Source organism: Methylobacterium sp. E-005, assembly GCF_022829725.1.
Lineage (GTDB): Bacteria > Pseudomonadota > Alphaproteobacteria > Rhizobiales > Beijerinckiaceae > Methylobacterium.
The window spans coordinates 54,288-98,973 of the sequence record NZ_JAKSYG010000108.1 but is presented as its reverse complement, the minus strand read 5'-3'; the positions used below and the strand labels follow the sequence as shown (position 1 = coordinate 98,973).

Below are 44,686 nucleotides of genomic sequence, written 5' to 3'. Positions count from 1 at the left end.
CCCGCCGCCTCAGCCCTCGATGCCGGCGATCCGGCAGGCCATCTTGGATCACCTCAGTCGGCCGCCAGCGCAGCGATGCCCGCACTGTGACGCCGATCTCAACCTGCCACCCTGAAACCAATCTGCCAAAGTAGTGCTAGGACTCGCCTTCACGGCGGTTCAGCAGGTTGGTGAATGAGACCGAGAAGCTGGCCGATTGGCCAGACCAATATTGGGGATCCTGAGGCCTACCGCGCAAAGACTTTGATTTCGGACCACGTTGTGGAGTGCCGATCAGCGCCATCCTTCCTACGCCGAGCTCCTGTGACTTCGGTCGCAATCTGCACGCCAAGATCAGCCGCGCGCGATCAGCGCCTGATGTTCCTCACCTATGCCAGACAGGTCGAACCGACGAACAATGACCGCGAGCGGCTCCTACGTCCGGCTGTCGTGCCGCGGAAGGGACCACAGGCAGCCGCGCCATGTGGGCCGCTGAGGGCGAGGCTGCAATCCGTACCGTCGACACCCTGCGCCTGACTGGCGCCAATCCATTCGGCACCATCCGCAAAACCGTCGGCGCCTAACCGCGCCATTATGAGCCTGAGTGGATACGCGTCGAGCGCCGGATCCGGCTTCCAACGAGAGCTCACCCAATATCACCATGAGCTTGAGCAGTTAGGAACTCAACACGTCGTCGAACTGAGTTTGGTTCAGCGCGACAATCTTCTCATAGCCCGCGGCCAGATTTGATCGGAACTGATCGAACTCAGCAGGATTGAAATCGGACGACGAAAAAAAGCGAAGAACCTCGTCGTGCTTATCGAAAAAATAGCCGAACGGTCCGATTATCTCGGCCAATTCCTCTCCAAAATCGGTTCGCAGCCCAATGATTGGCGTGCCTGTTAGCAGCATGTCCATCACGGCTCCGCTTGCGTGGAGGCGATACGGATCGCTTGGAAGGTGGAGAAAGAAATCGGCTTTGGTGATCTCCTTGAGTCGATCTGCATAATCAATGGCGAAGGATTTAACTTTCTGATTGCTGACAGATTTAAAGCTGTTCGAGAGAGAAACAAGCTCAAATCGGCTGCTTGATGAATCGAGACGTTCGAGTTCGCCCAATAATTCTTTGTTTTTTGGCGACAAACCATGCCAGCCCGACATGAATATGACGCGGGGGCTTCTGGTACGTATGTCAGAGGCGTCGAGGGCGGGTCCTGGTAGCTTTCTAATTCCGACCGGATGCATAAGAGCTGCGATATTGCTACGGTAGAACAATGGGCCAATGGCGGTTTCGATATTTGCGCGAATTCTGCCTCCCAATGCAATAAATTTAACCTTACGGAACGCGCAAAATAAAAAATACCATTTTACGAAGTTTTTGATACGCGTTACTCGGCTGGTGAGTCCCAGATTCACCAAGTGACTATGAAGCGTCCAGAGGATCGGTCGTTGGGTTATTCCCCTGTGGAATACATTCATATATACAAAAATACCATACTCAAGATTTGTAAATAGAACGAGATCGAATCGGTCTTTTGCAATTAATTTATGTACAATACTTCTGATCTCAGCCCTGCGACTCCATGGAATAAATGTAACGCGGCTGGCAATGTTTAAATCCAGGTATTGTTCGAGCGCATCGCAGTGTGTGCTCTCGGCGATAACTGTGACACGTGTATAGCGGGAGGCGGCAAGACATACCATGCCTGTATTAACCAAAATATGCGACTGTCCAACGACGGAGGGATCAATCAGTAGGGCATTTTCCTCACTCATAGAAACAGTGTGACTGCTCATATTCAAATGCCTCGGCGGCAGTGATCTAAAAAAAATGAAAGAAGTTGTGGTACTTGAACTGAGCTAGGCCGGAACGCAGAGCCCCATGCGAGACTGGTCCAGCAGCGCTTAGGCTCAATTTTTCGTAGCGCAGTGCACCTGCCATGTCCAACAGCAGCGACCCTCGTCGCTACCGCTCATCGGCCCGGATAAATGTGCCTTCTAAGCCTGACCCACCACACCCTGTCTAAGCAGGTTGCCTGAGGGCGGACGCGCCTGACCGATGATCGCTGGCCGATGCATGATCTTAGAATGGCGTGTCGCGGAATGCGCCGCCGTCTTCTAGAGAGTGGACAGAGCGCCCGAGTGGATCGGAGGTTGAGTCCGTGTGATCTGCAGTAGCTTGGCAAAGACGGGCGCGACCTCGCTTGGACCAACACGACGGCATCTCGGCTTTGCACCGGCCTTCCCTGAGCCCCAAGCGAAAATCGTGCAAATCGTCTCCGGCAATCCGATTGAGATTCGGTTTTCTGATAAGGCTCATGTCGACTGGAAGAACACGATCATTCGTATGCCGCCGAGAGCCGTCTTGTGTGGTGTGTCGAGCGGCGTTGGGAACAGTGCGTACGGACAGCCATACGGACAGTGTACGGCGCGTTCAGCCCTCTGAGATCGTCGAGATCGGCCGCCTTCGGTGCTGGTCGGAAGACGCGAAGCTCCGCATCGTGCTGAAGATCCGCAGAGGCCACGGTTGGTGTCGGCGACGGCGTGCTGGCTCGGGATCTCGCAGCCGCTGCTGTTGATCCGGCGGCACGCATTCGCAGCCAGTGGATCATCGGCAGTGGCCGAGCCGGGCGCCCCCTCGGAGCATGGCACTCACCCGCCCGCGTCGCCGGCTCCGGGCCGGAGAGTGAGCGTACTGGATCGGGGCCGGCGCGTCGTCAAGGCCGGGGTGTATGGCGCAGCGCTCACCCGCGTCCTCGACGTTGCTGGCGCGGCACAACGACCCCGGTCCCATCGGCCGCCCGGGTGTGGATTGGCATCGGCGTCACCGACATGCGCCGCAGCATGAACGGTTTGGCGCTGCTGGTGCAGGAAGGGGGTAGTCGCAATCCCCATGCTGGCGATCTGTACGTCTTCCGCGGATGTTGCGCCGACCCAATCAAATGCCTCTGGCTGGGCGGCTGCCTTTCCACATCTGCTTCCCTCTCCGTCGCGCTAGGCGGACCTCGTGTCTGCACGCGAGACAAATAAAGGCGGCCGGCTGAGGGACTCAAACAAACTCTGAGGCTGACGTAAGAGTCTCATCCTCAGCCAATATCGCACAATCCGTTACTTACATGAGCACGTCGTGCGAAGGCCTTCCGCTTTAAAAAGGCCCGCTCCTACGAGCATGCACCTATTTTACCAACCCCGAACAAATATCATAACAAAATTTTGTGTCGGAAAAACGCAGTGAGTGGTCGTTCGACAGCTATCCAGACAACGATACCGGACATAATTACCATAATAGTAAGCAGTAGAACCAAGCAATCAAAAGGGACGTATCTAACATTTAGATAGTTGATTATTTTAGCCCAGAAAGGAAGGGCAAATACTTGCGATAGATAGATAGAATAAGATGCTGCGCCAACCTTACGCAAAACTGTCCCTCCCAATCCCGGAATACAAAATTTATAACCGGTAAGGACAATTAAGATTGATGGAATACCCCAGATGATAAAGCGTGACACTTCAGTTTCGACCGGGGGCCAATACGCACTGTACGCGATTGAGCCCAGACCGAGGGCAAATAAGCAGCCGCGCAACCCTTGATTGATGGGTTTGCGGTATAAAACCAACCACGCTACCCAAACTCCTCCGAGGAAATCTAGAAACAGCCAACTCGTGTAGAAAGTTATTAGATTGGATCCGTGAGGTAGCGTTCTACCGATTAAAACGAGTGATAAGAGTGCCCCAGTGATTATGCGCAGAGCTTTATTTTGATCAAAGCTCAGAGATATCGCAAATAAATAATAAAACATAAATTCATAATTCAACGTCCATCCGACGCCGAGTGTGGGAGCGATAACACCTGAGGGAGAAGGAAAAGGAATAAATAGATACGACGCCACGAACCAAAAAACATCCACATCACGACCGTTGCTAAAAATGCTAGGCGCAAATAGTAAAATGAAAATCGTCAGGCTCGTTAGGAGCCAATAAAGTGGGATGATCCTTACGGCCCGCTTTAATAGAAAGCTGCGTATCGCACCGGGCCGTCGAAAATCGGATCGATGGGTATAAAACATGATAAATCCGGAGATGACGAAAAATAGATCCACTCCGAAGTCACCAACAATCCACTGATTGCCATCGGCAGATTTAAAAAAAGAGCTTTCCGGATTGCTGTTGATAGAAACCGAAACGCGAGTAATCGAATGGGTGAAAACGACAGCAATCGCTGCCACTGCACGCATAACTTGAATGCCTTCCAAACTCGGCATCTGATCGCGAATTTTGCTCGCAGTCGGCCTGGTCGTAGTATCCAACTTAAGCCCCATTCATTGATTTGCCGGCGCCAATGTTGCGCTGTTTAGTGGGATCTGAATGCAAAAAAGTCCGGCATCAAACAAAAATTCGATCGACGTTCTGTGCCGGTCTCGAGTCGCATTCTTAAACAGAGAGGTCCTTTATCCTGATTTGATGCTCTTGTCGGAACTGCGGGGTCGGTCTGCCAGAAATCCTATAACCATTCAAATATCGAGTAATAAAATTTAACTCAAGTTATTACCGATTATCGTAAGCCTCGTATCTCTGATCGGGGAATTTTTAGAATTGATCCTGAATGATAAAGTATAAAGCGACAACATTAATCCTCCGTATGTTGCAATTTGCAACTATTGAATTACATGTTGCCGCGATACGATTTTCGCTTTTGCAATTCGAGTGAACCAAAACGATGTATCGACAAACGTACCTGTAATTACATGATTTTCTCTCGTTTCAATATTGGGTTTGTACATTTTTTAGTTGGTTCTAGGGATGGCTGAATCAGGTGCGGATCCTTCCGGCGTTGGATCAGCCGTGAGAGGCCAACACATCAATCGCATCAGCGTTCGGCCGTCGTTCTCATTCGCTGATCTCAAGGGGCAAGCGCGCGATCATTGTCTGCCCTTGCCGCGGTAAGCCGTAGGCCTAGCGTTCGCGATGCCGGGGGCGAGCCTTCTTCACACATATTGTATCGAAAGGGGCAGCGGAAGCAGTGCTCAATGGAGTAATAGGAATCTGCTCCGCGCCCGCGGCCGCGATCGGTTGAACAAGATGAATCACCGTCGGTCGCTTCTTGCAGTCCGGGGCGGCCGACAGGATGTGCGGTCGTGCCAACTCCTGTCGCCGCACAAAAGCGACCCCGCCGGCCCGCCGCCGTGGAAGTCATGGAAGTGGAAGTCATGGAACCGGGAGGGCAGCCCCACGGCTCGGGCAGCCGGGACACCCAGGGATGCGATGCGAGGGGCACGGCTCAACCGCGCATCAGTTGGGCGTAGGCCTGCGCTGTCGTTTTCCATGAAAAACGATTGATCCTTTGTCGACCCGCGGCGATCAATTCGCTCCTCAGTTGAGTGGAACTACGCAACCTTTCGATGTGCCGAACCCAGGCCATCGGATCGTCCGGCGCGGCCATCAGGGCAGCGTCTCCGCAGACTTCCGGCATGCTGGCGCGATCCGATGAAATAACAGGACAGCCGCGCGTCATCGCTTCGAGGATCGGGAGCCCGAAGCCTTCAGTCCATGAGGGGAACAAAAGACATAGCGCACGCTCCAATAGAAAAGCCAAGTCGTTATCGTCCATCCGACCGGTGAAATGGACGTTCTCCCCCCCCGTCAGAGCATCGTCGGAATAAATTTTGGCGGATCCGCCCACGATGATGACGTCGATCCCCGCATCGCCGAGGCGCGGAGCTATGTCCATGACAAGCCGGAGATTCTTGTGCGGCGCGCGGGAGCCGAGGGCAAGGACGAACGGGCGCCCTGCACCAGCACGGCGGTTGTTCAGAATAGAGGGAGCGGATTGGGCGCCTTGAGGATCCCAAGCAAGTGCGTGTTCGTGCCCGTTGGGGAGAACGATAATATCGGACATCTTCAGTGGAAGGTGTCGGGCGATCTGTGCCGCTGAGTCTGTCGAGACGCTCGTTATCCGACTGGCTCTGCGAGCCAGGGCAGTTTGGAGGCCGCGATAATAAATACGAAACGAGGTGCTGTAACTCTCGGGTCGAATGAAGACATTCGCGTCGTGAATGCACAAAACCTGTCGTGATTTTATAACTGGCGCGATATTGCATAGGTTGAGCAAATCGCCACGCCACCGCGCAGGTAAGATGAACTGCTCCCAAGCATGGCCGCCGACACGTCCGAACTCGACGAGGGGCATCCGCGACAGATTCGGGTCCGTCGCGCCGTTTGGTGTTAAGATTGGAGCTGACTGGTTCGCTGCGCCAAGAATTTCATTGAGATGATAGGCGACGTTCCAGGCGTATCTCTGAACACCAGTCAGATTCTGAGTCAGAAAGCGGCCGTTCAACGCAAACCACGGTTTTGATTCCATCTTACTGTTCCCAATGGCGCACACGCCGAGTTTGTGCGAGCGCTCGCGATCCCATGAGATTTGCGGTGCTGGTCATGCTGGCAAAGCGTTTAGGCGTACGGGACACCAGGGTTTGGGGCATACCTGTCTGACTCGGTGTTCGCTACCAGCCTGCTGGAATAAGACCCGCATCATGAAAGAGCGAACACAGCCGAGCCTCTGTGGGACCGAATTTGCGCCCTGGCTCGGGTTCTTCGAGGTTTGCCAGTTCAAACGGGCGGAGAGCTGTGTTGGGGCCGAAACCTTGAGCGCTTTGGCCGGTGTGGACACGCCCCAGGCTTGACAATGGAATATGCAAGGGCTGCAGTCATATTCATAGGCGCTCGAATGCGCAGAGCCTTCAAAAATTTGCCGTGATGCGGCTACAGGGGAATGCACTCGCGGGCGCTACTTTCGATCGCTGAAATGCGTCAGCAATCCCACCCCTTTTCCTGGCGTCCGGCAAAGTCTGATAATTCCTTCGCTTGCCATCAATCTCGAAGCGCAGATTTAACCCCCCACGCCCGAAAGAGGGGATGCTTCGTGCGGGTTGCGCCGTATTGATGATGTTCGGCGTCTGACTTTATAAAATACGCAACTACGGGCACCGCAAAATAAACAATTTGCGTTGGGCGCAGCCACCGAGGCTGCGCCGCGCACTCCGGAAGCTTCGTCCTGTAATTCTGTGGCGGGATTAGGCGTCGGAGGAATGAACAATGGACTTGTGCATCCGTCAGCTCGATCCAGTGAGAGTAACGCCGCTTCACCGGCTGATACCGACCGAGATGCTCGAGCAGGTCACGCCAGCGCCCGCCATCCAGAGAAGCCCAGCAAGGAACCGACGTTTGTCGCTGCGCGGACCGCCCTTGCCCTTGGTCCCCCCGGGGACGAACTCTTCGATTCACTGCCACTAATCCTTCCGAAGCGCGTCGCAGTTCATCGCCAACCTCTTCGGCCAGCGTTGAATCCAATCTCAGACTGGAGGGGGATCCCAACAGCGTTGTATCGTCACCACGCCCTAGCGATTGGGGCGCTAAAGGCCGATCCTCGCGGGCCTCCAGAGTCGGTTTTTACGGCTGCCTGCGCCGTCTTCGGCCACCGGATCCGGCTGCGCGCGGTCGATGCTCCACTTCCGGCTTGGGAAACGTCAGCCAGGATTGAAGTTTGAATGGAGCGGGTACCGGGAATCGAACCCGGGTATTCAGCTTGGAAGGCTGCTGCTCTACCATTGAGCTACACCCGCGCGGGCGGATCGTTAGCATGCCGGCCCGCGCGTGAGAAGGTGGTTCAGCGCAAGCCGAGCGCGGCTCGGGCCTCGGCGGTCGTGGCGACGCGGCGGCCGTGGCGGGAAACGGCCGCCGCGGCCAGCCCGACCAACTCGGCGTTGCTGCCCGCGAGCCGGTCCTTCGTCACCCGAATGTTGTCCTCCAGGCCGGTGCGCACCGCATCCGCCCCGCGCCTGAGCGCCCAATCCATCACCACCCCTTGGTTGCGGCCGATCCCGGCGGCCGTCCAGGTCGCCTCGGGCAGGATCCGATGCGTCTCGGCGAGCAGAATATCGAGGAGATGCTCTTCGGCCGGCATCGCGTTCTGAACGCCCATCACGAACTGGACGTGCGGACGCGTGTCGATCAGGCCCGCCTCCACCAGCCGTTTGGCCCCGTGCAGATGCGACAGGTCGAAGATCTCGATCTCGGGCCGGACACCGTATTGCTTCATCTGGCCGGCGAGTTCGGTCACGAGGCTCGCGGAATTCTCGTAGACGATCGTTGGGAAGTTCACCGAGCCGGTGGACAGGGAGGCCATGTCGGGCCGGTGCTTGAGCGGGAGGCCGCGGGCGGCCGGATCGCGCCCGCGCCCGCCGGTCGAGAACTGCACGATCATCCCGGGGCAGTGCTTGCGCAGCCCCTCCTGCACGGCGGCGAATCTATCGGGGTCGGAGGAGGGCGACTCGTCGTCGTTGCGCACGTGGATGTGGCAGAGCGTGGCGCCCGCCTCGAAGGCCTGATGGGTCGACTCGATCTGCTCCGCCACCGTGACGGGCACGGCCGGGTTGTCCTTCTTGCGTGGGACCGAACCTGTGATCGCTACCGCGATCACCACGGGGGTGTCGCTCCGAGATGTGGCCATCCGTGTATCCTCCCTGTCTCGTCCCCCGCGCCGTCCGGGATAGCGCTGCCGAGCACGGATCTGAACCAATCATTGCGGGCGTCGGGTCCGCAGGCGGGACATCTCCGGCTGGATGACAGCCCGGACTTGTGTCGCGACGGCGCTTGTCGCACCTCTTCGGGCCGCGAGGCACATGATGAACCACACCATCCTGGTCCTGAACGGGCCGAACCTGAACCTGCTGGGCAAACGCCAGCCGGAGATCTACGGGCGCGAGACGCTGGCCGACGTCGAGGCCCTGTGCCGCGAGACCGCCACCGGCTTCGGACTGGCGGTGGATTTCCGCCAGAGCAACGCCGAGCACGTGCTGATCGACGCGATCCAGGCGTTCCGGGTCGGCTCGGCCGGCATCGTGATCAACGCGGGCGCCTACACGCACACCTCCGTGGCGATCCTCGACGCGCTCAACACCTGCGAGGTGCCGGTGGTCGAGTGCCACATCTCGAACGTTCACCGGCGCGAGGCTTTTCGCCATCATTCCTACGTCTCGCTCGCGGCCACGGCCGTGCTCGCCGGTTTCGGGACGCATGGCTATGCTCTGGCGATCCGGCACCTCGCGCATCTGCGGGCCGGTCGGACTGCGTGAAGCGCGGATAGCGTGCCGCGCAGGGTTGACGCTGGCGGAGACAGGGCGGAGGAGGGCGGTCAGGCCCCATTTCCACACGCTCGCCCCGGCCGGACAAGTCTCCAGGCCCCCGGCGAGCGCCCCAGCGGAGCGCGCACGCCGCATGACCAGTCCCTTCCTGCCCCTTGACCGAGCGGTCATCGCCCGCGAGGCGGCCAAGATGTTCCTCGAGATCGGGGCGGTGCTCTTCTACAAGGACGAGCCGTTCAAGTTCACCTCCGGCTGGGCGAGCCCGGTCTACACCGACAGTCGGAAGATCATCTCGTTCCCGCGCCTGCGCTCGACGCTGATGGATTTCGCCACCGCCACGATCGTGCGCGAGATCGGCTACGAGAAGCTGACCCACATCGCGGGCGGCGAGACCGCCGGCATCCCCTTCGCGGCCTGGATCGCCGACCGGATGATGCTGCCGATGCAGTACATCCGGAAGAAGCCCAAGGGGTTCGGCCGCAATGCGCAGATCGAGGGTGAGATCGTCGAGGGTGCCCGGACCCTGCTGGTCGAGGACCTCGCCACCGACGGGCGCAGCAAGGTCAATTTCTGTAAGGCCCTGCGCGATTCCGGCGCCCAGGTCGATCACTGCTTCGTGCTGTTCTACTACGACATCTTCCCCGACAGCGCGGCGCTGATGCAGGAGATCGGCATCAAGCTCCACTACCTCACCACATGGTGGGATGTGCTGGCTGTCGCCAAGGAGATGGGCACGTTCGATCCGAAGACGCTGGCCGAGGTGGAAAGCTTCCTCAACGCGCCGGCGGAATGGTCGGCGGCGCATGGCGGCATTTCCGCCTTCGGTCAGGCCTGAGGAGTTTCGCGATGGGCGTCGCCGAGCTGTTCCCCGCCGAACGTCAGGAGGCGAAGTCGGTGGACCGGATCACGATCCGCCGGCCGGACGATTGGCACATCCACCTGCGCGATGGCGCGATGCTGAAGGCGGTGCTGCCCTACACGGCGGCGCAGTTCGCCCGGGGCATCATCATGCCGAACCTCGTGCCGCCGGTGACCACGGTGGCGGCCGCCAGCGCCTACCGTGAGCGCATCCTCGCGGCCCTGCCCGACGGCATGGATTTCACCCCGCTGATGACCTCCTATCTGCGGGACGATACCGATCCGGACGAGATCGAGCGCGGCTTCAAGGAGAAGGTTTGGATCGCCGCCAAACTCTACCCGGCCGGCGCGACCACGAACTCGCACGCGGGCGTCACCGACCTCCTCGGGATCGCGCCCGTGCTGGAGCGGATGGAGCGGATCGGCATGCCGCTTTTGATCCACGGTGAGGCGACCGACCCGGAGATCGACATCTTCGACCGGGAGGCCGCCTTCATGGAAGGCAGCCTGATCCCGCTGCTCGGTCGCCACCAGGGGCTGAAAGTCACGGTGGAACATGCCACAACGGCCGAGATCCTCGACGTGGTCCGCGAGAACCGAAACCGGTGCGCGGCGACGATCACGCCGCACCATCTCGTGATCAACCGGACGCACATCTTCCAGGGGGGGCTACGCCCGCACCTGTATTGTCTCCCGGTGGCCAAGCGCGAGCGGCACCGCCTCGCCCTGCGCGCGGCCGCGACCTCGGGCGAGGCCTGCTTCTATCTCGGCACCGACACGGCCCCGCATGTCCGCGGCGCCAAGGAGACGTCCTGCGGCTGTGCCGGCGTGTTCTGCGGGCCCTCCGCGCTCCAGACCTACGTGCAGGTGTTCGACGAGGAAGGTGCGCTCGACCGGTTCGAGGCCTTCGCATCGCTCAACGGCGCACGGTTTCATGGGCTGGAACCCAATGCCGGGACGGTGACGCTGGAACGTCGGCCGGACCGCGTGGTGGAGGCGGTCGCGGTGGAGGATACGGCGGTCGTGGTGTTCCGCGGCGAGGAAACGCTGCCCTGGTCGGTGGCGTGACAGCCTAACGCCAAGGCTGCGCCCCGTCATTGCGCGCGCAGCGAAGCGGCAGAGGGCCGCGCGAGGTCGGCCGGCGTAGCGCTGCTGGATTGCGTCGCTCCGCTCGCCAAGACGGTCGCTGATCTTGCATCGCGGCGTGATCGGTGAAGCCCACCAGATCGAAGGAGCGGTACGATGCAGGACGCACGACCGGACGGTGTCACGGCTATGGGCGCGGTGGACCTCGCTGCCGCCATCCGCGGCCGGGTCGTGTCCTGCGCCGAGGTGATGCGCGCCTATCTGGGCCGGATCCACAGGATCAACCCGCAGGTGAATGCCATCGTGGGGCTGCGGGACGACGCTGCGCTCCTTCAGGAGGCGGAGGCTGCCGACGCCGTCCTGGCGCGCGGCGAGGCTGTCGGACCCCTTCACGGCTTCCCGCTGGCTGTGAAGGATCTCGATGCGGTACGCGGCCTGCGGTTCACGCAAGGCTCGCCGATCTTCGCCGATCGGATCGCCGAGGCCGACTCGATCATGGTGGCCCGCCTGCGTGCCGCCGGGGCGATCTTCATCGGCAAGACCAACGTCCCCGAATTCGGCCTCGGCTCGCACAGCTTCAACCCGGTCTACGGCACCACCGCCAACCCCTACGACCTGACGAAGAGCGCGGGCGGATCGAGCGGCGGTGCGGCGGTGGCGGTGGCTCTGCGGATGCAGCCGGTCGCCGACGGCAGCGACCATGCCGGCTCGCTGCGCAACCCGCCGGCCTTCAACAATTGCTACGGCCTGCGCCCGAGCTGGGGCCGCATCCCGGCCGAGGCGAAGGACGTGTTCAGCCCCAGCCTCGCCGTGCTCGGCGCGATCGGGCGGACGCCCGCCGATATCGGCCTGATGCTGTCCGTCCAGGCGGGGTACGATCCGCGCTGCCCGAATTCCATCCGGCAGGATCCGTCCGCCTTCGCCGGCCCGCTCGTCCGGAACTTCCGCGGCACCCGGATCGCGTGGCTCGGCGATTGCGGCGGCCAGATCCCGTTCGACCCAGGCGTGCTCGAAGTCGGTCGCGCCGCCCTCTCGACCTTCGTCGAGATCGGCTGCACCGTCGAGGAGGCGGTACCGCGCTACGACATGGAGCAGCTCTGGCAGGATTGGCTGGTGCTGCGGGCACTGACCGTCGCGGCAAACCTCCGCCCCTTCTACGACGAGCCCCGGCACCGGGCGCTGCTGAAGCCGGAGGCCGCCTGGGAGGTCGAGCGGGGGCTCGCCCTCGGATCCGACCGGATCATCGCGGCCCTGGAGGGGCGCACGCGCTGGTACGAGACCCTGCGCCGCTTCATGGAGCGCTACGACTACCTCGTGATGCCGACGACGCAGGTCTTCCCCTTCGACAAGGATCTCCGCTGGCCCGAGGTGGTCGGCGGCCGGGCGATGGATACCTACCATCGCTGGATGCAGACCGTGATCCCCGTGACCATGTCGGGCCTGCCGGCGCTCGACGTCCCGGCCGGGTTCGGCGAGGCCGGTCTGCCGACCGGCATCCAGATCGTCGGCCGCAACCACGGCGAACTCGCCTGCCTGCAGCTTGGCGCCGCCTACGACGCGGCGAGCAACTGGGTCCGCCGACATCCGCCGCCGCTGACGTGAGCGAGCCGCTCGCGCGGCTTGTTTTCGTGCATACGCCCGGGAAAGGGCCGCGTGATGCAGTGTCGACGGCCCCTTGCCCGGACAGGTGGAGCGCCAGCGGAGAATGATCTGGGATCCGGCAGACGAAGCGCCGCACAGCGGCTCGATGATCGAACCCGCCCAAACAATCGCCGGATGCGTTGACCGGCCCCGCGCACTCCGCTAAGAGGCCCGACACTCTGCGCGTCAACCCTGATTCAGTTCCGGATCATGTGGCCGCCGCGGAGCAGGTTCGGATATCCGATGACGACGGTCCTTATTGTAGCGGTAGCGTCACCGACGGGGCGGCCCTGAGCTAGGGCCGCGATCCGGGCGGTGGCGCATGCAGGGTCCCTCGGGGCCCTTTTTTGTTGCCTGCGTCCGGACGGGACTGGGACGGAGATTCGAGGCGAGAGACACCTTCGGGCGAGGCGGAGACCGCCCCGCATGACGAGGGTGCCGGGAGAGAGGACGGGGCCGGGCGGCGATCTAAAGGATCGCGGTGGCTCCGGAGAGCGCGAGGAGACGAGCATGGGCGGCGAGGTCATGACCGGGGCCGAGATGGTCATCCGGGCCTTCCAGGATCAGGGTGTCGATACGCTGTTCGGGTATCCGGGCGGCGCCGTACTTCCGATCTACGACGCGCTCTTCCACCAGAACGCCGTCAAGCATATTCTCGTCCGCCACGAGCAGGGCGCCGTGCACGCCGCGGAGGGCTATGCCCGCTCCTCCGGCAAGGTCGGCTGCGTCCTCGTCACCTCGGGCCCCGGTGCCACCAACATCGTCACCGGTCTCACCGACGCGATGCTGGATTCGATCCCGCTGGTCTGCATCACCGGCCAGGTCCCGACGCACCTGATCGGCACCGATGCCTTCCAGGAATGCGACACGGTCGGCATCACGCGCCACTGCACGAAGCACAATTACCTGGTCAAATCGATCGACGACCTGCCGCGCATCCTGCACGAGGCGTTCTATGTGGCGGCCAACGGCCGGCCCGGCCCGGTCGTGGTCGACCTGCCCAAGGACATCCAGTTCGCCTCCGGCCTCTACGAGCAGCCGGAGATCGCCAGCCACAAGACCTACCGTCCGGCCGTGAAGGGCGATGCCGACCGGATCCGCGCGGCCGTCGAGCTGATGGCCACCGCGCGCCGACCGGTCTTCTACACCGGCGGTGGCGTGATCAACTCGGGCCCGGAGGCCTCGCGCCTCCTGCGTGAGCTCGTCCGCGAGACCGGTTTCCCGGTCACCTCCACCCTGATGGGGCTCGGCGCCTATCCGGGCACGGACGAGAAGTTCCTGGGCATGCTCGGCATGCACGGGACCTACGAGGCCAACCTCGCGATGCACGAGTGCGACGTGATGATCTGCGTCGGCGCCCGGTTCGACGACCGGATCACCGGCCGGCTCGACGCGTTCTCGCCGTTCTCCAAGAAGATCCACATCGACGTCGATGCCTCCTCGATCAACAAGGTCGTGAAGGTCGATGTCGGGATCGTCGGCGACTGCGCCTCGGTGCTCGCCGACATGCTGGAGGCGTGGCGCGCCCTGCCGTCGCGGCCGGAGACGTCCAACCTCGATCCGTGGTTCCAGAAGATCCGGGCTTGGAAGGCGCGGGACTGCCTCGCCTACTGGCCCTCGGGCACGATCATCAAGCCGCAATACGCCGTGCAGCGCCTCTACGAGGCCTGCAAGAGCCGCGAGACCTACATCACCACCGAGGTCGGCCAGCACCAGATGTGGGCGGCCCAGTACTTCAAGTACGACGAGCCGAACCGCTGGATGACCTCCGGCGGCCTCGGCACGATGGGCTACGGCCTGCCGGCGGCCATCGGCACGCAGCTCGCGCATCCGAACGGGCTCGTGATCGACATCGCCGGCGAGGCCTCGATCCTGATGAACATGCAGGAGATGTCGACGGCGGTGCAGTACCGGCTGCCGATCAAGGTGTTCATCCTGAACAACGAGTATATGGGCATGGTCCGGCAGTGGCAGGAGCTGCTGCACGGCTCGCGCTACTCGCAGAGCTACTCGGAGAGCCTGCCGGACTTCGTGAAGCTCGCGGAGGCCTACGGCGCCAAGGGCATGCGCTGCGAGAAGCCGGGCGACCTCGACGGCGCCATCGCGGAGATGCTCGCCTACGACGGCCCGGTGATCTTCGACTGCATCGTCGACAAGACCGAGAATTGCTTCCCGATGATCCCGTCGGGCAAGGCGCACAACGAGATGCTCCTGTCCGACTACCTCGGTGAGACCGGCGTCGAGCTCGGCGACGTGATCTCCGAGGAAGGCAAGATGCTGGTCTGATCGGCTGACATCACAGGATCGATCGCGAATATCCTGGTTTCAAAAGGTCGAGACCTTTTGCGGGTATCGGGCTTCACCCGATGTCGGGGCGCCGCCCCGACACCCCGCCGAAGGGCACGTCCTTCGGAAACCCCGACGAGGACGAAGCCGGCCATGAACGCGATGAACACCCACTACCCCGATGCCGTCCGCGTCGAGCCGGTGAACCGGCACACGCTGGCGGTGATCGTCGACAACGAGCCCGGCGTGCTCGCCCGCATTTCGGGCCTGTTCTCCGGCCGCGGCTACAACATCGAGAGCCTGACTGTCTCGGAGACCGAGGAGGCGCGCCACATCTCGCGCATCACCATCGTGACCACCGGCACCAACGCCGTGATCGAGCAGATCAAGGCGCAGCTCGACCGGCTCGTGCCGGTGCACCGGGTCGTGGACCTCACGCTCCAGGGCAACGCCATCGAGCGCGAGATCTGCCTGGTGAAGGTGAAGGGTGAGGGCGAGCACCGCAGCGAGGCCCTGCGGCTGGCCGCCGCCTTCGGCGCCAAGACGCTGGACGCCACGCTCAACTCCTTCGTGTTCGAATTGACCGGTGCCACGGAGGAGATCGACCGGTTCGTGCGCCTGATGAGCGTGATCGGGCTGGTGGAGATCTGCCGGACCGGGATCTCCGCGATGGGGCGCGGGGCGGAGCCGCTGTAACCTCCCGGCCGACGCCTCTGCGAGGATGCGCGTCCCCGCAGGAGGGCGGCGCGCTGGAAGCCAGGGTCATTGGCTGGGGTGACGACCTCGCCGTGCGGCTGGGCAGCGCGGAGACCGAGGAACTCGGCAATTGCGACGGCGCGACAGCGGCGATCGTGTCGAAGCGCCTGGCACAGCCCGAGCCCACGCAATGCGCCGGGCGCCGGTCTTCGACGGGCTGCCGATCTACACCCGTGAGGCGATGGTGGCCGAGATGCGTCATCTGGGCCGCGAATTAGAGCCGGCGACGGTGGATTGGGGTCCGGATGTCGGCTCTGAGATCATCGATGACGACGATCCCCGCTGATTCGTCGCTGGAAGCGAGACAGCTGATCCGCGTCGTGTCCGGACCTGTGCGTGAGACCGAACGGGAGGGACGCCGCCCGGCACTGATCGTCTCGTAGGTCCAGATGAACGCCGCCGCGCGCCGTGTCATCAGCTATCGGCCCTCGGTCGGACAGATCGCCGCTGTCCTCTGCAGCTCGGAACAGCAGCGACGGCTCGCGGATTCGACCGCCATGCCCCTCGCTCCGATTCAAACCGAAACCCACCGGCGGACCGGCCGAAAGATCGACCCCTTCCCCGGCGATCCCGCCCTCGCCGAGAAGGCGCTCGCGATCCACGGCCGGCTCTGCCCGGTCTATGGCTGCCCGATCCCGTACTTCCACAGTCTCGATCCGGTCAGTGAACTCGTCTCCTCGCTGCTGTCGCACCGGACGCGTAACGCTGAATCCGGCCGGGCCTTCAAGGCGCTGCGGGTGCGCTTCCCGGACTGGGAGGCGGTGATCGACGCCGACGTGCCAGAGATCGAAGCTGCCATCGCGGGCGTGACATGGCCGGAGTTGAAAGCGCCGCGCATCCGCGACGTGCTCCGGACGCTCCGCGACCGGTGCGGGACCCTCGATCTCGCCTTCCTGGCCGATATGGAGGTCGAGGCCGCGCGAGGGTGGCTGCAGGCGATTCCGGGCATCGGTCCGAAGACCAGCGCGGCGGTCCTGTCCTTCTCCACCCTGCGGATGCCGGCCCTGCCGGTGGACAGCCACCATCACCGGGTCGCCCAGCGCCTCGGCCTGATCGGGAAGCGGGTCGATGTCGGACCGTCGCACGCGATTCTACGGGCGCAGCTCCCGGCCGATTGGAGCGCGCAGGATCTCTACGACAATCACGAGATCCTGATGCTGCACGGCCAGAAGGTCTGCCACCATCAGCGCCCCGCCTGCGGGCGCTGTGTCCTGGTCGACCTCTGCCCCAGCGCGAAGCTGCCCACGCGGGAGCCGTGATCGCATCCTTGACCGGTCCAGCCTACGGGTGCGAGTAACCCCCGCCCGGCTGGCGCGGAGCCCCGGCCTTGTACTGCTCAGGATCGGCGCCGATGGCCGCGTTCACCGAATTGGTCTTCTCGGGCGTCCAGCCCACCGGCAACCTGCACCTTGGCAATTATCTCGGGGCGGTGAAGCGCTTCGTGGAAATGCAGGCGCGTGAAGCGCAGTGCCTGTACTGTGTGGTCGACATGCACGCGATCACGCTCTGGCAGGATCCGGAGGCCCTGCGCGGCCAGATCCGCGAGGTCACGGCCGCGTTCCTCGCCGCCGGCATCGACCCGAAGCGCTCCATCGTGTTCAACCAGAGCCAAGTGCATCAGCACGCCGAACTCGCCTGGATCTTCAACTGCGTCGCCCGCCTCGGCTGGCTGAACCGCATGACCCAGTTCAAGGACAAGGCCGGCAAGGATCGGGAGAACGCCTCGATCGGGCTCTACGACTATCCCGTATTGATGGCAGCCGACATCCTGGCCTACCGCGCGACGCATGTCCCCGTGGGCGAGGACCAGAAGCAGCATTTGGAACTGACCCGAGACATCGCCCAGAAGTTCAACACCGATTTCGCGGGGTCGATCGCCGCGCATGGCCATGGTGACGCGTTCTTCCCGATCACCGAACCGCTGATCGGCGGCCCGGCCGCCCGGGTCATGTCGCTGCGCGACGGCACCAAGAAGATGTCGAAATCGGACCCGTCCGACAATGCCCGCATCAACCTCACGGACGATGCGGATGCCATCGCGCAGAAGATCCGCCGGGCCAAGACCGATCCGGAGCCTCTCCCCTCCGAGGTGGCCGGCCTGAAGGAGCGGCCTGAGGCGGACAATCTCGTGGGGATCTACGCGGCGCTCGCCGGCATCACCCGGGAGGACGTGCTGCGCGATTTCGGCGGGGCCCAGTTCTCGACCTTCAAGCCCGCTTTAGCCGACCTCGCCGTGACGAGCCTCGCGCCGATCGCCGGGGAGATGCGCCGCCTCACCGCCGATCCCGGCCATATCGACGCCGTGCTGGCCGATGGCAGCGCCCGCGCCGAGGCCATCGCCGCCCCGACGCTGGACGCCGTCAAGGACATCGTCGGCTTCGTCCGACGCGGTCCTAGCCTTCAGGCGGTGCGATGACCATCCGGGCGCTGGTCTTCGACGTCTTCGGGACACTGGTCGACTGGCGCTCCGGCGTCGCACGCGAGGCCGCGCGTCTGCTCGCGCCCGTCGCGTCGAACCTCGATGGGGGCGCCTTCGCGGATGCATGGCGGGCTCAGTACAATCCATCGATGGAGACGGTGCGCTCGGGTGCCCGGCCCTTCGTCGACCTCGACACGCTGCAAGCCGAATCCCTGCCCGACGTGCTGGCGCAATTCGGAATCGCGGACGTGTCCGCGGAGGTTCAGCGCGAATTGGTCCAGGCCTGGCACCGGCTCGACGCATGGCCCGAGGTGCCGGACGCGATGCGGCGCTTACGCGAGAAGCACCTTCTGGCCCCGAACTCGAACGGGCATATCCGGCTGATGGCCGACCTCGCCCGCCGGAACCGCCTGATCTTCGACGCGGTGCTCGGCGCCGGCTATTCCCGCGACTACAAGCCGAAGCCGGCGCTCTACCGCGACGCGATCGCGGCCTTCGGCTTTGAGGCGAGCAAGACGATGATGGTGGCCGCCCACTCGAACGATCTCGCGGCGGCGGCGAGCCACGGCCTGTCCACGGCCCACATCGCCCGGCCGCACGAGCACGGCCCGGCCGGGGGCGAGACTGCGCCCACCGTGCCGGTCACCCACGCGGCACGAGATCTGGCGGATCTCGCCGACCAGCTCGGCTGCTGAACGGGACCGACGAAGGGTTGCGATGGCCGACTGGAACCCCGCCCTTTACACCCGCTTCGAGGACGAGCGGACGCGCCCGGCAGCCGAACTCCTCGCCCGCGTTCCCCTCGACACGCCGCGTCTGGCCTACGACCTCGGCTGCGGACCCGGTAATTCCACCGCGCTGATCGCGGCCCGCTTCCCCGACGCCGAGGTGATCGGCCTCGACTCCTCACCCGCCATGCTGGAGAGCGCCCGGGCCCGGCTGCCCGGTCTGACCTTCGCGCAGGCCGATGCCGCGAGCTGGGTTCCGGACCGGGCGCCGGACCTGATCTACGCCAACGCCGTCCTGCAATGGCTGCCGGACCACGCGACCCTGCTGCCGCGGCTGTTCGGTCTCCTCGCCCCGGGCGGCGTGCTGGCCGTGCAAATGCCCGACAACCTCGCTGAGCCCACGCACCGCCTGATGCGGGAGGTTGCCAGCGCTGACACCTGGGCGGCCGCGATCGGAGACCCGGCGGTGGCAGGCCGCCTCGGGCGGATGCTGGAGCCGGCTGGTTATTACGACCTGCTGGCGCCCTCGGCCGCAGAGGTGGATGTCTGGCGCACCGCCCATCACCACCGCATGGCGGATGCCGCCGCCATTGTGGATTGGGTGAGCGCCACGGGGCTACGACCGTTCCTCGAGCCGCTCGATCCCGAGGAGCGAACCGGCTTCCTGGCCGCCTATGCCCGCGCGATCGACGGGGCCTATCCTTGCCGCAGCGACGGACGCCGCCTGCTCGCCTTTCCACGGGTGTTCATCGTCGCCCGAAGGGCTGCGTAACGCGCTCGCTCAATGGGTGTCAGGCCGCGCGCCCCGTACCGAGGAAGCGGCCGACTTCCGCCCGGAGAAGCTCGGACTGGCGCGACAGGTTCGCGGACGAGTCCAGCACGTGGTTCGCGGCCGAGCCGGTCATGTCGGCGGCGTCGGCCACGCGTGCGATGTTCGTCGTCACCCCGCCCGTGCCGGCGGCGGCCTGAGTCACGTTGCGGACGATCTCCTGGGTTGCCGTGCCCTGCTGCTCGACCGCAGCCGCGATCGTCGTGGTCACGCCGCTGATCTCGTCGACGCGCGTCGTGATGCTGCCGATCGCCGAGGCCGCCTGCGCGGTCGAATCCTGGACACGGGCGATCTGGCCTGCGATCTCATCGGTCGCCCTTGCGGTCTGCTCGGCCAGCGCCTTCACCTCGGCGGCCACCACCGCGAAGCCCCGGCCGGCCTCCCCAGCCCGGGCAGCCTCGATGGTGGCGTTGAGGGCCAGCAGATTGGTCTGGCCCGCAATACCGCTGATCAGCGCCACCACGTCCCCAATCTTCATCGCAGCCGCGCTCAGATCCTCCACCAGCCGCACCGTACGCCCGGCTTCCTCCGCCGCGGCCTTCGCGAGTTGCGCGGAACCCTGGACCTGACGCCCGATCTCCTGCACGGAGCTGCCGAGTTCCTCGGCCGCCGAGGCCGCGGCCCGGACATTGGAGGCGGCCTCCTCGGCCCCGGCCGCGACGGTCGTCAATTGGCCGGCGGTCTCCGACGCCGTGGCGGCCAACGTCTTGGCGGTTCTCTGCATTTCGGTGGCCGCACGCGTAACCGTCTCGACGATGCCGCCGACCGCCTGCTCGAATGTGTTCGCCAGATCCGACGTCATCCGCTTGCGCTCCTGATCGGCTGCGGCCTGCGCTACCGCCCGCGCCTGCCCGTCGGCTTCCGCCTGCGCCCGCAGGCCGTCGCGCAGCTTCAGGACGGCCCGCCCGACCAGCCCGACCTCGTCGCGGCGCCGCGCCTCGGGCACGTCCGCCCCATAATCGCCTGCCGCCATGACGCCGATGGTGCCGCCGAGAGCGCGGATCGGCTTTCCGACGAGGCGACTCAGCGCGGTGAAGATGACCGCGCATCCGATCAGGACACAGAGGACCGAGATGCCAATCAGCATCGCGCGCGCCTGATCGGCGGCGGCCGTGAGTGTCGCCACCGGCACCGCGACCACGATGGCCCAGCGGTCCGGGGCCTCCCCCGCTTGGATATGCTGCGCCATGTAGCGCCAGAGCGCCCCGTCCGGGCCCGGGGCGTCGGTCACCACCATGGCCCCCGCCGCGATCGCCTGCCTGGCCGCGGTGGCCGTCGATGCGTCGAAGTCCTGCAACGGCTTCCCAGCCGCGCCGGTCGGATGCGCGACGGTCGTTCCGCTCGCCGAGACCATGGCGAGATAGCCGGTCCCGAACGGCTTCACCGCGCCGAGATGGGCATTCAGCGATCCGAGATCGATGTCGACGCCGGCGGTGCCGCGATACACGCCGTCCACGATGATCGGTGCGCCGAACGACATCATGACGACGTCCCTCCCGGCCACCGGGTAGATGTAGGGTTCGATGGCCACCAAACGGTTCAGCGTCTTCGGCTGGAGGTAATAGGCCCCGTCCGGCTCGGCCTCGTAGCCGGTAAGGACCTCCCGCTTGATCGCGCCGCTGCCGCGATTCCAGTAGGGCATGAAGCGACCGCTCCTGTCCGAGGAGGGCGTGCCTGCGAACGCGCTGTCGCGCCCGTCCAGGGCGTTCGGCTCCCATCCCGTCCAAGTCGCGATCAGGTTGGGATTTGTCCGCAGCAGCTCGCGCAGCATCGCATCGTAGACTCCGCGATCCTGGATGCCGCCGGCGCGCAGGGAAGAGGCGGAGGCCGCAATGGTCTCGGCAGCCTTGGCCGCGACGGCGAGGCGAATTCGGACCTCGTGCGCTTCGTTCGACAAGGTTTCCGACTGTCTCTTGGCTGTCTGCTCCTCGAAGGAGGCGCTGATCCGGCGGGTAAGAAAAGTCGTCCCACCCGCGAAAACCGCAGCGATCAGGACGCTGCAGATTACGGCAACGCGCAGTGGCAGCGAAAACATACTCGGAATGCCCGTGAAGAAGCGGGTAACGAAATTCGAGCTGTTTTTTAACAAGACCCTTTCATACCGTCAAGAAATTCGGAATTATAATACGATCAGTTGGGACGAAAGACACATACACATATTGTGCTTTATTTGCATCCGCTCTAATTCGATTTATCTCTCTTGGATTGAAATTTCGGCGCAAGAATTGAGTGCCAGCCGTCCGACTTTGCTAGGGCGGCCCGCAGGGAACAATTAAGCCTCGCCGCGGGCCATCAGCGCCTCGTACTCAGAGACTTCTAGCCGGCCCTCCTGGGCGACCCGCGCCTTGTCGGCATCGCTGATCACGTCGCCCGCGAGATCGAGACGCTTCCAAGCGGCAAGCGGGGTTTCGCGGTCAGGCCGCGGCACATACTTGTTCTGCTCGAGTTTCTGGTACTTGTGGATGTAGCGCGGGCAATTGACCCAAATCTTCGTCACCGCAACCTTCACGAGGTATTTGGCCTCGGTGTACTCGGCGATTATCGCATCGTCGCGCAGCAGCGTCGCATGGCCCTGGACACGGATGCGGTGGGGCGTCTCGAAATCGATGAACAGCAGGCCGACCTTGGCCTGCCCCTCGATGTTGCCCATCGAGTAGAACATGCCGTTGCCGTCGAAGCCGGGGAACACGAGCGTGCCGGCGTCGAGCACCTTCACGAAGCCCGTGGGGCCGCCCTTGTAGGAGACGGTCGGCATGCCGTCGGGGTCGACGGTCGAGAGGAAGAACATGTCGCGGGAGCCGATGAAGGCGGCCTCCTCCGGCTGGATGCTCTCGTGGACCCAGTTCTCGTCGAGGCGCACCGCGAGCTTGGTGGTGCCGAACTCCTCCTGCAGCGCCCGGTGCGCGTCGGAATAGAGCGATGCCATGCGTGTCCTCCCCGCTTGCCGGTCCTCGTACCGGCGGGACCGCTGGGGGGCTTATGGCCGGGATGACGCGCATCGGGCAACCTGGAACGCGAAGGGCCGGCTACGCCTTCGCGTAACCGGCCCCGCGCATCCGCGGCCGAGCAAGGCCCGGCCGCGTCGTCCCGAAAGATCAGTTGCGGGTCTTGTCGACCAGCGCCTTCTCGGAGATCCACGGCATCATGCCGCGGAGCTTGGCGCCGACCTCCTCGATCGGATGGGCGGCGAGCTTGGCGCGGGTCGCCTTGAACGAGGTCTGGTTGACCTTGTTCTCCAGCATCCAGTTGCGGGTGAAGGTGCCCGACTGGATGTCGTTCAGCACGCGCTTCATCTCGGCCTTGGTCTCGGGCGTGACGATGCGCGGACCGGTGACGTACTCGCCGTACTCGGCCGTGTTGGAGATCGAGTAGTTCATGTTGGCGATGCCGCCCTCGTAGATGAGGTCGACGATCAGCTTCACCTCATGCAGGCACTCGAAATAGGCCATCTCGGGGGCGTAGCCCGCCTCGACCAGGGTCTCGAAGCCGGCCTTGATCAACTCGACGAGGCCGCCGCAGAGCACGGCCTGCTCGCCGAACAGGTCGGTCTCGCACTCCTCCTTGAAGGTCGTCTCGATGATGCCGGCGCGGCCGCCGCCATTGGCCGAGGCGTAGGACAGGCCGAGATCGTGGGCGTTTCCGCTCGCGTCCTGCGCGATGGCGATCAGGGTCGGCACGCCGCCGCCGCGGAGGTACTCGGAACGCACGGTGTGGCCGGGGCCCTTCGGGGCGACCATCAGGACGTCGAGATCCTTGCGCGGCTCGATCAGGTTGAAGTGGACGTTGAGGCCGTGGGCGAACAGCAGCGCGGCGCCCTGCTTCATGTTGCCCTCAAGGGACTCACGGTAGATGTCGCCCTGCAGTTCGTCCGGGGTGAGCATCATCACCACGTCGGCCCACTTGGCGGCCTCGGCGACCGACAGGACCTTGAAGCCCTCGTGCTCGGCCTTCTTGGCGGTGGCGGAACCCTCGCGCAGGGCGATGACGATGTCCTTCACGCCCGAATCGCGCAGGTTGAGCGCGTGCGCGTGACCCTGGCTGCCGTAGCCGACGATGGCGACCTTCTTGCCCTTGATCAGGTTCAGGTCCGCGTCGCGATCGTAATACACCCGCATGTCTGTCTCCTCTTAAGTTTGGTGGTTCGGGTCGGGTTTGGCCCGGCCGTAGAGGGCCAGGAACTGCTCGACGGCGCGGCCCGCATCGCGCCGGATCCCGACCCCGTCGAGGTCGAGGGTCTCGCCGAGCAGAAGTCGGATCTGGATATCCCGGCCGACGAGGCCGAAGAAGGTGCGGAAGGCGGCTTCGCTGTCGGCAAAGGCCAACAGGCCGGCGGCGCGCCCTGCCTCCAGCACGGGCTTCACCCGCTCGCCGATGGCGAAACGTCCATTCGCCAGGACGATGCCGCCGAGATTGCTCTTGCGCGAGCCCGCATGCGCGATGGCGATGCGGTTCAGCGCCACCGAAGTCGGGCCGGTGATGACCTCCAACCATGTCACGGCGAAGTCCTGCAGGCGTTCCCGCAGGGTCGCGCCGTCGAGCACCTGCGCGGCGTCGTGCCCGGCATGGACCCGGGAGGCCTGCCAGCGCACCGTCGCGGTCAGCAGCCCGTCGCGGTCGCCGAACCACTTATAGAGCGTCTCCTTCGAGCAACTTGCCCGGCGCGCCACGGCGTCCATCGTGAGTTGCTCGCTGTCCTCGACCATCAGGCCGAGAACGGCATCCAGCACCGCCTGCTGGCGTGCCGAGGGAGCGTCCTGCTGTGCTGTCGCGCTGGCCTGCATCGTCTCGAAGTAGCGTACCGTACCGTACGGTACGCGCTGTAGGCTGATTCATAGGGCGCGGCAAGGGGGCCGCGACCGAACCCTGTCAGCGGGGGAGGGGCAACCCCTCGCGGGCGAAGACGGCCTGAACGGCCGGGCGCTCGGCGACGCGGTGGGCATGGGCGGTCCAAGCCGGGAAGCGCCCGGCCATGTCGAACCGCAGCGTCGGTCCATTCGCCCAGAACCAGAAGACCATCAGGTAAGCGTCCACCACACTGAAGCGGTCGCCCACCGCCCAGCCGCCGTCCGAGAGGCGTACCTCGGTCATCGTGGCGAGATCCGCGTAGGTGTTGGCCGCCTTCGTCTTGATGCCTTCGAAGGCACCCTCGTCGTCGGTATAGCGCTCCGGGCGGCGGACATGGGCGTAAGTGATGTGATGGTTGCAGGCGAGCCAGCCGAGCCACTCGTCGGCGGCGGCCTGCTCCCGGGCATCCATGGGCCACAGCCCCTTCTCCGGTACCTGACGGGCGACGTGGCGCAGGATCGCGGCGCATTCGGTGAGCACCCAGCCGTCCTCGGTCAAAGCCGGCACGCGGCCTCGATCGTTGATGGACAGGTATTGCGGCCGCCGCTGATCGCCCGCCGCGAGGTCCAGCTTGATGCCCTCGTAGGGCAGGCCGGATTCCTCCAGGATGATGTGGGCGGCGAGCGAGCAGGCGCCGGGGGCGTAGTAGAGGGTGCGGGCGGTCATGGCACCGCTATACAGCGTGCCGCGTCAAAGCCCGAGCAGTTTCGCGATCTGGTGGCGAACTTCAGCGAGGACCACAGCTGCAGCAACGCCGATGGGTCTGAGGATGCGCGTCCGCTGATCGTGCGATCGGACCTGATCCGTCCCTGCTGCGCCGCGGACAGCCGGACCGATCGGAAGCACGACCCAAACTGGCCAGGGTTCGATCATGCTGGGGATCGGACAGATTCGGGATCGAGGGCTCCGTGCCGCGCGCATCTCCCTTCTGCAACGGGGGGAGATGCGCGGTTCCGCGAAGGGCAGCCTGCTACTTCACCAGCGCGTAGATATTCACATCGAGATTATCGTCGGTGCTGTCCTTCAGATCGGTTGCGTATTCCTCCACGAACCGGTCCTGCACAACGATGTCCTTGGCATCGAGATAGGCGGTGAGCGTCTCGTAGGTGCTGTCGATCGACTCGTACGAGCCCTTGTGGGCGAAGCGCAGCGCCTTGCCCGAGGGTGTCGTGCCGAAGCGCAGGCCGTCTGTCTCCGCTGGGGGCGGGGTCGGCGCCGAAGCAACCGGGATCATCGCCTCGAATTCGAAGCCGTCATCGTCCGTTCGGGTGAAAACCGCGAGGGGCCGGCCCGCCGGGGCGATGCCGAGCTTGGCAAGATCGGCCTCGATCCGGGCGAAGGCCTGCTTGAGGTTCGGCACCGCCTCCTCCCATTTGGTCTTGCCCGTGACGATGGCGGCGGGCTTGGCCGGCAGCGTCACTTCGTCGACGTCGCCGGGCTCGCCGGGCTTGTCGATCAGGGTCGGTCGCGCGGGCGTCCCGACGGCACTCTGCCCGGCCGGTGGCGGCGCCACCGCCTGCTCGGGGGCCGGTGCCGGGCTCCTGCCCGGATCGGCCGCCGGGTTCGGAGCCGTGGTGGTCGGCAGCGGGTTCGTCTGAGCGGGCGAGGGTGCGGTCGAGGGCGGCGGGGCCGGCTGCTGTGCGGCGAGCGGGCCAGCCACCAGCGCGAGACCGATGGACAGAACGGCGAGCGGACGAAGGCGGATCACGATGGGCGCTCCGGTCGGGGCCCGGCGGATCGTCCGCCCAGGCTTCCCACTACATAGGGTAGCGGCGATCGGGATCGCCCGCGAGTGGGCCGTGCATGAGGGCCGCATCAGAGGGCCGCGGATGCGGCGCATCTGCCACGACAGAGGGCCCCTCGCGCCGGCCCCGCGGTTTTGCCATATAGCCGGCCGACCCCCTCCGAGCCGCGGGACCGCATGAGCGCACTGGCCCACAGACGCTTTTTGAAGATGCACGGCGCCGGCAATGCCATCGTGGTGCTGGATCTGCGTGGCTCCAGCGCACGGGTTCAGCCCGAAGACGCACGGGCGATTGCGCGGGATCCGGGCTCGACCTTCGATCAATTGATGGTGCTGCACGATCCCGTGAGCCCTGGCACGGACGCGTTCCTGCGGATCTACAACACCGACGGCTCGGAATCCGGCGCCTGCGGCAACGGCACCCGCTGCGTCGCCTACGCGATGCTCGACGATCCGGCCATGGCGCGCCCCGCCGAGGGCAGCCGGCTGATGCTGGAGACCCGGGCCGGCCTCCTCGGCGTGCGCCGGGTCTCGGAGCGCGCCTTCACGGTCGATATGGGCCAGCCGAAGCTCGCCTGGGACGAAATCCCCTTGTCGGAGCCGTTTCCCGACACACGGCGGATCGAATTGCAAGTCGGGCCGATCGACGATCCCGTGTTGCACTCGCCGGGCGTGGTGAACATGGGCAACCCGCACGCCGTGTTCTTCGTCGAGGCCGACCCGGAGACCTTTGATCTCGGCCGGATCGGCCCGATGCTGGAGAACCACCCGCTTTTCCCCGAGCGGGCCAACATCTCGATCGCCCAGATAACGAGCCGGGAGACGATCAAGCTGCGCGTGTGGGAACGCGGCGCCGGGCTGACGCTCGCCTGCGGCACCGCCGCCTGCGCCACCGTGGTGGCGGCGTCCCGGCTCCGGATGATCGGCCGGCAGGCGCAGGTCGCGCTGCCGGGCGGCGAGCTGTTCGTGGAATGGCGCGCCGACGACCACGTCCTCATGACCGGCCCCGTCGCGCTCGTGGCCGAGGGAACCTTCGCGCCGGAGCTTTTTTCCGGCCTCACCGGATGAGCGTCGAGACGCTGACCTTCGGCTGCCGGCTCAACATCGTGGAGTCGGAGGCCCTGCGGGCCCATGCCGGCGCGGACGGGCGCGACCGGATCGTGGTGAACACCTGCGCGGTCACCGCAGAGGCGGGGCGGCAGGCCCGGAAGGCGATCCGCCGGATCGCCCGCGAGCAGCCCGAGGCGGAAATTGTCGTCACCGGCTGCGGCGCCGAGGTCGAGACGCAGGCCTACGCCGCCATGCCCGAGGTGGCGCGCCTCGTCGGCAACGGCGAGAAGCTGCGGCCGGAGGGCTGGTCGGCCGTCGGGACCGGGCCGGGCGCCATCATGGCTGTGCGTGCCGCCGATCCGACCCGGGTCGCGGCCATCGCCGGGCATACACGGGCCTTCGTACCGGTGCAGAATGGCTGCGATCACCGCTGCACCTTCTGCGTCATCCCGTTCGGACGTGGCCCGTCGCGCTCGGTGTCGGTCGTCGATGTGATCGCGCAGGTCGAGACGATCGTCGCGCATGGCGGCCGCGAGGTCGTGCTGACGGGCGTCGATCTCACCGCCTACGGCCGTGATCTGTCCGACGCTCCCACGTCGCTCGGTACCCTGGTGCGCGCGATCCTCCGCGCGGTGCCGGACCTGGCGCGACTACGCCTGTCCTCGATCGACTCCGTCGAGGCGGACGACGACCTTCTGGCGGCTCTGGCCGAGGAGGAGCGGCTGATGCCGCACCTGCACCTCTCCCTCCAGGCGGGGGACGACCTGATCCTCAAGCGTATGAAGCGCCGGCACAGCCGCGCGGACGCGATTCGCTTCTGCGCGACGGCGCGGCGGCTGCGCCCCGACCTCGTGTTCGGGGCGGACCTGATCGCCGGCTTCCCCACCGAGACCGAAGCGCAGTTCACCCGTTCCCTCGAACTCGTCGCCGAATGTGGCCTGACGCATCTCCATGTCTTCCCGTATTCGCCCCGGCCGGAGACCCCCGCGGCGCGGATGCCGCCCGTGGCACCACAGGCGATCCGCGAGCGGGCTGCCCGATTGCGGGCGGTGGGGGCGGAGGCTCTGCGGTGGCACCTCGACGCGCAGGTCGGGCGGCGGCTGCCCGTCCTGGCGGAGCGCGGCGGGACGGGGCGCGCCGAGGATTTCACGCCGGTGCGACTGGCGGCGGAGCCTGAGCCCGGCACGTTGTGCGCCGTCGCCATCGTGGCTCACGATGGAGCGCGGCTGATTGCGGCGTGAGGCGCACCCTTTCCCCGAGCGTATGCCGCGACAGCGGAATGCGCCTTAGGATCCCGGGTATGATGGCGCGACCTGTCCGCTGAGGACAGATTGGGCCGCTTGCGCGACGCTTTCCGTGCCGGTTCCGGAATCGCCGTCCACTGCGTTACCGGCGTCCGGGGAGAGGGCGCGCTTCAATGGGTCGTCGGCAAGCCGGGCTCAACAGCTTGAAACGGCTGCGCCTATAGCCCCATCGGTGCCGCGGCCTCGGCGATATGCGCCGGCGGTGGCGCCGTCACCGTGATCGGATCGCGCTTCGGATAGAGCGGGACCGACAGTGACCGCGCGTGCAGGTGCAGGGCGCTCCCGCGCGGGGCCGCCCCGTAGATCGCATCCCCCAAAATCGGCCAGCCGCAGGCCGCACAATGCACGCGAAGCTGGTGGGTGCGGCCGGTGACCGGCTTCAACGCCAGCCAGGTTCGCCCTTCGGCCCGGCCGAGCACGCGCCAATGGGTCAGCGCCGGGTCCCCGGCGGGATCGGCCTTCATCCACCAGGAGCGCGGATCGTTTGAGCGGCGGGCGAGCGGCAGGTCGATTGAGCCGGACTCCTCGGAGGGTCCACCCTCGACCACCGCCCAGTAGGTCTTGTCCACCGCGCTTCCGGCGAACAGCTTGCCCAACCGGGCCAGCGCCTTGGCGTGGCGGCCGAGGGCAAGGCAGCCCGACGTGTCCCGGTCGAGCCGGTGCGCAGCCTCGGGCCGGCGGGGCAGGCCGAACCGCAGGGCGTCGAGATGGTCGGTCAGCGTCTCGCCGCCGCGCGGGCCTGGATGGACCGGCAGACCCGGCGGCTTGTCGATGACGAGCAGCAGGGCATCGCGGTAGAGGAGGCGCGCGCCTATGTCGAAGGCGTTGGACATCCGGATCGGCTAGAGGGTCGGCGCCGGGTCGGCAAGGTAGGGCGAGGACGCGATTTCATGGCGAGCGAGGAGAAGCCCGGCTGGTTCGGACGCCTGTTCGGGCGCAAGGGCCCGACGACGGACGAGGAGAAGCCCGAGGCTGAACTGCCTGCCGAAGCGGCGTCCCCCTCCGAGGGCCAGCCCGATTTCGCCACCGGAGCGGAGGATGTCGAACACATTCCGCTGCCGCCCGAGGAGACCGGCGAGCCGGTGGCCGACGTCATCGAGGGCGCGGATCTGCTGCCGATCGAGGGTGAGCCCGAGCGCCCGCCCGCGGGCACGGCCGGTGACGATCCCGCCCACGGCGCCGATCCGGTGGATACGGGGGACGCGAACCGCGAGCCGGTGATCGAGCCGCAGCCCGATATCCAGCCGGTCGATGCCGCCGCGGCTTTGGCCCACGATGCCGGGGCCGGGCCGGATCGCGAGCCGGAGGCGAAGGGCTGGTGGGGCCGCCTTACCTCCGGGATGAAGCGCACCTCGTCTGCGCTGTCCGAGCGGGTGACAGGGCTGTTCACCAAGCGCAAGCTCGACGCGACGACCCTGGAGGATCTGGAGGACGCCCTGATCCAGGCCGATTTCGGCCTGGAGACTGCGATGCGGATCTCGGAGGCCGTGGGCAAGGGCCGCTACGAGAAGGGCATCTCCCCCGACGAGGTTCGGGCGATCCTGGCCACCGAGGTCGAGCGGGCCCTCGAACCCGTGGCGGTGCCGCTCGCCGTCGATGCGACCAAGAAGCCGTTCGTGATCCTCACCGTCGGGGTGAACGGGGCGGGCAAGACCACGACCCTCGGCAAGCTCGCCTCGAAGCTGCGGGCCGAGGGCCGGACCGTGATGCTGGCGGCGGGCGACACGTTCCGGGCGGCGGCGGTCGACCAGCTCAAGGTCTGGGGCGCGCGAACCGGCACGCTGGTGGTGAGCGGCGCCCAGGGAGCGGACGCTGCGGGCCTCGCCTTCGACGCGCTGAAGCAGGCCTCGGCCGCCGGCACCGACGTGCTGCTGATCGATACGGCCGGGCGGCTCCAGAACAAGGCCGGGCTGATGGCCGAGCTGGAGAAGATCGTGCGCGTCCTGCGCAAGCAGGATCCGGAGGCGCCGCACGCCACGCTCCTCGTCCTCGACGCGACGGTCGGCCAGAACGCGATCAGCCAAGTCGAGCTGTTCTCGCAGGCGGCGCCGGTCTCGGGATTGGTGATGACTAAGCTCGACGGTACCGCCCGGGGTGGCATCCTCGTGGCGCTGGCCGCGAAGTTCGGCCTGCCGGTGCATTTCATCGGCGTCGGCGAGGGGGTGGAGGATCTGGAGCCCTTCGCGGCCCGGGACTTTGCGAGGGCGATCGCCGGGCTGGAGAAGGATTAGAGCGCTCTCTGCCGAAGTGGACACCGGTTCGTCACGCAGGATCGCGAGGAACGGTTAGAGATCCTGCGCGACGATTACACCGGAAGTCCGTTCTCGTCGTAGGCGAGGATCTCCTCGATCGGGCGCGGGTCCGCTACGGGACTTGCATTCCAGCGACGGCGCATCGCCTCGTCGGCCGCGAGACCCTCCGCGATGCGGCGCTCCGTCTCGTCGGACATCTGCTCCCGCGCCTGCCGCAACAGCGCCAGCAGCAGATCCGGCGCGCTCCGCCGGGTCGTCTGTGTGAGGTCGGCCAGCAGCGCCTCGACCTCCGCATTCTCGATCGTGATGGACATCGCGCGCCTCGCGTTACACACACCCCGACGAATCCAGTCCGGCGCGTCCAGCCTACCAAGCGCCGCATCCGAGCCAACTGACGCGCATGCAGATCGAATCCGTCCCCCCGCGCCGCCACCTGCCGCCGCTGATGAAGCTGGCGCTCGAACTCGGCCCGCTGGTGCTGTTCTTCCTCGGGAACGCCTATTCGGAAAAATTCGGCGTCGCCCCCGACCAGAAGCTGTTCGTGGCGACCGGCCTGTTCATCGCGGCGACCGTGGTGGCGCTGGCGATCCACTATGTGCTGATGCGGCGCCTGCCGATCATGCCGCTCGTGTCCGGCGTGGTCGTAGTGGTGTTCGGCGGGCTCACCCTGGCGCTGCAGGACAAGACCTTCATCATGGTCAAGCCGACCATCGTGAATGCCCTGTTCGGCACCATCCTGCTCGGCGGCCTCGCCTTCGGGCGGCCACTCCTGTCGGTGGTGCTCGATTCGATGTTCAGCCTCACCGAGGAGGGCTGGCGCAAGCTGACCTTCCGCTGGGGCCTGTTCTTCTTCGTCCTGGCGGCGCTCAACGAGATCGTGTGGCGGACGCAGACCGAAGATTTCTGGGTCAATTTCAAGGTGTTCGGCATCATGCCGATCACCGTGCTGTTCGCCCTGGCCCAGACCCCGCTGCTGACCCGCTACGAGAACAAGGCGCCGCAGCCGGAGGCGTGATTACTGCGCCGACGCGACCTTGCCGGCGGCCCGGATCCGCGTGAGCACGCTGGCAAAATTCTCGGGCGTCAGGATGCCGACGAGCTTATCGCGGATCACCCCGTCCGGCCCGATGATGAAGGTCTCGGGCACACCGTAGACGCCGAAATCGATCGCCGCCCGCCCGCTCGCATCGGCCCCAACGGCGCTGAACGGCACGCCGTGCCGGGCGAGGAAGCGTTGCCCGGCCTCGGGGTTCGGCTCCTTATAGTCGATGCCGACGAGCCGGATCCCCGGCTCCTTGGCGAGCCGCATCAGCATCGGATGCTCGACCTGGCAGGGCGCGCACCACGAGGCAAACACGTTGAGCACCGTGATCTGCCCTTTCAGGTCGGCGCTCGACAGGCCCGGCACGGGGGCGCCCGCGGCGGTGAGCCCGGGCACGGCCGGCAGATCGAAGCTCGGCGCCGGCCGACCGATCATGGCCGAAGGCAGGGCGGCCGGATCGACCCCGGAGCGCAGGCGCAGGAACATGACGGAAGCGAGGGCCGCGAAGGCGAGAACCGGCAGGATCAGCAGCAGGGAGCGGCGGACCGGGGGAGGCCGGTCCGTCACGTCGTCATGCGGGTCGATCATCGCCGGTCCTCACCGAAGCCCTTCAAAGTCCGCACCTGCGTCCGCCGGTCGCGGATCGCGTTGCCGACGAGCGCGGCCATCACCAGCACCGTGAAGGCGTAGGCGGCTAGGATGAAGCCGCCGTGAGATCCGAGATCCATCGCGGTGCTCCTAGACCGGTTGTCCGACAGGCAGCCCACCCGAGGGCTGCGGTGTTATGCGGGGTTGGGTACGATCCAGGCGCTCGGCTTCGCGGATCGTCAGCGTCCGGACCCGGCGGCGCATGATCTCGGTGCGCATCGTGTAAAGATGCAGTGTCGTGCCGCCGAGCGTCGCGGCGGCGATCATCACCAGCAGCGGATAGAGCATCGAAGGATCGATGGTCGAGCCACCCATGCGCAGGATCGAAGCCGGCTGGTGCAGGGTCGACCACCAGTTCACCGAGAACTTGATGATCGGCAGGTTCACGGCGCCCACCAGCGTCAGGATCGCCACCGCGCGGGCGGCGCGGTTCGGGTCTTCCAAAGTCCGCCAAAGGGCGATGATGCCGCAATAGATCAGGAACAGGACCAGCATCGAGGTCAGCCGCGCGTCCCAGACCCAGTAGGTGCCCCACATCGGCTTGCCCCAGAGGGAGCCGGTCACGAGGCAGATGAGGGTGAAGGCCGCGCCGATCGGCGCGGCCGCGCGTTGGGCCACGTCGGCCAGCGGGTGACGCCAGACCAGGGTGCCGATCGCCGAGACGCTCATGGCGCCATAGAAGAACACGCCGAGCCAAGCCGCCGGGACATGGATGTACATGATCCGCACGGTTTCGCCCTGCTGGTAGTCGGGCGGCACGACGTAGAAGGTCTGGTACAGTCCCACCGCCAGGACGGCGAGCGATAGCGCCGTAAGCCACGGCACGAGGGCGCCCGACCACCGCATGAAGTGGCTGGGATTCGACAGGCGGGTCCAGAGGGAGGGCGTCATCGCGGCTGCTGTCTCGGACATCGTAAGGCCCGGTCTACCTTAGGGTGCGGTGCAGCAACAATGCGGGGCTTCAACGCGCCGGATCACGGGACCGCGCGCGCGTCGCCGCGTCGTCATTCGTCGCGCGTAGACCCGAAAACGCGCATGCGCCGCGCACCCGCCCTTGCGGAAGGCGGGTGAATTACGCATATAGATACGAACAAAAAGAGAACGAAAGAGCGTCGCCGTACAAAGCTGTGGATGACGCGGCCCTTCCGCCGGATCGAACTGCCATGCGAACCGCCGACAAGCAGATCGCCGACATCCTCGTCCGCTACGGCGAGCCCTTCGGGGGCAACGTCTGGCGGGTCCAGGGTACGGCCGTCATCTATCACAAGACGTTGGAGCGGATCGCCGCGCAGGCCGGGATCGTGTTCGAGCCGCCGACCATCATCCGGGCCGAGCGCGACGAGGCCGTGATCCTCGTGACCGGCCGCCTGCCCGGTGCGAAGGCCGGGACCGCGCGGGTCGAGTGGTCGCTCGGCGAGGCTTTGGTCAACGTGAACTACCGCGTGTCCGGCAAGCAGGCGGCCTACGTCTACGCCATGGCGGAGAAGCGCGGGAAGGACCGCGTCATCCTCAAGCTGATCGAGCTGCACGGGCTCGTCTACTCCGAGGAGGAGGCCGACGAGTTCCGCGCCCACCAGATACCCGTCCGGGCCGTCGACGAGGATTTCGAGGAGGCGCCCGCTTTCGACGACGTCACCGAGGCCGAGGGCGACCTCAAGCGCCGGATCGACGAGGCGGAGACCATCAATGCCGTCACCGATCTGATGCTCGACGGCGCCACCCAGACCATCCTCGCCGCGATGCCGCCCGGCACCCGCGACGAGGTCCGCGACTACGCCAAGGCGCGCCTCGTGGCGCTCGGCTGGCCGAAGCGCCCCGGCCGCCGCAGCGCCGCCTGACCCCGAATTCCCAACCGCAGGAGACCGCCATGCATCGCGCCACGCGCCGCACCGTGAAGACCCGCCGGGACTGGAGCATCGAGACGCTGTCGTACTCTCCGTCGCGGATCGTACGTCTCGGCGACGAAAAGGTCGCCATCCTGTTCCCGCCGCTGGATGAGGGTGGGGCGTGGCAGCTCTACCCACACCCCGACACGTTCCCGGGGCTCAACTTCGAGGGCCTGCCGGCCCCCCTGCAACCGGAATTCCTGGCCTTCTCGGATCTGCCGGAGGTCGAGCGGTTCCTCGGCATCCGCGACGAGGCGCCGACCGCCCTGGCGGCGTGAGGGCCTGTCCGGCCCGGGTTTCCAAAAGGCTCAGCCCTTTGGCGGGTCCTCAGGGCAGGGCCTTGAGACGTCCCCAGGGCTCTGCCCCGGGCCCTTTCGCGGGCCCGCTTTTTCGAATCCAGGACTCAAGCCCCGGTGGAGCGCTTCGGCCTCCGGGGTGAAGGCGCCATCGCGGCCATGGAGCACGAGGGGCGGCAACAGGCTCAAGGCCGCGCGGCTGCCCTTCGTGGCGGTGATCAGCACGCGGATCGCCGGGGCTCCGGCCTGAGCATGGACAGGGCGGATCGCCAACCCACCGAAGCGGCTTCGGAATGCATCGAGGCAAGCGGGGAGCGCATCGGCCCGATGGATCAGACCGATCTGCCCGCCCGGCCGCAGGATCGCCGTACAGGTGCGGATCCAGGCGTCCAGGCTTCCCGCGGGAAAAGTGTGGGCCGAGGCCCGGCCCGGCTGCGGCGAGACGCGGTGCATCCCGGCCTCGAAGAATGGCGGATTGGTCAGGACCATATCGAACCGATCCGGCCGCAGACCGGCTGCGCGGCGTTCCGCCGCGGAGGCGAGCACGTCGGCCGTGAGTACCTCCGCGTCGATACCGTTGAGGGCGGCATTCACCTGCGCCATCGCGGCGAGATCCGGATCGCGTTCGACCAGGGTTGGCCGGAGGCCCGGCACCAGTGCAGCGCAGGCGAGGCCGACCGCCCCGGTCCCGGCGCCGACGTCGCACAGTCGGTCGCCCGCCGCGGGAACAAGCAGCCGGGCGAGCAACACCGCGTCAGTCCCGGCTCGGTGAGTCCCACGCGGCGGCTGATGCAGCCGCAAGAGCCCGTCCAGCAGGGCGTCCGGCGTGTTGGTCACGGCTGGCGCAGCTCGTGGGCGAGGCCGGCATCGCCCAGGAGACGCCGCGCCTGGGCCTCGTGGTCGCGCGGCACCAGCAGCCGCTGCCCGAACACGCCGATCGAGCCCTCCATCAGGCTCATATGACTGTCGGCCACGAGGACCGGGATTTCGGCCGCTTCGAGGATGGTGCGCGCGAACCCGATCAGCACGACATCGTTGGCACGGATCAACTCAACCATCAGTGGTCTCCGCGGGCCGGCGGTTTCGCCGCGTCGGCTCCGCACCCCGGAGAGCCCATATGGTACGGGAACCGATGTTGCGGCGCCGCGGGGCCCGTGCGAAGGGATCGCCCGCCGCCCGGGGCGGAACCGGTCTGGAGGTCACGCATCTTGGGTATGGCCCTGTCCATCGAGAACCCGAAGCCTGAGGTCGAGGCGGGGCTGACCGACCTCGTCGCGCTGGTGGCGGACGGCATGGCGCGGGTCAACACCACGATCCTGTCGCGGACGGGCTCCGAGGTGACGATGATCCCGGAGGTGGCCAACCACCTGATCGCCTCCGGCGGTAAGCGCCTGCGCCCGATCCTGACGCTCGCCTGTGCCAAGCTCTGCAGCTATGCGGGCCAGACGGATGGCGACGTGAAGCTCGCGGCCAGCGTCGAGTTCATGCACACGGCGACGCTCCTGCACGACGACGTGGTCGACGAGAGCGACATGCGCCGCGGCCGGGTTGCGGCCCGGATCAAGTGGGGCAACGAAGCCTCGGTGCTGGTGGGTGATTTCCTGCTCGGCCAGGCCTTCCGCATGATGGTGGAGGTCGGTTCCCTGAAGGCGCTCGACATCCTGTCGGCTGCTGCCACGGTGATCGCCGAGGGCGAGGTGATGCAGCTTACCAACGCCAAGAACTTGGAGACCGATGAGGCCGCCTACCTCGCGGTGATCCGCGGCAAGACCGCCGAGCTGTTCGCGGCAGCCTGCGAGGTCGGCCCGGTGCTCGCCGGGCGCCCGGAGGCCGAGCAGGCGGCGGCGCGGTCCTACGGGATGAGCCTCGGCATCGCCTTCCAATTGATCGACGACGTGCTCGATTACGGCGGCACCTCGGCCGAACTCGGCAAGAATGTCGGCGACGATTTTCGCGAGGGCAAGATCACCCTGCCGATCGTCCTGGCCTATCGCCGGGGCAGCGAGGGCGAGCGCGGCTTCTGGCGGCGCACGCTCCAGCAGGGCGAGATCCAGGATGGCGACCTGGAGACGGCCCTCGATCTGCTCCAGCGCCACGGTGCGCTCGAAGAGACCGTGGCTCGCGCCCACCACTACGGAACCGAGGCCCGGGCGGCGCTCGACGTGTTTCCGGACGGCCCGGTGAAGGCAGCGCTCAACGGGGCCATCGATTTCTGCGTCGCGCGGGCGCGCTGAGGCGGCGTTTCCTGCCGTTTGATCGATTGGTTGCGGGTCTGCCGGCTCCGCGGGTGAAGGTGGGCAGCGCGCTCCACGTTACGCCAAAAAAGCATGCGAGCGACGCGCCGGGGAATTTGGCACGTCAACGCGTTGCGGAAGCCAGCGCCTCCGCCAGCCCCCGCAACTCTTCCAGGTGGGCCGCCGTCAGGGTTCGCAGCAAAGCCTCGGCGCGGGGCGTGAGTGCCAGTTCGCTCCGGCGCCGGTCCTCCACGGCCCGCGTTTTCGTCAGCAATCCGGCATCGACCATGCGGGCGACCAACTCGGCGGCGCTGTGGGGCGCGATGAGCAGGTGCTCCGCCAGAAGGCCGACAGTGGCGGGGGTACGGCCGAGATGGCCGGCCAGAGTCAGCAGCGCCTGATGCTGCTGTGGCGGCAGCCCGGCCCGGGCCGCCGCCGCTTCGCTGAACGCCAGGAAGCGCCGCAGCTGAAAGCGGAAATGTGCGAGCGCCGCATACTGCTCCGTTGAGAGGTGCTCGCCGTCCGGCGCGTCCATCGTAGACCCCCAGGTGATCGGGCTACCATGCGCATCCCATGCCGACAGGCGCGTCGCCAAGCTGTCAGCCTGCGCTTGAATAGATCGTACTACGATATAAATGGCTTGCGATTGGCGGGGGAGACCTTGATGGACGGAGGGACCGAGTTCGGGCGCGGCGGCGAGGGGCCTCGGCGCCGGGCGCTGGGCGATTTCAGCGCCGATCGGCGTGTGGTGATCCTGGCCGGGATGGCGATCGTCACCGGTACCGCAGCGAGCGGCACGGCCTGGATTCTGCTCACGCTCATCGGGCTCGTGACCAATTTCGCCTGGTACGGCCGTTTCGACACGGCTTTGACCTCCCTCGCCGGTGCCGCTCCGGGCCCCTGGATGGTGGCGATTCCAGTCATCGGTGCCCTGGTCGTCGGCACCATGGCGCGTTACGGCTCGGAGAAGATCCGCGGCCACGGCATTCCGGAGGCGATGGAGGCGATCCTGATCGGCGGGAGCCGGATGTCGCCCAAGGTGGCTCTGCTCAAGCCACTCTCCTCCGCGGTGGCAATCGGCACCGGCGGGCCGTTCGGCGCCGAGGGGCCGATCATCGTCACGGGCGGCGCGGTCGGCTCGCTGTTCGCGCAGTTCTTCCACCTCAGCGCCGCCGAGCGGAAGACCCTGCTGGTAGCGGGCGCGGCCGCGGGCATGACGGCGATCTTCGGGACGCCTGTGGCCGCCGTGCTGCTCGCCGTCGAGGTGCTGCTGTTCGAATGGCGGCCGCGCAGCCTTGTTCCGGTGACGGTCGGTGCGGTGACGGCGGCCTGCTGGCGACCGGCCCTGTTCGGGGCAGGCCCGCTGTTTCCCTTCGCCGACAACCCGGTGCTGCCCTGGTGGGGGCTACCGGCCTGCGCGGCCCTGGGCCTCGCCTGCGGCCTGATCTCCGGCCTCCTGACCCGGGCGCTCTATGCCCTGGAGGACGGGTTCGGCCGGCTTCCTGTTCACTGGATGTGGTGGCCGGCACTCGGCGCCGTCGTGGTGGGCTTGGGCGGTCTCGTGGAGCCTCGGGCGCTCGGCGTGGGCTACGACGTGATCCACGATCTCCTGTCCGGACATATGCTCGTCGGCGCGGTCGTGACGATCCTGGTGGTCAAAGCGGTGATCTGGCTCGCCGCCTTGTCGTCGGGCACCTCCGGGGGCGTCCTCGCGCCGCTGCTCATCCTGGGCGGGGCGGTGGGATGGCTGATCGGGCTCCTGTTGCCCGGCGCGCACGGATTCTGGGCGCTGATCGGCATGGCGGCAATGCTCGGCGGCACGCTGCCGGCGCCGCTGACGGGCGTGATCTTTGCGGTCGAAGTGACGGGCGATGTCGCCGCACTCGGGCCGCTGCTGGCCGCCACCATGACGGCCTACGCGGTGACGGTGCTGCTCCTCAAACGCTCGATCCTCACGGAGAAAATCGCCCGGCGCGGCCAGCACATCACCCGGGAATACGGGATCGATCCGTATGAATTCACCCGGGTCGAGGCGGTGATGACCCGCTCGGTGGCGACCCTCGGCGCCGACCTTCCGCTGCCGGAGGCGCTCACCGCCATTGAGGCCGGCGCCCATCATGCCTATCCGGTCGTCGACGCGGTGGGCCGACCGGTGGGACTGGTCTCGCGCGGCGACGCCCTGCGCTGGACCCTGGAGGGACAGGACAACGATACGGCAACGGATACGCTCGGCGAGCGCTTGTCCGACGCCGACCTCGCGACGGTCCATCCGGGCGACGTTGTCTCGCATGCGCTCGACGTGATGCTTTCGGCCGGGCAGGGCCGCCTGCCGGTCACCGATCCGCAGAGCGGGCGCTTGGTCGGGATGCTGACCCGCAGGGACCTGCTGCAGGTGCGTGCCACGATGGTCCGGGCCGAGGCCGAGCGCCGCGCGTTCTTCCGGAGAGGCCGGGGCGAGCGCCGCGCGGGATCAGGAGCATGAGTGTGGAGATACGGATCCCGGGACGGACGATCAGCCTGGATCGGCTCAAGCCCGGCGCCTGTTATCTGGCGGCGGGCTCGGACGGACCGGATTTGGCCCTCGTCGTCACCCGGGAGGGACGGCGCGGGGCGCTGCTGCTCAATCGGCGCAGCGCAGAGGGCGATCTGCTCGTCCTGCCCGGTCTCGCAACCGATGTCGACGTCCTGGAAGTGCAGGGCGCGGTCCTGACGCCCAGCGGTGCGATCGGCGACGTCGCCTTCGGCCCGGCCGCCGCCGCCCCGGCGGCGCTCCATCTCGGGGACGGCAGCGCCTATCTGTGCGGCCGCGATGGTGCCGGGCGTCTGGCGACCTTCGATGTCGTCAGCGGCGTCGCGAGCGCGATCGATCCCGGGGACCTGCCGCATGCGCGGCGCTGGCGCGTGATCATCCCGGAGGCGGGCGGCGTCGTCACGCTCTACGAGGCGGAACCGGCCTGACTCCGATGGGCTCAGCGCAGGAAGGTCGGCGCGACCCACCAATCCGGATGGGCGGCGCGCAGGCTTGAGGCTGCCCGGACCGCCCCGCGCCGGTCGGCGAACAGCGCGAACACCGTCGCACCGGAGCCCGACATACGCGCCAGCCGGCAGCCGTGGTCGCGCAAGGCGGCCAGCACAATCCCGATCACCGGCGCCACGGTGAGGGCCGGCGGCTCCAGATCGTTGCGGGCCGGTCCGATGGCCGCCACGACGGCGTCGCCGCCGAGGCCCGGGCTGATCACGGGATGCTCCGCCCCCGGCAGGCTCTGCCCGACCGCGAGGCCCAGCGCCTTGAACACCGGCGCCGTGGGCACCGGGATTCCGGGATTGATCAGCACCGCCGGCAACGGAGCGAGATCGAGCGGCGCGCCGATCTGTTCGCCGACGCCGCGCATCATCCGCGCCCGCGGGTCGAGGCAGACCGGCACGTCGGCCCCCGTCTCCCGCGCCGCCGCCACGACGGTCGCGGCGTCGAGCGCCAGCCCGTTGAGGCGCGCGAGCAGCCGCAGAGCCGCGGCGGCATCGGATGAGCCGCCGCCGATGCCGGCTGCCACCGGGAGGCGCTTGGTCAGATGGAAGGCACCTGTGAGCAGGCCCGGTACCCGCGCCCCGAGATGGCGCGCCGCGCGCAGGACGAGATTGTCGCCGGTCGGGCCGGCCGGTCCGGCGGTCGGACCCGAGACGGTCAGTCCGAGGGGCCCGGCGGGATCCAGGGTCAGCCGGTCGGCCGTGCCCGCGAAGGCCACAAGGCTCTCCAGCGCGTGGTAGCCGTCATCCGCCCGCCGCCCGAGGATGTGGAGGGTGAGGTTGACCTTGGCGGGGGCACGGTCTGCGAGCAGGGGCACGGGATCTCGAAGGGGCGTGGCGGACGTGTGCGACGCTCTACAGGTTGGAAACGGAGAACAACAGGTCAGCCGAGATCCCCATGCGGCCGGTACGGCAGCGGATCACCGACGCGGATCGCGGTCAGGTCCTCGGCGAGCTCGACAAGCCCGTCACTGGCCGACAGGCCCGTCAGCGCACCGCCCGGCGCGATGGTGGCTTCCGGCAGGCCGGCCTCGCCCGGGCGGAGGCACACGCGCAGGTACTCCCGTCGGCCGGGGCGCTTCTCCAGGGCGAAACCGCTGCGCACGGTCAGGACCGGCGTCATATCGTCGGCTCCTGAGAGGTGCAGCACGAGGGGCTTGAGCACGGCGAGCGCCGTCACGTAAGCCGCGGCTGGATTGCCCGGCAGCCCGATGAAGGGCGTCCCCGCCACCGTCCCGAGGGCGACCGGGCGGCCTGGCTTGATGGCCAGACGCCAGAGCGTGAGCGCCCCGGACGCCTCGACGGCGGCGCGGACGTGATCCTCCTCGCCGACCGACACGCCCCCCGAGGTCACGACCAGATCGTAATCCGTGGCGGCTGCAGCGAGGCGGTCGCGGACCTGGCCGGGCGTATCGCGCAGGATGCCGAGGTCGAAGGGCGCGGCCCCGAGCCGACGGAGGAGCGCGGCGAGCATCGGCCGGTTGGCGTCATGGATGCCGGCGGGTGGCAGGGGCTCGCCCGGTGGAATCAGCTCATCGCCGGTGGAGAACAGTGCCACCCGAAGAGACGCGCGCAGGCGCAGGTCGGCGAGCCCGAGCGCGGCGGCGAGTGCGAGATGCCGGGGGCCGAGCCGGGTCCCGGCTGGGACCGCGCGGCTGCCGCGGGCGATATCCTCGCCGGCCCGGCGCCGGTTGGCGCCGGGTGCGAGGCCCGCTGGAAGCCGCACGGCCGCGCCGTCGACCCGGACATCCTCCTGCATGGCCACGGTATCGGTGCCCGGGGGCATCGGTGCGCCGGTGAAGATCCGCACCGCGTGACCTGCCCCGGTCCCAGCCGGCGCATGGCCAGCCGGCACCCGGCCGCCGAGGGGCAGGTGGCTCCGCCCGTCTGTCAGATCGGCGGCCAGGAAGGCGTAGCCGTCCACCGCGGCGTTGTCGAAGGGCGGTAGGTCGAGCGGCGCGATCAGATCGTCTGCCAGGATCCGGCCATCCGCACGCGCCAGCGGCACCGCCTCGATACCGGCGAGCACCGGCAAGCGTTCCCGGATCAGGGCCACCGCGTCGGCGACCCGCAGCAGCGCGGGTGCCGTATCGAAGCAGTCGGCGTTCAGGCGACCCATGGCGGCACAGGATCTGGCTGGGGCAGGCGGGTCGGCACGGGGCGGCCTCGCGGGCGGTGATGTCCCGGCTTGCGGCATCGTCATCGCGCGATCAAGCCCCGGGCGATAAGCAGGAATCATCGCCCGGGCGGGTTCGATCCGCTACGGTCCGGTTCGCCATGCCCGCGACCGCCCTGCCGCACGTCGAAGACCTTCCCTGCCAGCGCCATCTGTTCGAGGTGCCGGCGGAGGTCAGCTATCTCTATGCGGCCGCGTGGTCGCCGCTGCCGCACTGCGTGCGCATTGCCGGGGAAACCGGTCTCCTGACAAAGCGTCGCCCTTGGGACCATCCACGCGAGATGATTCCTGCCTGGGTCGAGAGGGCACGGGCCGCTGCGGCCGGACTGATCGGTGCGCAGCCGGATGATGTCGCGATCGTCGGCGCGGTCAGCCACGCCATGGCGGTGGCCGCGCGCAATCTCGCGCCCGTCCCAGGCGGCCGCCTGCTGCGGGTGGCCGACGAGTTTCCGTCCCTGCGCTTCGCCTTCGACCGGCTGGCTGTCGTGGAGGGGCTCACCGTGGAGGAGGTTGCGCGTCCCTCGGACGGCGACTGGACCGCCGCGTTGCTCACCGCGATCGCGCGCCCGGGCGCGCCGCCGCTCGCGCTCGCCACGCTGACCCCGCTGCACTGGACTGACGGGAGTCTGATCGATCTCGACCGGCTCGCACCGGCGGTCCACGCGGCGGGGGCGGCTTTGGTGATCGACGCGACGCAGGCGGTCGGCGCCATTCCGGTGGACGTGGCTCGCTGGCGGCCCGATTTCCTGGCGTTCCCAACCTACAAGTGGGCGCTCGGGCCCTATGGCCTCGCCTTCCTGTACGCCGCGCCGCACCGGCAGGACGGCTCGGCGCTCGATGAGCATGTTGGCAACCGTTCGTCAGCCGCGGGCGCCCGGCGCTACGACCGGGGCGAGCTGAACAACCCCGTAGCATTGCCCATGGCGGCGGCCGGGCTGGAGCTGATTGCCAGCTGGGGCGTGCCCGCCGTGGCGGCGCGCTTGCGCGGGCTGACGGATCGGCTCGCGGATGCGATTGAAGCCCTCGATCTTCCGACTGTGCCGCGGAGCCTGCGTGCGACGCATATTCTCGGCGTGCGGCCGCCGGGCGGGCTGCCTGTGGGGCTCGTTGAGAGCCTGCGCCGGAACGCGGTGTTCGCAAGCGAGCGCGCCGGGGCGCTGCGGCTGAGTCCCCATGTCTGGGTGAACGATGAGGATCTCGCGCGCTGCGTCGACGCGATCCGGGTCGGTCTCGGCGGCCCGGTGTAGCCCGCCATCGTCAGGCCGCGATATCCGCGGTCGCTGTCTCCCCGACCACCCCCCGGGATTTCCGGAAACGCTGGCGCCACGCATGCTGCGCCCGATCCACGAGCTGGGCCGCGCTGCCCTGGGGTGTCCGGGCGCCGGTCATCGAGGCCAGGGTCAGGGACTCGGTGCCGAAGCGGCCCTTGAACCCTTCGTCGCCGCACAGGAAATCCACCGTGTGCAACCCGTGGTCGATCGACCACATGATGTAGTCCATCATCAGCACCATGCCGGGCGAGGCGCGCTCGACCTCCGGATCGTAGGTGGTGACGAAGGCCATCATCGCGCCGGCCTGGACGAAGTTGATCGAAACCGCCACGACGGCGCCGCCGCATTTCAGCACGAAGGCGTGCAGCAGCCCGGCCTCGGCCAGCACCTGCACCATCGCGGGCAGCGCCCGGGACCCTTCGTCGTAGAAGGCCGTGGACGCCAAATCATGGCGCTGGAGCCACGCCCGTTTGAAGGTCGTCAACCGGTCGAGCACCGGGCCGAGGGGCTCATCCGGCCCGAGCTGGCGGAAGGCGAGGGGACCGCGCTCGCTCAAGGACTTCTGACCGCGGCGGTAGTTCTGCCGCGTCTTCTTCGATTGCGCCTCGAACCACGCTTGGCCCGTCGTCCAGGGGCCGCGCACCCGCCAGTTCGCCTCGTCGCGGTGATTCAGGCGCAACCGGACCCCGCCGCCCTCCTGCTGAAGCAGGCTCCGGGCCGCGGCATCCGGCAGGAGCCGGTTGAGGTAGGCGAGATCGAAGCCGCCGGCTTGCCCGGCGTGGCGCCACATCCCGCGGACGAGCGTGTGGTCCGCCCGGTCGGCCAGCAACGCGTCACCGAAATCCGAGCAGTCCTTGGCGGCCCATTCCAGGACCCGGAACCCCCTCCGGCGCACGATGGCGAGCGGCAGCACGCCGACAAGATCATCTCCGCGCCACGCCAGCACGATCGCGAGCGCTCGCCGCTCCCGGTCGGGCGCGCTCGCCCACCATGCGGAGACCCAGGCATGGCTCTGGAAGACCAGGGCGCCGCTTGCCGCCCACAGGGCCATCCAGGCGGGGCCGACCTCGGCCAGCCGCTCGGTTGTGCGGATCGCTTCGAAACGCGCCGTCGTCATGCTCCCGCTCCCGGCCGCGGCTGAGCCGGCACCCCGCGCAGGCGCCGCACCTGTCGCGCGATCCGCCGGCCC

General features: G+C 66.8%; 44 protein-coding genes, 1 tRNA gene and 2 pseudogenes (1 of these 47 running past the window's edge). 23 read left to right on the top strand and 24 right to left on the bottom strand.

From position 1 onward, the window contains the following. Positions 1 to 272: 272 nt before the first annotated feature. Positions 273 to 563 (top strand): annotated as a pseudogene (locus tag MKK88_RS13115) (IS66 family transposase); the annotation flags it as partial. 91 nt (positions 564 to 654) lie between these two features. On the opposite strand, the gene MKK88_RS13110 reads toward MKK88_RS13115, so the two are convergent. Further along, positions 655 to 1,776 (bottom strand): hypothetical protein, encoded by a 1,122-nt coding sequence (locus MKK88_RS13110; RefSeq protein WP_244000311.1) that lies wholly within the window; start codon positions 1,774 to 1,776, stop codon positions 655 to 657. 747 nt (positions 1,777 to 2,523) lie between these two features. On the opposite strand from MKK88_RS13110, the gene tnpB reads away from it, so the two are divergent. Then, positions 2,524 to 3,009, top strand: a complete 486-nt coding sequence (gene tnpB, locus MKK88_RS34270; protein ID WP_409566655.1) for an IS66 family insertion sequence element accessory protein TnpB — start codon at positions 2,524 to 2,526, stop codon at positions 3,007 to 3,009. A gap of 170 nt (positions 3,010 to 3,179) precedes the next feature. On the opposite strand, the gene MKK88_RS13105 is transcribed toward tnpB, so the two are convergent. The 5 genes and pseudogenes from MKK88_RS13105 to MKK88_RS13085 all read right to left on the bottom strand — a co-directional run bounded on the left by MKK88_RS13105 (position 3,180) and on the right by MKK88_RS13085 (position 8,488). Further along, entirely contained in the window at positions 3,180 to 4,241 is a 1,062-nt protein-coding gene (locus MKK88_RS13105) for an acyltransferase family protein (protein ID WP_244000309.1), read from the bottom strand. A 1,016-nt stretch (positions 4,242 to 5,257) separates the two neighbouring features. Continuing rightward, the gene (locus tag MKK88_RS13100) at positions 5,258 to 6,340 is read right to left on the bottom strand and encodes a glycosyltransferase family 4 protein (protein WP_244000308.1); all 1,083 of its coding nucleotides are present in this window, start codon (positions 6,338 to 6,340) and stop codon (positions 5,258 to 5,260) included. A gap of 752 nt (positions 6,341 to 7,092) precedes the next feature. Next, positions 7,093 to 7,259, bottom strand: a pseudogene (locus tag MKK88_RS13095) (IS5/IS1182 family transposase); the annotation flags it as partial. Positions 7,260 to 7,527: 268 nt separating this feature from the next. Further along, positions 7,528 to 7,601: transfer RNA gene (locus tag MKK88_RS13090), tRNA-Gly, on the bottom strand. A gap of 44 nt (positions 7,602 to 7,645) precedes the next feature. Next, positions 7,646 to 8,488 carry a 3-keto-5-aminohexanoate cleavage protein gene (locus tag MKK88_RS13085; protein ID WP_244000306.1) on the bottom strand — a complete coding sequence of 281 codons (843 nt, stop codon included), beginning with the start codon at positions 8,486 to 8,488 and terminating at the stop codon, positions 7,646 to 7,648. A 175-nt stretch (positions 8,489 to 8,663) separates the two neighbouring features. On the opposite strand from MKK88_RS13085, the gene aroQ reads away from it, so the two are divergent. From aroQ to tam, 11 genes are all read left to right on the top strand, one after another. Beyond that, the gene (aroQ, locus tag MKK88_RS13080) at positions 8,664 to 9,113 is read left to right on the top strand and encodes a type II 3-dehydroquinate dehydratase (protein WP_244000304.1); all 450 of its coding nucleotides are present in this window, start codon (positions 8,664 to 8,666) and stop codon (positions 9,111 to 9,113) included. Between the two features lie 142 nt (positions 9,114 to 9,255). Next, on the top strand, positions 9,256 to 9,957 hold the full coding sequence (locus MKK88_RS13075) for an orotate phosphoribosyltransferase (RefSeq protein WP_244000301.1): 702 nt from the start codon (positions 9,256 to 9,258) through the stop codon (positions 9,955 to 9,957). 11 nt (positions 9,958 to 9,968) lie between these two features. After that, on the top strand, positions 9,969 to 11,048 hold the full coding sequence (gene pyrC / locus MKK88_RS13070; protein ID WP_244000299.1) for a dihydroorotase: 1,080 nt from the start codon (positions 9,969 to 9,971) through the stop codon (positions 11,046 to 11,048). 174 nt (positions 11,049 to 11,222) lie between these two features. Next, the gene (locus MKK88_RS13065) at positions 11,223 to 12,668 is read left to right on the top strand and encodes an amidase (protein WP_244000297.1); all 1,446 of its coding nucleotides are present in this window, start codon (positions 11,223 to 11,225) and stop codon (positions 12,666 to 12,668) included. A gap of 549 nt (positions 12,669 to 13,217) precedes the next feature. Then, entirely contained in the window at positions 13,218 to 14,993 is a 1,776-nt protein-coding gene (locus MKK88_RS13060; RefSeq protein ID WP_244000295.1) for an acetolactate synthase 3 large subunit, read from the top strand. A gap of 153 nt (positions 14,994 to 15,146) precedes the next feature. Further along, positions 15,147 to 15,689, top strand: coding sequence for an acetolactate synthase small subunit (gene ilvN, locus MKK88_RS13055; protein WP_091712806.1), 543 nt, complete (start codon positions 15,147 to 15,149; stop codon positions 15,687 to 15,689). Positions 15,690 to 15,879: 190 nt separating this feature from the next. Next, positions 15,880 to 16,035, top strand: a complete 156-nt coding sequence (locus tag MKK88_RS13050) for a hypothetical protein (RefSeq protein WP_244000293.1) — start codon at positions 15,880 to 15,882, stop codon at positions 16,033 to 16,035. Positions 16,036 to 16,246: 211 nt separating this feature from the next. Beyond that, entirely contained in the window at positions 16,247 to 17,008 is a 762-nt protein-coding gene (nth, locus tag MKK88_RS13045; protein WP_244000291.1) for an endonuclease III domain-containing protein, read from the top strand. Between the two features lie 92 nt (positions 17,009 to 17,100). Then, a complete protein-coding gene (trpS, locus tag MKK88_RS13040; protein ID WP_244000289.1) occupies positions 17,101 to 18,165 on the top strand; it encodes a tryptophan--tRNA ligase in 1,065 nt (354 codons plus the stop codon). Beyond that, the gene (locus MKK88_RS13035; RefSeq protein ID WP_244000287.1) at positions 18,162 to 18,863 is read left to right on the top strand and encodes a haloacid dehalogenase type II; all 702 of its coding nucleotides are present in this window, start codon (positions 18,162 to 18,164) and stop codon (positions 18,861 to 18,863) included. The genes trpS and MKK88_RS13035 overlap by 4 nt, the downstream gene beginning before the upstream one ends. Positions 18,864 to 18,885: 22 nt before the next feature. After that, a complete protein-coding gene (gene tam / locus MKK88_RS13030; protein WP_244000286.1) occupies positions 18,886 to 19,668 on the top strand; it encodes a trans-aconitate 2-methyltransferase in 783 nt (260 codons plus the stop codon). A gap of 19 nt (positions 19,669 to 19,687) precedes the next feature. Here tam and MKK88_RS13025 read toward each other — a convergent pair whose 3' ends face one another. The 6 genes from MKK88_RS13025 to MKK88_RS13000 all read right to left on the bottom strand — a co-directional run bounded on the left by MKK88_RS13025 (position 19,688) and on the right by MKK88_RS13000 (position 26,278). After that, positions 19,688 to 21,622 carry a methyl-accepting chemotaxis protein gene (locus tag MKK88_RS13025; protein ID WP_244000284.1) on the bottom strand — a complete coding sequence of 645 codons (1,935 nt, stop codon included), beginning with the start codon at positions 21,620 to 21,622 and terminating at the stop codon, positions 19,688 to 19,690. A 375-nt stretch (positions 21,623 to 21,997) separates the two neighbouring features. Continuing rightward, positions 21,998 to 22,651 (bottom strand): pyridoxamine 5'-phosphate oxidase family protein, encoded by a 654-nt coding sequence (locus MKK88_RS13020; RefSeq protein ID WP_244000283.1) that lies wholly within the window; start codon positions 22,649 to 22,651, stop codon positions 21,998 to 22,000. 169 nt (positions 22,652 to 22,820) lie between these two features. Then, positions 22,821 to 23,840, bottom strand: a complete 1,020-nt coding sequence (gene ilvC, locus MKK88_RS13015; protein WP_012322218.1) for a ketol-acid reductoisomerase — start codon at positions 23,838 to 23,840, stop codon at positions 22,821 to 22,823. 12 nt (positions 23,841 to 23,852) lie between these two features. Further along, complete coding sequence (locus MKK88_RS13010; protein WP_244000281.1) at positions 23,853 to 24,506, bottom strand: TetR/AcrR family transcriptional regulator C-terminal domain-containing protein; 654 nt, start codon at positions 24,504 to 24,506, stop codon at positions 23,853 to 23,855. Positions 24,507 to 24,591: 85 nt separating this feature from the next. After that, positions 24,592 to 25,236 (bottom strand): glutathione S-transferase family protein, encoded by a 645-nt coding sequence (locus tag MKK88_RS13005; RefSeq protein ID WP_244000279.1) that lies wholly within the window; start codon positions 25,234 to 25,236, stop codon positions 24,592 to 24,594. Between the two features lie 304 nt (positions 25,237 to 25,540). Further along, on the bottom strand, positions 25,541 to 26,278 hold the full coding sequence (locus MKK88_RS13000) for a GyrI-like domain-containing protein (protein ID WP_244000277.1): 738 nt from the start codon (positions 26,276 to 26,278) through the stop codon (positions 25,541 to 25,543). A 213-nt stretch (positions 26,279 to 26,491) separates the two neighbouring features. Here MKK88_RS13000 and dapF point away from each other — a divergent pair, with 213 nt between their 5' ends. Together dapF and mtaB are read left to right on the top strand one after the other, a co-directional pair. Beyond that, the gene (gene dapF, locus MKK88_RS12995) at positions 26,492 to 27,382 is read left to right on the top strand and encodes a diaminopimelate epimerase (protein ID WP_244000276.1); all 891 of its coding nucleotides are present in this window, start codon (positions 26,492 to 26,494) and stop codon (positions 27,380 to 27,382) included. Next, entirely contained in the window at positions 27,379 to 28,605 is a 1,227-nt protein-coding gene (gene mtaB, locus MKK88_RS12990; protein ID WP_244000274.1) for a tRNA (N(6)-L-threonylcarbamoyladenosine(37)-C(2))-methylthiotransferase MtaB, read from the top strand. Before dapF ends, mtaB begins: the two co-directional genes overlap by 4 nt. Before the next feature lie 221 nt (positions 28,606 to 28,826). Here the strand turns inward: mtaB and MKK88_RS12985 are convergent, their stop codons facing one another. Continuing rightward, entirely contained in the window at positions 28,827 to 29,501 is a 675-nt protein-coding gene (locus MKK88_RS12985; RefSeq protein ID WP_244000271.1) for an RluA family pseudouridine synthase, read from the bottom strand. A gap of 57 nt (positions 29,502 to 29,558) precedes the next feature. Between MKK88_RS12985 and ftsY the strand changes: the two genes are divergently transcribed. Beyond that, on the top strand, positions 29,559 to 30,899 hold the full coding sequence (gene ftsY / locus MKK88_RS12980; protein WP_244000269.1) for a signal recognition particle-docking protein FtsY: 1,341 nt from the start codon (positions 29,559 to 29,561) through the stop codon (positions 30,897 to 30,899). A 74-nt stretch (positions 30,900 to 30,973) separates the two neighbouring features. Here ftsY and MKK88_RS12975 read toward each other — a convergent pair whose 3' ends face one another. Then, complete coding sequence (locus MKK88_RS12975) at positions 30,974 to 31,234, bottom strand: type II toxin-antitoxin system VapB family antitoxin (RefSeq protein WP_244000268.1); 261 nt, start codon at positions 31,232 to 31,234, stop codon at positions 30,974 to 30,976. An 86-nt stretch (positions 31,235 to 31,320) separates the two neighbouring features. On the opposite strand from MKK88_RS12975, the gene MKK88_RS12970 reads away from it, so the two are divergent. Then, positions 31,321 to 31,935 carry a septation protein A gene (locus tag MKK88_RS12970; protein ID WP_244000266.1) on the top strand — a complete coding sequence of 205 codons (615 nt, stop codon included), beginning with the start codon at positions 31,321 to 31,323 and terminating at the stop codon, positions 31,933 to 31,935. On the opposite strand, the gene MKK88_RS12965 is transcribed toward MKK88_RS12970, so the two are convergent. From MKK88_RS12965 to MKK88_RS12955, 3 genes are read right to left on the bottom strand one after another with little or no spacing between them, the layout of a single operon-like run. After that, the gene (locus MKK88_RS12965) at positions 31,936 to 32,550 is read right to left on the bottom strand and encodes a DsbE family thiol:disulfide interchange protein (RefSeq protein ID WP_244000264.1); all 615 of its coding nucleotides are present in this window, start codon (positions 32,548 to 32,550) and stop codon (positions 31,936 to 31,938) included. After that, positions 32,547 to 32,690 (bottom strand): heme exporter protein CcmD, encoded by a 144-nt coding sequence (gene ccmD, locus MKK88_RS12960; RefSeq protein ID WP_244000261.1) that lies wholly within the window; start codon positions 32,688 to 32,690, stop codon positions 32,547 to 32,549. Before ccmD ends, MKK88_RS12965 begins: the two co-directional genes overlap by 4 nt. 10 nt (positions 32,691 to 32,700) lie before the next feature. Then, entirely contained in the window at positions 32,701 to 33,501 is an 801-nt protein-coding gene (locus MKK88_RS12955) for a heme ABC transporter permease (RefSeq protein ID WP_244000322.1), read from the bottom strand. Positions 33,502 to 33,773: 272 nt separating this feature from the next. On the opposite strand from MKK88_RS12955, the gene MKK88_RS12950 reads away from it, so the two are divergent. Next, positions 33,774 to 34,448 carry a trna delta -isopentenylpyrophosphate transferase gene (locus MKK88_RS12950; protein WP_244000260.1) on the top strand — a complete coding sequence of 225 codons (675 nt, stop codon included), beginning with the start codon at positions 33,774 to 33,776 and terminating at the stop codon, positions 34,446 to 34,448. Positions 34,449 to 34,477: 29 nt separating this feature from the next. Then, on the top strand, positions 34,478 to 34,774 hold the full coding sequence (locus MKK88_RS12945; protein WP_244000258.1) for a hypothetical protein: 297 nt from the start codon (positions 34,478 to 34,480) through the stop codon (positions 34,772 to 34,774). A gap of 30 nt (positions 34,775 to 34,804) precedes the next feature. Here MKK88_RS12945 and MKK88_RS12940 read toward each other — a convergent pair whose 3' ends face one another. After that, complete coding sequence (locus MKK88_RS12940) at positions 34,805 to 35,629, bottom strand: tRNA1(Val) (adenine(37)-N6)-methyltransferase (protein ID WP_244000256.1); 825 nt, start codon at positions 35,627 to 35,629, stop codon at positions 34,805 to 34,807. Beyond that, positions 35,626 to 35,850, bottom strand: a complete 225-nt coding sequence (locus tag MKK88_RS12935; protein ID WP_244000255.1) for a DUF2007 domain-containing protein — start codon at positions 35,848 to 35,850, stop codon at positions 35,626 to 35,628. The genes MKK88_RS12940 and MKK88_RS12935 overlap by 4 nt, the downstream gene beginning before the upstream one ends. Before the next feature lie 156 nt (positions 35,851 to 36,006). On the opposite strand from MKK88_RS12935, the gene MKK88_RS12930 reads away from it, so the two are divergent. Continuing rightward, complete coding sequence (locus MKK88_RS12930; RefSeq protein ID WP_244000320.1) at positions 36,007 to 37,026, top strand: polyprenyl synthetase family protein; 1,020 nt, start codon at positions 36,007 to 36,009, stop codon at positions 37,024 to 37,026. 124 nt (positions 37,027 to 37,150) lie between these two features. On the opposite strand, the gene MKK88_RS12925 is transcribed toward MKK88_RS12930, so the two are convergent. Then, on the bottom strand, positions 37,151 to 37,561 hold the full coding sequence (locus MKK88_RS12925; RefSeq protein WP_244000253.1) for a MarR family winged helix-turn-helix transcriptional regulator: 411 nt from the start codon (positions 37,559 to 37,561) through the stop codon (positions 37,151 to 37,153). Between the two features lie 129 nt (positions 37,562 to 37,690). Between MKK88_RS12925 and MKK88_RS12920 the strand changes: the two genes are divergently transcribed. Together MKK88_RS12920 and MKK88_RS12915 are read left to right on the top strand one after the other, a co-directional pair. After that, complete coding sequence (locus MKK88_RS12920) at positions 37,691 to 39,508, top strand: chloride channel protein (RefSeq protein ID WP_244000251.1); 1,818 nt, start codon at positions 37,691 to 37,693, stop codon at positions 39,506 to 39,508. Then, on the top strand, positions 39,505 to 39,984 hold the full coding sequence (locus MKK88_RS12915; RefSeq protein ID WP_244000249.1) for a hypothetical protein: 480 nt from the start codon (positions 39,505 to 39,507) through the stop codon (positions 39,982 to 39,984). Before MKK88_RS12920 ends, MKK88_RS12915 begins: the two co-directional genes overlap by 4 nt. 11 nt (positions 39,985 to 39,995) lie before the next feature. Here MKK88_RS12915 and MKK88_RS12910 read toward each other — a convergent pair whose 3' ends face one another. Both MKK88_RS12910 and glp read right to left on the bottom strand, forming a co-directional pair. Then, complete coding sequence (locus tag MKK88_RS12910; RefSeq protein WP_244000247.1) at positions 39,996 to 40,868, bottom strand: 4-(cytidine 5'-diphospho)-2-C-methyl-D-erythritol kinase; 873 nt, start codon at positions 40,866 to 40,868, stop codon at positions 39,996 to 39,998. A 65-nt stretch (positions 40,869 to 40,933) separates the two neighbouring features. Beyond that, complete coding sequence (gene glp / locus MKK88_RS12905) at positions 40,934 to 42,169, bottom strand: gephyrin-like molybdotransferase Glp (protein WP_244000245.1); 1,236 nt, start codon at positions 42,167 to 42,169, stop codon at positions 40,934 to 40,936. 158 nt (positions 42,170 to 42,327) lie between these two features. Here glp and MKK88_RS12900 point away from each other — a divergent pair, with 158 nt between their 5' ends. Beyond that, positions 42,328 to 43,473 carry an aminotransferase class V-fold PLP-dependent enzyme gene (locus MKK88_RS12900; protein ID WP_244000243.1) on the top strand — a complete coding sequence of 382 codons (1,146 nt, stop codon included), beginning with the start codon at positions 42,328 to 42,330 and terminating at the stop codon, positions 43,471 to 43,473. A 10-nt stretch (positions 43,474 to 43,483) separates the two neighbouring features. Here the strand turns inward: MKK88_RS12900 and MKK88_RS12895 are convergent, their stop codons facing one another. Continuing rightward, entirely contained in the window at positions 43,484 to 44,614 is a 1,131-nt protein-coding gene (locus MKK88_RS12895; protein ID WP_244000241.1) for a GNAT family N-acetyltransferase, read from the bottom strand. Further along, positions 44,611 to 44,686 carry the 3' portion of a sterol desaturase family protein gene (locus MKK88_RS12890; RefSeq protein ID WP_244000239.1) on the bottom strand. The gene runs 932 nt beyond the window's last position, so only the last 76 of its 1,008 coding nucleotides appear in the window; its start codon lies beyond the right edge, outside the window — the gene reads right to left on this strand; it ends in the stop codon at positions 44,611 to 44,613. The genes MKK88_RS12895 and MKK88_RS12890 overlap by 4 nt, the downstream gene beginning before the upstream one ends.

What these genes read in the sequence shown, in the direction of transcription:
- MKK88_RS13035 (WP_244000287.1), top strand. Translation starts at nt 18,162, where the DNA reads ATGACCATCCGGGCGCTGGTCTTCGACGTCTTCGGGACACTGGTCGAC.
- MKK88_RS13110 (WP_244000311.1), bottom strand. Translation starts at nt 1,776, where the DNA reads ATGAGCAGTCACACTGTTTCTATGAGTGAGGAAAATGCCCTACTGATT.
- ftsY (WP_244000269.1), top strand. Translation starts at nt 29,559, where the DNA reads ATGGCGAGCGAGGAGAAGCCCGGCTGGTTCGGACGCCTGTTCGGGCGC.
- MKK88_RS12920 (WP_244000251.1), top strand. Translation starts at nt 37,691, where the DNA reads ATGGACGGAGGGACCGAGTTCGGGCGCGGCGGCGAGGGGCCTCGGCGC.
- glp (WP_244000245.1), bottom strand. Translation starts at nt 42,169, where the DNA reads ATGGGTCGCCTGAACGCCGACTGCTTCGATACGGCACCCGCGCTGCTG.
- MKK88_RS13085 (WP_244000306.1), bottom strand. Translation starts at nt 8,488, where the DNA reads ATGGCCACATCTCGGAGCGACACCCCCGTGGTGATCGCGGTAGCGATC.
- MKK88_RS12945 (WP_244000258.1), top strand. Translation starts at nt 34,478, where the DNA reads ATGCATCGCGCCACGCGCCGCACCGTGAAGACCCGCCGGGACTGGAGC.
- MKK88_RS13075 (WP_244000301.1), top strand. Translation starts at nt 9,256, where the DNA reads ATGACCAGTCCCTTCCTGCCCCTTGACCGAGCGGTCATCGCCCGCGAG.
- MKK88_RS12935 (WP_244000255.1), bottom strand. Translation starts at nt 35,850, where the DNA reads ATGGTTGAGTTGATCCGTGCCAACGATGTCGTGCTGATCGGGTTCGCG.
- MKK88_RS12930 (WP_244000320.1), top strand. Translation starts at nt 36,007, where the DNA reads ATGGCCCTGTCCATCGAGAACCCGAAGCCTGAGGTCGAGGCGGGGCTG.
- MKK88_RS13050 (WP_244000293.1), top strand. Translation starts at nt 15,880, where the DNA reads ATGCGCCGGGCGCCGGTCTTCGACGGGCTGCCGATCTACACCCGTGAG.
- tam (WP_244000286.1), top strand. Translation starts at nt 18,886, where the DNA reads ATGGCCGACTGGAACCCCGCCCTTTACACCCGCTTCGAGGACGAGCGG.
- MKK88_RS12900 (WP_244000243.1), top strand. Translation starts at nt 42,328, where the DNA reads ATGCCCGCGACCGCCCTGCCGCACGTCGAAGACCTTCCCTGCCAGCGC.
- MKK88_RS13060 (WP_244000295.1), top strand. Translation starts at nt 13,218, where the DNA reads ATGGGCGGCGAGGTCATGACCGGGGCCGAGATGGTCATCCGGGCCTTC.
- MKK88_RS12975 (WP_244000268.1), bottom strand. Translation starts at nt 31,234, where the DNA reads ATGTCCATCACGATCGAGAATGCGGAGGTCGAGGCGCTGCTGGCCGAC.
- MKK88_RS13005 (WP_244000279.1), bottom strand. Translation starts at nt 25,236, where the DNA reads ATGACCGCCCGCACCCTCTACTACGCCCCCGGCGCCTGCTCGCTCGCC.
- mtaB (WP_244000274.1), top strand. Translation starts at nt 27,379, where the DNA reads ATGAGCGTCGAGACGCTGACCTTCGGCTGCCGGCTCAACATCGTGGAG.
- MKK88_RS13065 (WP_244000297.1), top strand. Translation starts at nt 11,223, where the DNA reads ATGCAGGACGCACGACCGGACGGTGTCACGGCTATGGGCGCGGTGGAC.
- MKK88_RS12925 (WP_244000253.1), bottom strand. Translation starts at nt 37,561, where the DNA reads ATGGACGCGCCGGACGGCGAGCACCTCTCAACGGAGCAGTATGCGGCG.
- MKK88_RS13020 (WP_244000283.1), bottom strand. Translation starts at nt 22,651, where the DNA reads ATGGCATCGCTCTATTCCGACGCGCACCGGGCGCTGCAGGAGGAGTTC.
- pyrC (WP_244000299.1), top strand. Translation starts at nt 9,969, where the DNA reads ATGGGCGTCGCCGAGCTGTTCCCCGCCGAACGTCAGGAGGCGAAGTCG.
- trpS (WP_244000289.1), top strand. Translation starts at nt 17,101, where the DNA reads ATGGCCGCGTTCACCGAATTGGTCTTCTCGGGCGTCCAGCCCACCGGC.
- ccmD (WP_244000261.1), bottom strand. Translation starts at nt 32,690, where the DNA reads ATGGATCTCGGATCTCACGGCGGCTTCATCCTAGCCGCCTACGCCTTC.
- dapF (WP_244000276.1), top strand. Translation starts at nt 26,492, where the DNA reads ATGAGCGCACTGGCCCACAGACGCTTTTTGAAGATGCACGGCGCCGGC.
- ilvC (WP_012322218.1), bottom strand. Translation starts at nt 23,840, where the DNA reads ATGCGGGTGTATTACGATCGCGACGCGGACCTGAACCTGATCAAGGGC.
- MKK88_RS13010 (WP_244000281.1), bottom strand. Translation starts at nt 24,506, where the DNA reads ATGCAGGCCAGCGCGACAGCACAGCAGGACGCTCCCTCGGCACGCCAG.
- MKK88_RS13105 (WP_244000309.1), bottom strand. Translation starts at nt 4,241, where the DNA reads ATGCCGAGTTTGGAAGGCATTCAAGTTATGCGTGCAGTGGCAGCGATT.
- nth (WP_244000291.1), top strand. Translation starts at nt 16,247, where the DNA reads ATGCCCCTCGCTCCGATTCAAACCGAAACCCACCGGCGGACCGGCCGA.
- MKK88_RS13100 (WP_244000308.1), bottom strand. Translation starts at nt 6,340, where the DNA reads ATGGAATCAAAACCGTGGTTTGCGTTGAACGGCCGCTTTCTGACTCAG.
- MKK88_RS12955 (WP_244000322.1), bottom strand. Translation starts at nt 33,501, where the DNA reads ATGACGCCCTCCCTCTGGACCCGCCTGTCGAATCCCAGCCACTTCATG.
- MKK88_RS12915 (WP_244000249.1), top strand. Translation starts at nt 39,505, where the DNA reads ATGAGTGTGGAGATACGGATCCCGGGACGGACGATCAGCCTGGATCGG.
- ilvN (WP_091712806.1), top strand. Translation starts at nt 15,147, where the DNA reads ATGAACGCGATGAACACCCACTACCCCGATGCCGTCCGCGTCGAGCCG.
- MKK88_RS12965 (WP_244000264.1), bottom strand. Translation starts at nt 32,550, where the DNA reads ATGATCGACCCGCATGACGACGTGACGGACCGGCCTCCCCCGGTCCGC.
- MKK88_RS12895 (WP_244000241.1), bottom strand. Translation starts at nt 44,614, where the DNA reads ATGACGACGGCGCGTTTCGAAGCGATCCGCACAACCGAGCGGCTGGCC.
- MKK88_RS12950 (WP_244000260.1), top strand. Translation starts at nt 33,774, where the DNA reads ATGCGAACCGCCGACAAGCAGATCGCCGACATCCTCGTCCGCTACGGC.
- MKK88_RS12970 (WP_244000266.1), top strand. Translation starts at nt 31,321, where the DNA reads ATGCAGATCGAATCCGTCCCCCCGCGCCGCCACCTGCCGCCGCTGATG.
- MKK88_RS12985 (WP_244000271.1), bottom strand. Translation starts at nt 29,501, where the DNA reads ATGTCCAACGCCTTCGACATAGGCGCGCGCCTCCTCTACCGCGATGCC.
- aroQ (WP_244000304.1), top strand. Translation starts at nt 8,664, where the DNA reads ATGAACCACACCATCCTGGTCCTGAACGGGCCGAACCTGAACCTGCTG.